Below are 57671 nucleotides of genomic sequence, written 5' to 3' on the forward strand. Positions count from 1 at the left end.
GATGAGGACTGTGATGGTTCCGATCTAAGGACCTGGTACCAGGACAGTGATGGGGATACCTTCGGTAACTCCAGTGTGGATCAAACAGCAAATAGCCAACCTTCGGGCTATGTTGGTAATAACACGGACTGTAATGATGGAGACAGTACGGTTTACCCAGGAGCTCCAGAACTGTGTGATGGCAAGGATAATGACTGTACTGATGGAATACCGGTAGAGGAGATGGATTCTGATACTGATGGTACACTAGATTGTATGGACAATTGTCCAAATGATTCAACTAAAATAGAACCGGGTGATTGTGGCTGTGGTTTGGCCGATACCGATAGTGATAATGATGGCGTCCTAGACTGTAACGATTTATGCCCTGGATTTGATGATACTATTGATTCTGATTCCGATGGTGTTCCAGATGGTTGCGATGATCCATTAAGTATAGAAACATTTGATTTAAAAAATATAATCATTAAACCGAATCCTTTTAGATCGAATATAATTTTAGAATTGTCTCATGAATATAAAAGTCTTGAACTGCAGATAGTGTTATACGATATAAGCGGTCGAGTTATTTTAAGAAAAGATATGACAATAGATAAAAATAGGCTAACCATAACAAATTTAGAATATCTTAACCAAGGGGTTTATGTAATTCAGGTTTCATCAAGTATTAACCATGGAAGAATTATAAAGTATCTAGTTAAGTTTTAATTCATTTTATAGTTTAACCATATGTACTTATATTAATCCTAAGTAATTCTATTTTACCCTTATCGAAGTTTTATTGGGATAGGTCATAAAATATCAGAACATGTAAAAAATATATTCTTTATTTAGAAGATGCACCTATGCTACTTTTTCAAGTAAATGTCCAGTAGCTGTTAGTCCAGGGCCAAAAGCTATGGCAATAATTTTGGTGTTTATCTTAATCTCGGGGTCATTAATAATTTTGTTAAATATATGAGGCACAGTGGCTGAAGACATATTACCATTATGTTTTAGTACTTCATAAGACCAATGTGCTCTACTATTGTCAATTTTCAATTCCTTAACTACATAATCAATTATTTTTGGTCCTCCAGGATGAATTGCGTAATATATGGAATCCTTTTCAGCTTCAAAATCTAAACCTACTTTATTGCACATATTCACCACAAATTCTTTTATATTTTTTCTAATAAAAACAGGAACTCTTTTAGATAAGGTCATTAAAAAACTATATTCTCCTAAGTCCCAGGTCATGTCTTCTAAGCTATCAGGTATTATTACTTCATGGGAGGCTAGAATTTTTAATCCTGCTTTATTACTTTTAATACCCTCTTTATAAAATAAGTTTTCGTCATACAAAGAATAACCAATAAACCCATCAGAAAACAAAGAACAAATCATAGTATTTGCGGGTGAATACTCTGTAAGATTTAAGTGGACAGAAAGTAATTCTGTATGTATAATATCAACACGACCTTTAATTTTGCTTAAAGATAATAAGCCTGATCCTGTTCTAATAGCAGGGAAAGCTCCATAACAACCCATGTGATAAGAGTGAGTAACATTTACATCTTTCCAATCTCTATTTATTACAGCTTCCTGAGCTAAACTTGGAGAGGAATAACCTGAACAAGTTACATGAATTATATTTTCTGGTTTATTGGGAGTGTATTCATAGAATTTATCAAATACATAGCCTAATTTTTTTTTGAACCAATCCATGCGCATCTCAATTTTAGGTCCGTAGTGACTATCTGGCAGAAATTCAAATCCTTTAGGAAAAATATAATTTGATGGCGTGGTGTTTTGCATCTCATTTACTATAAAAGACTCTATATCATCAAAAAGTAATACCTGACGCTTTTCGATATTCTTTGAAGGAATGGCATATTTATTTACATGATCTGATACCTCTTTAAAGCTAATTTCTTTTTGATTTAATTCTAAATGTTTTTCTTTTTGTAATTTGAAATTTTGGAAAAAATGATATAAAAACTTCGTATATTGATTAATTAGTTTTTGATCAATCATTTTCCCAACTAATATGGGATGAAAATTAGAGAGGATAATGTCATTCATCATAATAGCAATTAGCGCATTATTCCAAAGTTAAGCAATTCAATCAAGATTATGAAGTTAAAGTATTGATATTTAATCGCGCAAATTATAAGTTAGCTTTTTATAACTCACCTTCTCGGGAATAATGTTAAGTGCAAAAAGTTCTTTTTGAATCTTCATTATGGTTTCCTCATCAATAAGTTCCTGAGACCATTCCGTTAAGCTTAACCACTCTCGAACATCTTCTAATTGTTGTTCATACCTATTAGCAATCATTTTATCAATACGCGGGATGTTTTTAAAATCTAGAGTTGTATTGTTGATAATATCTAGAATAGTTTTTAAAGTGTCTGTTTTATTTTCAATAAAATCTTCCCTTACCGCAATAACAAAGCATGGCCACGGGGATGGGCAGTTACCAACACTTCTAAAAGTTCCATTGTCAACCAAAGGTTTTGTGGTAAATTTTTCCCACATAAAATAATCAGCAATACCATTTGTTAAACATTCAACAGCACCGTATAAGTTGTTAATAACTTCAAAATTTAAATCTTTTTCTAAATCCCAATGGTTATTTTCAGCATTGATATATGCCATTAAATGAGACCCAGAACCATATCTACTAATAGCAGCCTTGGTACCTTTTAATTCTTCAACCGTTTTATAGTTAGACTTTGCGCCCACATGAATACCCCAAATAAGTGGAGTTTGCACAAATGTTTGCACAATTTTACTTGGGTTTCCCGCTATAATATCCTTAATGATACCTTCAGTAAGAATAATGGCAATATCAATCTCTTTGTCCCTTAAAGCTTTACACATAGCACCAGTACCTTCATAGTAATCATGCCATCTTAAATTGATACCTTCGTCTTTATATTCTTCATTTTTCAGGGTTAAATACCAAGCTAAATTGAAATGTTCTGGTACGCCACCAATGTTTACTTTAACCATATGTCAACCTTTCTATTCTACAATTTTGTTAAGAGTGTAACTAATTAGGTTTTCTACTGCCTCACCAGGATTTAAACTGAATTCACCTGTAGCCCTATTAGCAATAATAGCATTTAAGGAAACTGCGTGATGCCCTAAGAGTTTAGCCAGCCCAAAAATTGCTGATGTTTCCATTTCAAGATTGGTAACACGTAAACCATTAAAACTAAATGTATCCATATTATGATTGAGCTCAGGATCTTGAACAGGTAATCTTAAAACCCGCCCTTGCGGACCATAAAAACCAGCAGCAGTAGCAGTCATTCCTTTAAAAGTCTTATCACTCTCTAGTTTTTTCTCTAGTAGAGAACTGTTTTTAATGACAATTGGTTTTGCTTTTTCAGAACTCCAATTAGTTTGTTCAATAAAAGCTTGTTCAATATCTGGGTTTTTAATAGAATCTATCTGATAGAAATGTAGCATGCCATTTAAATCTAAACCATATTGACTTAAAACAAACGAATCTACTGGAATATCCTTTTGAAGTGACCCAGATGTGCCAACCCTAATAATGTTTAGACTAGTGAGTGTTTTTTTTAGTTTTCTGGTTGTTAAATCAATATTAAGTAGGGCATCTAATTCGTTTAAAACAATATCAATATTATCGCACCCAATGCCAGTAGAAATCACGGTAATCCGTTTGCCTTTAAAAAGACCTGTTTGTGTTTTGAACTCTCTTTTTTGGGTTTCAAATTCTATGGAATCAAAATACTTGGTAATGTGTTGTACCCTGTCTGGATCACCAACAAAAATGATGGTGTCTGAGATGTTTTCAGGTTTTAAATTTAAATGGTAAATACTGCCATCTGAATTCAAAATAAGCTCAGATTCTCTAATTGGCATTAAATACAGATTTTATGAGTTTGTTTTTCTTTTTACTGAATAAAAAATCCATTTTTTTAACTCCGCCAAAAACCATATTGTTGTCAATGTCAAGAGAAAAATTGTGCTTGGCCAATAATGCTTCATGGCCGTTTCTGTTTAGTTCTATACCGTCGTCATTAATGATGTAAAACACTTCTAGTTGATCTATAATTCTCGATAATTGAAGATCACTATAGCCATAAAAACCTTGGTAGTTCAAGGCATAGCCCAATAAATGGTTTTTTGAAGAGATATTGTATTTGTTTATGATTTCCAATATATTACGCTCGAGAGTATTCAACCCGTCATGAGAATCTGGGAACCTTTTTAAATGTGCTTTTAAGCAATTACTCAAATAATCAAACGATGATGATTTTACAATAAAAGGTTTCAATAAATTATGATCGAGACCACAGTAAATACCCCAAACGGTGACTGCCAGTTCTAAATCTTCCACTTTTAAGAATGTTTTTTCTTTATAATGTGCTGAAAGCTGCTGTGATGATAGCTCAGACAAACCTTTAAGGCCTTTGCTGCCTTCAACACGACCACTACAAACTAAATAAATGGGAAGGTCTATTTTCTTTTGCCGAATGAGACTAATTATCGCTATCATATTGATATGACAAAACAAATCGTATTCAAACCAAAGTACAATCTCTGAGTATTTCTCAGAATTATTCAGCTTATCTAATTCCTCTTTAACCTCTTTGGTGTTGACTTCAACATCGTAAAACTCGCTTAAAAATGAGTGCCTGATTTTTAAAAATTCTTCAGAATCAATGTGTTCGATGGTTGGGCCCTCACATAACATTTCTTCCCACGTTAAAATTTCGCCTTCAACCTCTAATTCTTTCAAAAGTTTGGTTAATATACTGCCGTTGGTAATATGAAGCGGTTTTTTATCCATAGCCCTAACCTCCAACACGTTTTACCTTAAACCCTTTGTCTTCAAGAATTTCCATGATTTTATCTCGGTAATCCCCTTGAATAATGATTTTTTCATTTTTGAAAGAACCACCAACACTTAGTGTAGTTTTAATTTCCTTGGCTAAAATTTTAAAATCTTCCTGGGCACCATTATAGCCTTCCAATATGGTTATTGGTTTCCCTTTTCGTTTTTCGTATTTGCAAATTATGGGATCGTCTTGTATCCAAATGTTAGGTTGGTCATTATTTTCAGAAATGGTTTTTTCTTCAACATGTTCTGGAAACAGGTTTTTCAATTGGTCTTTTAAATCCATTTTAATTTAGTTGAAATGTTTATATCGACATGATGCGCTATTTTTTAACAAGGCCGAGTTCCATTAATCGTTCATTTAAAAACTCACCGGCCGTAATATCTTCAAATTGTTTTGGGTGTTTTTCATCCACACATTCATCTAAAACATCAAGCTTCATCTCACTAATGGGATGCATAAAAAACGGAATGGAATAGCGCGAAGTGCCCCAAAGTTCCTTTGGAGGATTGATTACCTTATGGATGGTCGATTTAAGTTTATTGTTGGTGTGTCTGGATAGCATGTCACCAACATTAATCATGAGTTCATCAGGTTCCGCAATGGCATCAATCCATTCACCCTTGTGGTTTTGAACCTGCAAACCTCTACCTTGCGCACCCATTAAAAGCGTAATTAAATTAATGTCGCCATGTGCTGCCGCACGCACGGCTGCTTTAGGCTCTTCTTTAATGGGAGGATAATGGATAGGACGAAGAATAGAATTTCCATTATGAATGTATTCATCAAAATAAGTTTCTTCTAACCCTAAATGTATGGCTAGTGCTCGTAATACATATTTAGCGGTTTTTTCGAGCATTTTGTATGTTTCCTTTCCAATTTCATTGAATTCTGGAAGTTCTTCAACTGTAACGTTTTCTGGATATTCCGCTTTTAACTTGTCATTACCCTCAACGTACTGTCCAAAATGCCAAAACTCTTTTAAATCGCCTTCTTTTTTTCCTTTGGCACTTTCTTTTCCAAAAGAAACATAACCACGTTGACCACCAATTCCAGGAATCTCATATTTTTGTTTCGTTTCCAAAGGCAAATTGAAAAAATCCTTAACCTCTTTATACAAGTTTTCAACTAATTTATCATTCAAGAAATGACCTTTTAGAGCGACAAAACCTATCTCTTCGTATGCTTTACCAATGGCATCAACAAAATTTTGCTTTTTTTGGTAGTCATCAGAAATGAAGTCTTTTAAATTGACACTTGGTATAGAATTCATTGGGATTATTTTTTAGCTGTGATTATAACAAATGTACAAAAACATTGTAAAATTTGTTGCACAATACAACTCTTAAGTTTTAGAAGTGATTGGTCTTTTTATGGTATATTTGGTAATGACAATAGTTAAAATGAAGTATGGATTACGCTACTTATAATTTTGATAAACCCATCTTACTAGAGCTCTACAAAAATTTGCTAAAGCCAAGAATGGTTGAGCAGAAAATGCTGGTCCTATTGCGTCAGGGAAAGATAAGTAAATGGTTTTCGGGTATTGGGCAAGAGGCTATTTCGGTGGGTGTTACCATGGCTATGCATAATGATGAATACATTTTGCCCATGCACAGAAATTTGGGGGTGTTCACTACACGAAAAATTCCGTTGTACCGATTGTTTTCTCAATGGCAAGGCAAAGCTTCAGGTTTTACAAAAGGACGGGACCGGTCGTTTCATTTTGGAACACAACAGTATAAAATTGTGGGCATGATTTCGCATTTGGGCCCACAATTGGGTGTGGCCGATGGCATTGCTTTGGCTTCAAAATTGAAAAACAAAAATCAGGTTACAACGGTATTTACAGGAGAGGGAGGCACCAGTGAAGGTGATTTTCATGAAGCGCTAAACATAGCATCGGTTTGGCAATTGCCCGTTTTATTCTGTATTGAAAATAATGGATACGGTTTGTCAACACCAACAAATGAGCAATACAACTGTGAAAATTTGGCTGATAGAGGTTTGGGCTATGGCATAGAATCACATATTATAGACGGCAATAATATTTTAGAAGTTTATAGTAAAGTAGCAGAAATTGCTAAAAGTGTTCGCAAAAAACCACGCCCTGTTTTACTCGAATTTAAAACCTTTAGAATGCGCGGGCATGAAGAAGCGAGTGGCACTAAATATGTTCCACAACCACTTTTAGATGAATGGGAAGCTAAAGACCCAATACATAATTTTGAGCGGTTTTTAAAGCAAAATAACCTGTTGAATGACGACGAAGATGATGCTATAAAGACCTCCGTTTCCGATGAAATTAACGAACATTTAGAAGTTTCCTTTAGAGAAGACTCTATTTTATTTAATGAAACTAATGAGTTGAATGATGTTTTTCAAAAGTTTAAATATCAAGAAGTTAAGCAAAGTTTAGATTTAAAAGGAATTCGTTTTGTTGATGCCGTTTCTGAAAGTTTAAAACAGAGCATGGAGCAGCACGATGATTTAATTATTATGGGTCAGGACATTGCTGAATACGGTGGTGTTTTTAAAATAACCGAAGGTTTTGTTGAGCAATTTGGCCAAGACCGTGTTAGAAATACACCTATTTGTGAATCTGGAATTATTGAGACAGCCATGGGCCTTTCCATCGCTGGAATGAAAAGTGTCGTGGAAATGCAATTTGCTGATTTTGCAAGTTCTGGTTTCAATCCTATTGTCAATTATTTAGCTAAAACCCATTATCGCTGGGGGCAAAACGCCGATGTGGTCATCCGAATGCCATGTGGTGGAGGGGTGGGAGCTGGGCCATTTCACTCACAAACCAATGAGGCTTGGTTCACCAAAACACCGGGGTTAAAAGTGGTTTATCCTGCGTTTCCTTACGACACCAAAGGGCTATTGGCAACTGCGATTAACGACCCTAATCCTGTTTTGTTTTTTGAACACAAAGGTTTATATCGCAGTGTACGCCAAGATGTACCCTCAAGTTATTACACATTGCCTTTCGGAAAAGCTTCCGTTATAAAAGAAGGCCGTCAAATTACTGTTATTAGTTTTGGGGCTACCGTGCACTGGGCTATAGAAACATTGGAAAACAACCTTCATATTTCGGCTGAACTGATTGATTTAAGGACGCTACAACCTTTGGATACTAAAACAATCTATGAGTCGGTAAAAAAAACGGGGAGGTGCATCATTTTTCAAGAAGATTCACTATTTGGTGGAATAGCCAGTGATATTTCAGCTTTAATCATGGAGCATTGTTTTGAGTATTTGGATGCTCCCGTAAAACGTGTAGCCAGTTTAGAAACGCCCATTCCTTTTGCCAGCCAGTTAGAGCAGCAATACCTTTCTAAAAATACATTTGAAAGCGCTATACTGGAATTGTTAGCCTACTAATCCGGTACTTTCAATATATATGAAGTTGTTTTTTCTTCATATCTTTAATAAAAAAGATAAAGATTTGAGAATATTAATAATCATAGTTGCATTAATAGTTTTTAGTTGTCAAAGTTCGGAAAAACGTTTTGAGGAACAATATATTTGGGATTCTGTTAATGTTACCGCAACAGCTTACAATTCTTTGGCTTATCAAACAAACTCCAATCCAAACATCACAGCTTTTGGCGATAGCCTGAAGCCTGGGATGAATTACATCGCTGTTTCTAGAAATTTACTTTATAAAGGTCTAAAGCACAATACTCCAGTAAAAATTGAAGGTCTAAAAGGAATTTATTGGGTTAAAGACAAAATGCATTCTAAATGGGTAAACCGAATCGATATTTACATGGGCATTGATGTTAAGGCGGCAAAAAATTGGGGCAAAAAGCGTGTTTGCATAGAATTCGGAATTCCTAAAACCGATTAACTATTTGGTTTCCGCTTCCGAAAGTATAAAAGGATAAGCTCCTTTTACTTGTTGCAGTTCTTCGTTTGATAGGTCGTCGGTAATTTTTTTAAGTACGTTTATACTATAAGCTTGACGTAATTCATAGTAGGCTTTTGTCAATTCATTTTGAACGGCAACGTAGGTTCCGTAAGTTGTTTGTTTTGTATTTTGAAGGGAAATCACTGCCTTTTTAGGGTTGTCAGACGCATCAATAACCTGTATTCCATGGCAATATTTACAGGTGCCATCACCGTTATTGTCTAGGAATTGTTTGGTAATCTCTTTTAAATCTTCAATAGCGATGATGTTATTTTCAACCATGATTTCGTCATTATTGTTAATTTCGATACGTAAAATATTGCGCTCTAACTTAATACTGCTGCAATCTACTCCTGGAGGGCATTCCTCTGGAAGGACTCGGTTAATACCTTCATCCGAAGAAATAGTGGCAGTTACTAAAAAGAAAATAAGTAATAAAAAGGCAATGTCTGCCATAGAGCCCGCATTGACCTCTGGAATTAGTTTTGAATGTCTCATGATTATAGTTTTTAACTGTTAATAAAAACTTAAATCACAAAAATAATACCGTAAATGATTAATTTATAGATTAATGGGCGTAACGCTTAGCGCCTTTCCAAAGGGTTGTACTCAGAAGCCGAAAATCTATAATTCGTTTACTTGTATAAAGATTTTCTTTGGTGATGATGTTTAATCGTCGTGATATTTTGGTGATGGATTTCATTTTTTTTGATTTAAATTTTGATTGATGAAAGAGTAGGAGGAAAAAGACGTTACGATCTGTAACGTCTCTTGTTGTTCCATACATGGCTTTTTGTGCCATTAGTGGTATCTGTTAATTGATTAGTGTTTAAGGTTCTCATGACTGTTTAATTTTTGATTGATTTTAAATTGATTGATAAAATAAGACTGTTAAGTATAAACTTATCTGTAACGTCTTTTTGTGTTCCACTCATGGCTTTTGGTACCATTTAAAGTTCCTGATAATTGGTTGTTGTTTAAAGTTCTCATGATTTTAATTTTTGATTGATTAATAAATAATTGTTGTTTTTTGATTATACTAAATAGACGACCAAAGATTAATTTTGTTACAGTACTATGTATAACATAGTAATAAATTAACATATTTTAACATATTAAAGGGATAAAGTCATAAAAATTGAATAATCATAAAACAAAATTAATTAGGTACGATTATTGCTAAAATCTTCATAAAACGTGCAATAGGGTACTTCAATTTAAAAGAAAGAAATATCTTTGGAGTTGAATATTAGCCCGCGAAACCTAAATCGTATAAGATTAATGAAACCTTATATTTTATTTGTGTCATTACTTTTCTTAACGCTATCGGCCCAATCTCAAATTGATAGCAGAAAGAAATCTGTGGCAATTCCTGCTGTAGAAACTGAAAACGACTCGGTTGATTCTAGTCCTTTAACTCCATCAACACCTATTGATAAAGAGGAATTAGGAATGAACATGCCAAAGGTTACCCCAAATTTAGAAATGCCCAAAAAGGAATTTTCTATGTTTCCTGAAGAAAAGTTTAGAAATCCAGGTGAGCTTTATACTAAGCAAATTGAAAAAAATATTGAAAATATAAAACTCAGTAAAGAAGAGGTCGAGGCTAGGAATGGTAGTACTACCGACCAATATTTTGGTGACTTTAAAAGTAAAGCTAAGTTTGTGAACATAGTGTATCGCGACCATGGCTATACCGACGGCGATATGATTCAGGTGCGCGTAAACGACGATGTGGTTAAAGCACGTGTGTTTTTAAATGGAGGCTACAGTGGTTTTAAACTCGATTTACAAAAAGGTTTTAATAAAATCGATTTTGTGGCTTTAAACCAAGGCGATTCTGGCCCCAATACAGCAGAATTTAAAGTTATTGATGATAAAGGCATGGTAGTTTCACATAACCAATGGAACTTGGCTACTGGTGTAAAGGCTACGGTTATTGTTGTTAAGGAGTAATATTTTTATTACTTTAGTGTAAATATTTCTTACCATGAGGAACAACTACTTATTAATTTTTTTTTTACTCATTACTTTTTTAGGGTTTTCTCAACAACCTGATATTGATAATGGCAATTGGTTCTTGATTCACTTACATTTTAATTCTGAAAATTACAACAGACCTATACGAGCAGATGGAGGCCCAATAATAACCGAAATTACCTCGAAAAATAATGTAAATGCTTATTTTAGTACTCGGGTTTGCGATACTTGGTTTGGCGATGTTTTAATTGATTCTGCTAACTCAAAAATTACTTTTTATGGCTTTGGTTCGACATTAGGCGGTTGCATTCCTGTGGAGGATTACGTTGAAAATTTCGACAATGATTTTGCTCAATTTTTTCAGGCTGATATTAGTGAAGGCACAAAATTTGAATATCAGTTAATTGAAGAAAACTTAGACCAACCGAGGGAATTAATAATTACCGATTACGATGATAATTATGCACGCTATTATTTTAACACTTTAAATACCAAAAAAACTTCTTCAGCTTTCTATTTTTCTATTTTTCTATTTACCCCAATCCCGTAAAGGACAAACTATTTATTTCTTCTTCAAACAATTCAAAATACTATAACATCGAAATCTATGATTTTCTTGGTAAGCTGAAAATTTCGGGAAACTTGATAACCGAATCTGTAAATGTTGAAAGCTTATCAAAAGGTTTTTATTTTCTTTTGATAAAAGATGATGAAGGATGTTCGGTAACTAAAAAATTTATTAAATAGCTTACCCAACAATTCCATCAATCAATTTTAACTCATCTTCAGTAAATTTTAAATTTTCAAGCGATTTCACATTTTCCTTCAACTGATTGGAAGAACTTGCTCCAAGCAATACAGAAGCCACTTGTGGTTGTCTTAGAATCCAGGAAATGGCCATTTGCGATAGTTTTTGTCCGCGTTGTTGAGCCATAGCATTCAACCGCTGAATTTTATCCAGATTATTGGAAACCGTTTCTTTTTCCAAATACGTTAAATTTCTTGCCGCCCGAGAACCTTCAGGAATACCATTCAAATATTTATCAGTAAGCATACCTTGGGCTAATGGAGAAAACGCAATACAACCTACACCATTATGTTCTAAGGTATTTAGAAGTCCATTTTCCACCCATCTATCGAACATTGAATATCGAGCTTGGTGCAGTATAAAAGGCACATTTAACGCTTTTAGAATTTTTGCGGCTTCCGCTGTTTCTTTTGGTCCATAATTAGAAATGCCTACATAAAGGGCTTTTCCTTGACGAACGATATCCGCCAATGCCCCCATGGTTTCTTCCAAAGGCGTTTCGGGGTCTGGACGGTGGTGATAAAAAATATCAACATAATCTAACCCCATTCGTTTTAGGCTTTGGTCTAAACTGGCAATCAAATATTTTCGAGAGCCAAGATTACCGTAAGGCCCTGGCCACATATCGTAACCCGCTTTGCTGGCAATAAAAAGCTCGTCTCTGTAAGGTCTGAAATCTTTCTTGAAAATAGTGCCGAAATTTTCTTCAGCCGAACCATATGGCGGTCCATAATTATTCGCTAAATCGAAATGAACAATACCTAAATCAAACGCGGTTCGTAAAATATCTCGTCCGTTTTGAATACAATCAACAAACCCAAAATTATGCCATAAACCGATAGATAAAGCAGGTAAAAGCACTCCACTATTCCCAGTTCTATTATATGCCATGGAATCATAGCGTTTGGCATCTGCTAAATAATTTTTTACTTCAGATTTGTCGTTTATCTCCATGAAAGTTGAATTTGTTTTTGTAAAAATATAAATTTAAACAGAGCTTGCGATTTTATTGTCCTTAATAAAAAATTAAATTTTTAGAAGGTTTACATAAGGACTTAAAAACAACATATTTAAGTTTAATTGTTAATATTACTTAATAATTTTAATACGAACATACTTGATAAACCCTTTAAAGATGTTATTTTTGCACGTTGCAAAATTTAAAGTATGTCGATTACCAAAGCAGAATTAGAGTTAGAAGAACGTTCAGAAGGGAAAAAGCTATACAGTTACCAAAAAGGCGCTATTGATAAAATATTTACGGCCTTTGAAGAATCGCCAGACGATTACCATTTGCTATATCAGTTGCCAACTGGAGGAGGTAAAACCGTTATATTTTCAGAAATAGTTAGGCAATATCTTAAACATCACCAAAAGAAAGTTTTGGTGATGACCCACCGGATTGAGTTATGCAAACAAACATCTGGGATGCTGACAGAATTCGGGGTTTTAAACAAGGTGGTGGATAGTAAAGCGGATTTAAGCGACCAAGCGGACTATAGCTGTTTTGTGGCCATGGTTGAAACATTAAACAATAGGTTGAATGATGATAAGTTGGATATATCGGATATTGGTCTTGTAATTATAGATGAAGCCCATTACAACTCCTTTACAAAACTGTTTAAATTTTTTAGTCAGTCGTTTATTTTGGGTGTTACGGCAACGCCATTAAGTTCTAGCATTGAACTGCCAATGACCGATAATTATGATGAGTTGATTGTTGGTGAAAGCATAGAATCGCTTATAGAAAATGGTTTCTTGGCACGCGCCGAAATGTTTACTTATAATGTGGGATTAACATCGCTTGTAGTTGGCGCCAACGGGGATTACACAGTAAAATCTTCGGAAGATTTATATACGGCCGACGACATGCTTTCTAAGTTAATGCAGGCTTATGAAGAACGTTCGAAAAATAAAAAGACATTAATTTTCAATAATGGTATTACCACCTCGTTGCATGTTTACGATACCTTCAGAAGGGCTGGTTACCCCATAGCACACTTAGACAATACCAATACGAAAAAGGAACGTGCGCTCATCTTAAAATGGTTCAAGAAAACACCTGGAGCTATTTTAACTTCGGTAAGTATATTAACCACTGGTTTTGATGAGCCTTCGGTGGAAAGTATCATCTTAAACCGTGCAACCAAATCATTGACACTTTATTATCAAATGATTGGTCGTGGTTCACGTATTTTAAAAGATAAAAAGGCGTTTACCGTAATAGACCTTGGAAACAATTTCCATCGATTTGGTCCATGGGGCGACGATTTAGATTGGCAGCGTATTTTTAAATCGCCAACATATTATCTGGACGCCATTCTAAGTGATGAGGAACTTGAAAGTAATTTCAGGTATGAAATGCCAGATGAATTGCGCGCCGAGTTTTCAAAATCTGAAGAAGTCTATTTTGATGTTCAAAAAACGTATGTGGATTCTATTCGAAATGGTGAATCTTCAAAAGTGGTTTTGGAACGCTCCATTGCGCAGCACGGCAAAATTTGTATTGAAAACAGCGAAGATGTTTATGATGCCTTGGCACTTGCAAAAATGTTAGGTGACGATATCGACTTTCGAATAGGTCGTTACACCAAATGTATTAGTAAAAGCACCTATAATTTTGTGGAATGGTTAAAGGGTGATTATAGAAAGAAGCTAAATTCGTACTTACGCTCTAATTTTGACGAAGTTTTTGAAGAAATCCATGGTTATCCGCCAGAAGATTAATAATTCTAGCATTTTAGCGACACTTTATAGCTATAGCATTAAAAATAAGGAGTATCTTGCAGGATATTTAATCCACTAAAAATTCTGGTAATTATAAACTATGGCAAAATCACAGACTACATTTAACAAAATTGAAAAGGAAAAAAAACGCCTAAAAAAAAGGGAAGAAAAGCAAAAGAAAAAGGAAGCTCGGCGCGCCGAAGCTAAGGAAAACCCAAAAGGCATCCAATTTGCTTATGTAGACTTTAATGGCAATTTAACCGATACGCCTCCCGATCCTTCTATGCGTGAAAAAATAAAGGCTGAAAACATTGAAGTAGGTATTCCTAAAAAAGAAGATAGACCAGAAGAAGAAATCGCTGCAAAAGAAGGTAAAGTATCGTTTTTTGACCATTCAAAAGGTTTTGGGTTTATTTTAGATAGCATCAACCAAGAAAAGTATTTTGTTCATGTCTCAGGTTTGATTGACGAAATTCAAGAAAACGACAAGGTAACTTATGAATTAGAGCGTGGCCAAAAAGGAATGAATGCGGTTAATGTCAAGAAGATTTAGTCTATCGATTAGTTTTCATAAAAATTTATGGGAATACCTCGAAAAAGCATAACTATCGCATTAGCATTTTTTGCAATTTATGTTATTTGGGGCTCTACATACCTGTTAAATAAAATAGCCGTTTCAGAATTACCGCCTTTAAAACTGGCATCCATACGTTTCTTGGCGGCAGGAATTTTTGTTTTTATTATTGCTAAGCTCTTAAAGGTTAATATTTCCATAAGTAAAGAACAGTTAAAAAATACGATTATTGCCGGGTTTTTGTTTCTAACCTTCGGTAATGGGGTAGTGGTTTGGGCACTAAAGTTTGTAGACAGTGGTTTTGCTGCTTTAGAAATTTCTGCGCAGCCCTTGGTGGTTCTTATTTTAATGCGATTTATCCAGGACAAAAAAATAACCGCCATGGCCTACATTGGAGTAGTTTTAGGTTTTATTGGTATTTATCTACTGGTAAGTCAAAAACAACTCATTAGTCAAGAAGGGCAGGTTATAGGTATGCTCATGATTTTTGTTTGCATGATTAGCTGGGCTTACGGCAGTTTATTTGTTGGTAAGGCCAATTTACCTTCAAACTTTTTTGTGAATACTGGTTATCAAATGCTATCCGGTGGAATGATGTTAGCTATAGCCAGCTTCTGTTTGGGTGAAACTTGGTCCTCACCATTAATTTGGAGCCCTAAAGTGCAATGGGCCATGCTGCTACTTATAGTTTTCGGAAGCATTATTGCTTTTACAGCATTTAATTTTCTCTTAAAGGAAGTTTCTCCAGAAAAAGTGGCTACCAATACTTATGTAAATCCTATTATCGCATTAATTTTGGGTTGGTATATTTTAGATGAAACCATTACAACGCAATCTATTGTTGCTGCAGCCATCTTACTCACAGGTGTTTATTTTATCAATACCAACCGCGTTATAAAACCTAGAGGTATTGGACGTTAAGAAAGCCATTAAATACATGTTAATCAGTACTATGGCGTTTGCTTGCATGAATGCTACGGTTAAGCACTTAAGCGAGGTTAATTCGTATCAAATTGTGTTTTTTAGGTCTTTGGGTTCGTTATTTTTCACTTTCGGGTTTTTAATTAAGAACAAAATTCCCATCATTGGAAAGAACAATACACTGCTCATATTGCGGTCTATTACCGGAGCAACTTCCATGCTGTTGTTTTTTATGTCTGTAAAGTATTTATCGGTTGGCACAGCGGTTTCGTTGCGCTACATCGCACCCATTTTTGCTGCTATTTTTGCTGTTTTTTTATTACGTGAACACGTTAGGCCTTGGCAATGGGTATTTTTCGTTATATCTTTTTTAGGGGTTTTGGTGCTAAAAGGATTGGATAAGGAGTTGAATTCCTACGGACTTACTCTTGTACTAATCGCTTCCGTTTTAAGTGGTTTGGTTTATGTGATTATCAGTAAGATTGGGAAAAGTGAACACCCCGTTGTAATTGTAAACTATTTCATGGTTGTTGCCACTATTTTGGGAGGGGTGCTCTCCATTGGAAATTGGGTGACACCTAAAGGCACAGAGTGGATATTCCTTTTTAGTTTGGGGGTTTTTGGCTATTTCGGACAAATTTTTATGACCAAAGCCTTTCAAACCGCAACTACCAATATAATTGCTCCCATCAAGTATGTTGAAGTCATTTTCACCACTATTATAGGCATAACATTGTTTAACGAAATTTATACCTTTTGGAGCCTTTTGGGCATAACTTTAATTATTGTTGGTATGGTGCTCAATGTATGGTATAAATCTAAGTTTAAAAGATAAAAAGGCATTCGGACTACAAAATATTTACTCTTGTCAAAAATTTTTGGTATTCGTATTTTTGTTCGATTTTTATAACCACTATTTAAAAACATGAAAGTTTCAGCGCGCGTAAACAGTATTCGAAGACGGATAATGCATAACATTACAAAAGGTGTTGGAAGCTCATATAAAGAACCTGAAAAAGGTTCAGTGAAGGTTGAAGATATAAAGAAAGTAATGATTGTACGCCCCAATCATCGATTAGGGAATCAATTGCTTTTAACCCCAATCGTACAAGAAGTTATTGAAACATTTCCTGGTTGCGAAATCGATTTGTTTGTTAAAGGTGGTGTCGCACATCCCGTTTTTCAAAATTATAAGAATATCCATCAAATTATCAAATTACCAAAAAAACCCTTCAGCAACCTTATAAAATATTTGGCTGTTTGGTTTAAAATAAAGGCCAAACGTTACGATTTGGTTATTAATGGCGATAAAAACTCATCTTCTGGGCGGCTATTGACATCATTATCAAGGGCTAGATTAAAAGTTTTTGGAGATGTACATGAAAGTATTACCGAAAAGCATGATGATTACATGCATATTTCAAAGTATCCCATTTACAATCTCAGATATTTTTTGGGAAAAATCGGACTACCTTATAACGAAGGTGATTTGCCGGTTTTGGACATCAAATTGAATGACGAGGAAATAGCCAACGGTAAATTAATTTTAGACAAGGTTACCAAGAATGACAAAAAAACCATTTGCATATATACTAATGCGACTGGCGGTAAGTGCTATTCCGAAAAATGGTGGGAAACATTTTATAGTAGGCTGCTTAAAGAATATCCGAAGTATAACATCATTGAAATGCTACCCATCGAAAACATTTCAAAAATCAATTTTATAGCACCACATTTTTACAGTAAAGACATTCGTGAAATGGGCGCTATTATAAAGAATACTTCTATTTTTATTGCCGCCGATAACGGTGTTATGCATTTGGCCAGCGCCTCGTTAACCCCAACGGTGGGTTTCTTTTCACAAACTAATCCAGATGTTTATGGCCCTTACGGTAATGGTAGTTTGGCCTTGCATACCAATCAAACAAATATTGAAGATTGGATGACTGCCATAGATACTATTCTTAAGTAAATCTCCATATATACTTATTTATAAACCGATTTATTTTGATAAAACTTTAAAATGTTTTAAGTTACATATCCTTATGAGGAAAACATTAAAGCATTTTAAAATGAAAAACATTTTTTTAGTTCTAGTGGCATTATGCGGTGTTTTGGCTTCATGCAAAGACAAAAAAAAATCGACCGAAACACCAAAAATTGAAGTTCAAGAGATTGAACTTGAAGCCCACGAAGTGAGTTACAGTAGCGATTCCATACAAATGAAAGGCTACATTGTTCACGATAAAAACTTAAACAAAAAACGACCAGGTATTATTGTAATTCATGAGTGGTGGGGTCATAACGATTATGTACGAGAACGCGCCGATATGCTTGCTGAATTAGGTTATACGGCTATGGCTATCGACATGTACGGCGATGGGAAAGTAGCGGGACACCCAGAAGATGCTGGAAAATTTTCTGGTGTGCTAAGAAACAATGTTCCCTTAGCATCTGCAAGATTTGATGCCGCTTTACACGTATTAAAAAACGACCCATCTGTAAACCCAGAAGATATAGCCGTAATTGGCTATTGCTTTGGTGGAAGTATGGCATTGACCATGGCTAACACCGGAAAAGATATAGATGCGGTAGCTGCTTTCCATAGTGGCGTTCAATTGCCCGTGATGCCAAATAATAAATTAAAAGCAAAGGTTTTAATAGCCAATGGTGGTTCTGATCCGTTTATCCCAAAGGAAAGTGTTGAAGCATTTAAAATTGCCATGGATAGTATTAATGCAGACTACAAATACATGGAATTCCCAGAAGCACAACATGCGTTTACCAGTAAAGGAGCCGATGCTTTGGGCGAAAAATTCAATTTACCATTAAAATATAATGCCGAAGCGGATGCCAAATCCTGGGAGGCTTTAAAGAACTTACTAAATAAAACGTTTAATTAAAAAATAATAAATATGAAATTTACAAGAAAAGCCAATGCCGAATGGAAAGGAAGCGGTAAAGAGGGTGGAGGAACGCTCACCACAGGCAGTAAGGTATTAGAAAATACCCAATACTCCTTTCATACAAGATTTGAAAACGGAGAGAAAGGTACCAATCCAGAGGAATTGGTTGGTGCTGCACTCTCTGGTTGTTTTGCTATGCAGCTTAGCTTTCTGCTAGGCGAGGAAGACTTTATACCCAACAGCTTAAATGTGGATGCCACAGTAACTTTTGAAGATGGTAGCGTTACTAAAGTTCTACTCGATTTAACGGGGGATGTTCCAAAAATTAGTTCTGACAAGTTTCAGGAAATAGCAAATAATGCTAAAGAAGTATGCCCAATTTCAAAATTATTGAATGCTAATATTGAATTGAAAGTCACTTTAGATAGTTAAATTCGATGTATAAGAATTTGAATTTCTGTAGTGTAATTATTATTTTATAGTAAACCTAAAACATCAGAATTCAAATGAAATATTTAATAAGTACACTAGTATTCCTGCTAGTTTTTCAATTACAGGCACAAGACCCGTATTTTCAGAGAAACAACGAAACGATTGAAGAAACGGCAAAGGAGCTCACAAAAATTTATAATAGTGAGCTGGCATTAAATGGTAAACAACCATTACTGTTTCAGAAAAAAGTAGAAGAGTTTTTAATTCGTGAAAAGGATATTAGAAAGCAGTTTTCTGGCAAAGAAATGTTAGATTTACTATACAAACTGCGAATAACAGAAACAGGTGAAATGGCCAACATACTTACGAGGCCACAATTGAATCTTTACAAAAAGATTAAACCTATAATTCAGCCTCTGGAAATTGTTGAAGACAAACAAACTAAGGCTAAAAAATAAGTTGTAAAACAAAAGTGCTTTTAGTTCCACCAAACTATAAAGCACTTTTTTATTTCACCATTTTTAAATTTTATCCAGCACAGAGGGGAGTTTTGTTTCTCAAATAAAACCTGCATATTTTCATAAAATAAGCTGTAATTCATCCAATCGACCTGGCTAACTGGTTCAATCAACCAGTTGAATTTCGTTGGTATATAAAACTTACAATCTGAAAACCGCTTCAATTCAGAAAAATGAATGTAAAATCCTTTTACGCAATCAGGATTTAAAGCAGAAAAAATTATAGCATCCGATTGATACGGCAAGAACAATTGTGCCTTAAAATACACCCTTTGTTTAATCTCTTTTACTTTTATATTTAACTTATCCAAGAGAGGTTTGGTGTGTTGATTATAGAGTAGGGGAAGCTGCCTATTTTTTAATTTGTCAATCTTTTTCACCAACGAATCGTTCCGGTTAGGACCAATCCAACGCTGTATTTCTTCGTTTCCTTCCGTTGGATCGTAGAGATAAAATTTATAGACAATTTCTAAATGAATAGGAATTTGCTCCTGTTTCAAAATACAATCCATCTCGCCCAAAGTGGTTTTCTCTTTTTGTATTTGGACATTTTCACAATATACTATAATAGTGTCATTATTTTTCAATTCGGCACTTACAAAACGTTCTACTCGTTTCCCCAACCGCAAATTATCAGATAGTTTTTCGTTAAAAATAAAATCGGGTGTTTGGTGCAGTTCAATCTGTTCCAGCCCAAAAACATCATGCTTTTCCCAAAGGAAAGGCGTGTTTAAAAAGCCTTGAAATTGCAGTTGTATTTCCTTTTGTTTTAAATCCATGAAAAACGAAAATACGGCAATTTATAATAGAAGTTTCAAGAGACCTTAAAAATGCAAACGATTGAATACAAAATATGGAACACATTTTGTAATTTACAAGAAGAAATAAAATAATGTTATGAAAATTAAAATTTTAATATGGAGTATTTTTATGCTAACATTACTGTCTTGCGGAGCTTCAAAAAACCCACCTACTGATGCTGAGATGGCAGCATTGAACGAACTGATTAACCAACGACATTTTAAAATTGAATCTGATTGGGCTTACCCTCAAGCCACCATGGCTATGCAGCGCGTTTTGAACTCGGGCATATTGCCGCCAGGAGATAACGCCAGTAGTATAAATTTAGTGGGCAACTATAATTTTTTAAAAATAGATGGTGATAGTATTAGCTCACACCTGCCATATTTTGGAGAACGCCAAATGCAAATAGCCTATGGAGGCACTGATACGGCCATTGAGTTTAAAGGTTTGGTAGATAATTATAAAGTTGAAAAAAATAAAAAATACGGCTATAACGTCAGTTTTAATGCTAGTAGCAATCAGGAAAGTTTTAGCGTTTTCATTACCATTTCGCCCAGCTTAAAGACCGATATGGTGCTTAATGGTACGGGCAGATTTCCGATTAGGTATTCGGGAGTGGCTATACCTTCTAAAGAAATTGAAGAAGAGTAGATTTTCTTTTTTAACATGCAGTTTATCTATTCATCGTAAAAAATAATAGTTCAAACGATTTTATTTATTTCAACGGCCTTAGTTGTTTAATTTTGAATGAATTAATGATTATGTCCCATGAAAAAATTATTCACTTTTGTTATTCTAGTTGGGTTTTTAAGCAGTTACCAACTTGTTCATGCACAGGAAACAGCAGAGATTTCAGAAGAAAAACCTTCAAACTTCAAGAAGCGAAGTCCTATTTACGATTATTCTGAAAAGAAGTTGAACAATGTTGATACTATTCCAGATTTTTCATCGAGAACAACTAAATTGAAAATAACAGGTACTATTTATGAAAGTGATGGTGTAACTCCTGCTAAAAGCGTGTTGCTTTTTATTCATCAAGCGGATGAAGATGGTAATTTTGAGTTAAAACGTGAGAATAAAAAACGTTATGTTCACCATAGAGGCTGGATAAGAACCAATGCCGATGGTAAATATACATTCTACACTTTTGTTCCTGGTTCATATATTTACGGCAATGAGTTAAGACAAATTTTACCTATTTTAAAAGAACCAGGTAAACCAGAGTACGCTATTGAAAGTTTTGTTTTTGATAACGATCCTTTATTAAAAGATAAGTGTCGCGAAAAAATTGAAGCTACCAACCCGAATAGAATTTTAAAACTTGACAAAAAAGAAGGCTTGTTTGTCGCTCATCGCGATATTATATTAGGTGAGGAAAACGTTGAGTATTAGAATTCAATATATCTTATAAAGTAAAATGCCAAAACGAATCAGTTTTGGCATTTTTTATTGCTTTTTAGTGTGTTTTGTTCAGTATTAACACATTAAAGTATCAAAAACCTCCAAAGAATTCCAAAATTATTCTTTCAACTATATTATGAACCATACCTTTGCAGGAATTTATAATTTAAACAAATAGTATGAGTAAAGTAAAAGAAAATGATACCATTGAGGTACATTATACTGGAAAATTAGTAAACGGACAGGTTTTCGATAGCTCTTTAGAAAGAGAGCCGTTACAAGTACAATTGGGCCAAGGACAGCTTATCCCTGGGTTTGAAAAAGCATTGGTTGATATGGCCGTAAGCGAAAAGAAAACAGTCACCATAGCTAAAGACGAAGCTTATGGTGAAGTAAATAAAGAATTATTTCAAAAAGTAGCAAAAGAACAACTGCCAGAAAGTATTAAACCTGAAGTAGGCATGGCCCTAGTAGGTTCTAGACCTGATGGTGGCGAACAGCAATTTAGAGTGGCCGAAGTAAACGACGATTACATTATTGTGGATGCCAATCATCCATTGGCTGGTCAAGACTTAGTGTTCGATTTAGAATTGGTTGCTATTAAATAAGCAAACACCATAACATGTTATAATTCGCCTTAGCTTTTGCTAGGGCGTTTTTATTGAAACAATTTTTGCATGGATTGCGGCAAAAAACCTTTATGATTTACATTAAATTATCTTAAGTAAATCAATAATGTTTTACATAACCTTAAAATTATAGAATAATGAGCAAGCCATGGAAAGATAAAGCAGAAGGCAATTGGAATATTGCTAAAGGAAAATTAAAACAAAAATGGGGCGAACTTACCGATGATGACTTAGATTATCAAGAAGGTCAGGAAGACGAACTATTAGGTAAAATTCAGAAACGTACTGGAGAGTCTAAAGAAAAAGTTAACGAATTTTTAAACGATTTGAAGTTCTAATTTTTGTTGAAATACACATTAAAAAATCCCGTTTTCACGGGATTTTTCACTTCATTAAAGTATTAGCTAAACTTTTAGCAATTCTTTTCATAGCAATTATTTATAGGGTCTAGGTATACTTCCTGTATCGGTATCAGTAAATGGTAATACAATCGTCGTCATCAAATTTAATAACACCTCCGTCAACTTCTTCCTCGTTGATAATATCACACAAATTGACGTTTAATCTTGATGAAGGCTCAGCCCATTGTGTTCCTGTTAATTGTTGTTTTGAAATATCAATGGAAAGCAGTCCCTTTTTAGAAGCTTTTAAATAAGCTAAGGTCTGCTCGTCTGTAGCTACCGCTGTTATAAATACAAGTTATTTCTCTACTGTCAGCGCTAAATACACCCATGATTAATACGTTTTCATTTTTTCTTTACGTTTTTTTAATTGCCTTACCAGTTCGTTAACCGACTCACTTATCGCATCTTGAAAATTGTCGTGCGATGCTTAGTAAAAAGTCTGGAAATGGGTGCCCTCAATCTAATGCCAAACTTCATTCCTGTTTCGTCAGAGCTGGTATTTTTAGTCTTAAAAAACACGTCGGCACGGCTCACAAAGTCAAAGCGATTAAAGATGGTTTCCAGGCGTCCTCTGGAAAATTTCTCTAATCTATCGCTGAAATCCATGTCGTGGTATTCAAAAATAATGTTGCTTTCTAAAGCACTCAATTCATTGTCTTTCAAAGTTAAATTGACTTTACGTAAATCTAATCACAACATATACAACAAATTAACTTATTTGATATGAATGTTCGCTTATTTGCTTAAGGTGAATCTTCAAAAGGTTTATTTTTCAATTAACCAATTATGATTTAAGACATTCTTAATCGGTTTTAAGTTAAATTTTGAATGCAATAAACTTTAAATTAGCTTTATAACACTAAAATACTGATTTATGGCTATAGCATTACAAACTACTTCTGAGACCATCACCAAATCCATAAACAATTATTATGAAAGTTTCATAGAGTTATTACCACGAATCGCTTTGGGCATTCTGGTGGTTATACTTGGTTTTTTAATCGCCCAACTTATTACCAATATATACAAGAAACGTATTTTAAAAAGAGCAGCAGATCCTTTAATGGCTAAATTTTTAGCCCAAGCCATAAAACTGGTTCTAATTGTTATTGCCATATTATTGGCTTTAAGAGTTGCGGGGTTAAACGGAGTCGCTACAGGGATTTTAACAGCTGCAGGAGGTGCTGCGATAATTTTAGGTTTTGCTTTTCAAGATATTGGCAAGAATTTTTTAGCAGGTATTATTTTGGCTTTTAACCGGCCGTTTAATGTTGATGACACCATTAAAGTTGGCGATTTTTTCGGAAAAATTAAAGGTTTAAATTTTAGGTATATGCATATAAAAACCTTCGACGGACGTGATATCTATGTGCCGAACAGCGATGTGCTCACCAAGCCTGTAGAAAACTATACTGCAGATGGCTTTTTTAGAAACGAATTTATCGTTGGTATTGGCTATGAAGATGATATCGAAGAAGCTAAAAAAATCATTCAAGACATACTAGATAATAACAATTATATTGTTCATGATAGCGAACACGATAATTTTGTGTACGAAGACGAACTGGCTGTTAGCACCGTCAACCTTAAAATATATTTTTGGGTAGATACTTTCGACTATAGAAAATCGGCCATTATAGTTCGTGGCAATCTCATTAGGCAAATAAAAGAAACTCTTGAGAACAAAGGCTTTAATCTACCTGCCGACATCAAAGAACTTAAACTTTATGGCAACGAAGAGGATATACCGTTACGTGTGTTGCAAGACTCTAGGGATAATGAAAAACAAACAACAGAGTGAAGTGAGCATTAATTTTTGTATTTGCGTCCGAATTAATAGGTTTTGGGTCAAGGTTTTAGACGATTATTCACGATTTTATTTTCAACTATAAATATTAAAAAGAATCATGGAACATAAAGTCACACTTCGAAAAATTGAACACGTTAATCATAATGTCTTACATTTGGTTACCGACAAACCCAAAGATTACCACTTCAAACCAGGGCAAGCCACAGAAGTTTCTATAGACAAGAATGGCTGGAAAAATAAAAAACGACCTTTTACTTTTACCAATTTATCCGATGACAAAGAACTGGAATTCACCATAAAGGTTTACCCATCCCATGATGGTGTTACCGAACAACTTGAACAACTAGAGGTTGGTGATTATCTGTTAATTGGTGATGCATGGGGTGCCATTCAGTACAAAGGGACAGGCGCTTTTATTGCCGGTGGGGCAGGAGTGACACCTTTTATCGCTATTCTAAAAGATTTAAAACGAAAAGGAGAATTGAAAGGCAACCAACTGTTTTTCAGTAATCACCGAGAACGCGATATTATTTACAAGAACAACCTAGAAGCCTGGTTAGGTGAAAACTTGCATGTTATACTTTCTCAAGAAGACCATAAAGACTATGCACACGGACTTATAAGCAAAGACTATTTGGAAAAACACAACCTAGAAGTAACCAAACCGGTTTATCTGTGTGGTCCGCCACCCATGATGGAAGCGGTAGAGGCCGACCTGTATAAAATGGGATTACCTAAATCGCAATTGGTGGTGGAGGAATAACATCCTATTCTTTAATTTGTGCTAAAATTTTTAAAAATTCGTACTGTAGAATCATTCACAAAATGCTGTTCAACACCATAAACAAAAAATAATTATTAAAAATTGACCATTATCAAGTCTTTTTTTTAGTCAGACCGTTATTTTTACCAACTCAAAAAAGTTAGGCACAAATACAATATGAAGGAAAAAAAGGAACAAAACTCTTATAAGGAGAAACGGAAAAAGTCGAGTGAATTTGAAAAGAGAGAAGATTATTTAGAACACGAACTATTAATCATGAAATTCCGTAGATGGAAGGTACATCTTCCTTTTCGTGACTTCCATATAGAAATTGAGGATTTGGTGCCTGCTTTGGCCGCAACCATAGGTAAAGTAGTTATGGTTACTGCTATGGTGGCTGCTTTCGCAGCTCAATTTGGGCTTTCGGCAGAATTTATTGCAGAAAATGTACGGTACGAACTATTAATTGCAGGAGGTATATTTGTCATTCTATTTTCGGCTATTTTAAATCCACGAGCCAATTTAGCAGGAACCCATGGCCCCATGATTCCCTTAATCCCCATTATTGCTGCAGCAGGAGGGCACCCACTAGCATTAGGTATTCTAATTGGTGTTTTTGGACTCATATTAAGTATTACCAAAGGCGGTTCTAAGTTAATGACTTTAACGGGCGTTGGTGTACGGGGTGGTCTTCTTATTTATCTTGGTGCTGTCGGGCTAATTTCCCAAATTTCAAAATTTGAAGCATGGTCGGTTAGCGCTAATGCCAGTACCGTTTCATTTGTGGTTATCGGTATAACCATTCTTATTTATGCCTACTTAGCCCGAATTAAAAAAAGGTGGTTGGCTATTCCGCTATGTTCGGCTATTGCAGGTATTATAACCTATGCCATGGGTGTTAATTTTGAATTTACCACCCAACCTGGATTACCGCACATGAATCCTTTGTATTGGTGGGGCGAGGACACAGGCTGGCAATTGGGATGGCCTGATTTTGGGCACTTTGTTGCTGTTATTCCATTCGCTATTTTGGCCGTGGCTATGTGGTCGCCAGATTACTTGGGGCACCGGGTTTTTCAAGAACTCAATTATCCCAAAAAAGCAAAAGATGTCTTAATGGATGTAGATGATACCATGACGGTGGCTTCCGTACGTCAAATGGTCGGTTCTGCTTTAGGCGGTGGCAATATTGCTTCATCATGGGGTACTTACATGATTCCTGCAGCCATTGCAAAACGTCCCATTCCTGGAGGGGCTATACTTACAGCTATACTATGTATTCTAGCAGCAGTTTTTGGTTATCCTATGGATTTAGCCATGTGGGAACCAGTGCTAAGAGTAGCCTTATTGGTGGGGGTATTTTTACCCTTATTGGAAGCTGGTATGCAAATGATACATAAAACTAACGATTCGTTAAGTGCCGGTACCTGTATTTTTGCATGTGCATTTGTAAATCCCGTGTTTGGATGGGCATTGACTATGTTACTTGATAACTTGGGACTTATTGGCGATCGTGAAAGAGCAAAAGAATTATCTTTAAAAGAACGATTAATCATTCCCGGAGCCATGTTTATTGTTTGTATAGTATCACTGATGCTGGTAGGTCAGCTACCAGGTATTCCCGGAATATTTTAAATATTGATAGCTTATATTAACTTGGTTCTAATAGATTATTGAAGAAACAATATGAAGACAGAATTATTCAAACCAGTTTAACTCTGCGGATACCACCCATGATGAAACCCGCAGAAGCGAACCTTAATAAAAAGGGGGTTCCAAAATCTCAGTTGGTCGTGGAGGAATAATAATCTATCAGGTAAATATACATTTAATAAAAATGGAATAGAATACCTCAGCTTTTGCTGGGGTGTTTTTATTTAATCTATTAGGTGGACTATAGAATATTTTTGCTAAATTAGATTATCTACTTATAGACGGGTTATGGACAATAACTTTTCATAACCCTATTGATGTTAATCGTTAGTTTATTTAAGACAAAAGAGGCAAATAGAGACCAAATCTTTGTAGAATTTCATCTCGGAGAGGGATTTTGGGCAATATGATGTTAACAACTATTGATTAAATCATTACACGAAATGTAATATACTCATTTTTAAATATATAATCGTTATAATATAAAGTTTTGATTTAAAATAAATGTCACGATACATATCCGAAATTATCGTCCATAGAATATATTGGACTATAAATTCAACGATTGGGACTATGTTTATTGAAATCTAAAATTAAACCCTTAATATTATGGCTATTTCTGTAGACAATCCCCAGGCTTTTTATCAGTTTTTTTATTTGTTAACGTTTGTGTTTATGTTTTCTGTAGTTATCTATAAAAGCATAAAGCGTGGGTATCATTTACGATCTGTATTGTTGATGTTTACCACCATCACACTTTTCACCGTAATAGGCACCAGATTATTTACCATTCCCATAGAGGAGTGGTTCACTGCAATAAACACAAAGTCTCCCGAATTTAACAATAGATCGTCTATTGGAGGATTGCTATTTGGTTTAGTTGGGCTCTTAATATCACAACGTATATTTGGATTTAAGAGGCCCATGTTAGATTTATTTGCTTGGCTGGTACCTGTTGCCATTGGCATTGCAAAATTCGGCTGTTTATTTAATGGCTGCTGTTATGGCCTACCATTTAATGGTTTTTGGGGTGTGCAATATCCCGTAGGAACTCATGGCCACTTTAACCATTGGTACTCCGGTGGTATTGATAACGATGCTATCCTGTCATTAGCGGTACATCCGGTTCAGTTATATGAAAGCCTTCTGTTATTTGCTATCGGCTATGTTATTTGGAAAACCCGGAAAAGATGGAAAAAGAATTGGAGTGCCATGCTATTTGGTTTGTTCTTATATTTTACATTGCGATTTGGAGTTGAGTTTTTTAGAGACCATAGTATATCACATTTTAGCACAACCTACTACTTAGGTGTATGGTCTATTCAATGGGGCATGCTAGGTTTAGGACTTATATTAGGTTTCGTTTTATGGTTTTACGAAAAACGTTTTAAAATAGAAATTACAAAGGGGCGCCAAGATTCACCATATCTCCATGCCGAATTAATTTATATTATATCCTTATCGTTTCTCATTTATACGTTTACAAACCTACTAATACCTTTCGAACTTAAAGTGGTCTGGATTATGTTTATTCCTGCCATTGTTTTATCTTTTTATTATCTTTTCACTGAGACTAGATTAAGAAATCATCGTAAACTTGTGGCAATATTGTTACTCGCACCTTTTTATGTTCTGGCCCAAACTATACCTGATCAAACACAAGAAATTAAACAATACAAACGTATAGATGTAGGTGGTTCTTTTGGTAATTTCGCAAATGAGGTAAAATTTGACCCACAAGAATCAATAAACATATGTGGAACTACTTCAACCTCTTACTCCTATGAGTATTTTAAGCAGGTCTATCAAATGGCCGGGGCAGGGTATTCACAGGTTAGCATAAAAAATGATGAAGCCACTACTTTTGGTGTTAACCTTTCTGGTGGCAATATTAAGAGTACTAACTTGCGCACCAATGAAACACAATCAGAATTTATTTTTGCTGTAAATCCCTATATGAAATGGGATGGAAAATGGTTTGGTGGTGGTTTAGGGCTTCAACTAGGTAAATTACGAGTTAATAAAGATGAAACAATAGATATTGGTGATTTAAAAGACACCAACAAAGACCGTTATATCTTGCCTGAATTCTATTTGAGGGTAGGACAAAAAAAATATCTGGATGTGGATTATAATTATGGTTTTATGATACCATCTGCTTATCCAACATTATATTCAAGAGCGAGCATAGGAAGTGGTTTTGGTCTCAGCCAAGACTATAGTTTTAGATATGGTCGTATATGGAATTTAGAAACCAATTATATTTCTGCCGAGGCATTAATTACCGACCAGTTAGGTGTTAATCTCATGTATGTTTTTAAGGAGGAAGATAACTTTCGATTTCAGACTGACGAAGCTTCTGGTAAAGTTGTGTTTTCACTCAATTATCGCTTTGGACATAAAACGAAATAGCAATCAAAAAAAAAATTTAATTATAAGTTAGCATAAACTAGTATGAACATACCAATTTCACTAATACTATTCCGGTTATTATTAGCTCCAATAATTTTGTCTTTAGCTTATTTTATTGGAGAAAGTGCTAAAACAACTATCGTTGTTCTGATGTATTTAGGATTGATATCTGATATTTTGGACGGCATAATTGCAAGAAAACAAAATATATCTTCAGCAAAATTAAGACGGATGGATAGCCAAACAGATATGATATTCTGGTTATCCATGGGTTTTGCGACCTGGATATTATATCCCAAACTAATTGCTAACAACGCTATAGTTATTTGGGCCCTAATCGGCATGGAAATAGCCTGTCATGTTATTAGCTACATAAAATTTAAAAAACAGCCCTGCGCGCATGCATTTCTTTCTAAACTTTGGGCCATAACATTATTGGTAGCCTTTACATCTTTAATTGGATTTAACCATGCGGGAGTTCCATTTGCATTGGCGATTATTATGGGTTTAATTTCACAACTTGATATCGTATTAATAACCCTTATTTTGCCAAAATGGGCACACGATATCCCCAGTGCTTACCACGCTTACTTGATAAGAAAAGACATTAAATTTAAGCGAAATATATATTTAAATGGCTAAAACCTTTTACAAGACAGCAATGTGTTTTTGAAACGCAGAAGGGAAGCATCAGGTTTCAGTTGTGACCAAATAAATAAACCTTAATCGAAGTGAAGACGATATAATAGCTCTACCTTAAAAATGGCCCCGTCTTTAAACCGCTCATTAAGTTGGGTTCTGTTGTCTCCTAAATAAAAGGCAGTTAAGGCTAAATCTATTTTATCTTCAGAATCGAATACCTTATAATTTCTAACAATGGCATAACCCGCTTTAGCGCTTACATAAAGTGATTTACTTAACTTATATCTAAAATAACCAACCAATTCATTTGAGGTTTTAGAAACATAAGCCCCGTTAGGGCTATAATTCTGGTTATTTAAATTATAAGTGGTTCCAAGTCCATCAAACCGCATGCCTGCCCATGATTTTTCATTTAACCTATAATTAAGGTCCCCAATGATAGGTAAGTTTAAATTAGCCTCAAATTTCTTGTTATTACTCAAATAATATACACCAAAAATAGGCACTACAATCAACCCGTATTTCTCGGTATTTGCATACACGCCATATCGGTATTTTAAATCACTACGTTTCTTTTTGGTAAATAACGATAAGAATGCTATTTGATGGTTATTTTTAGAAAGCTTAATTTCATCAGAAGCGATTTTAGAAAACAGCATAAAAGTAGTAGACCATGTATCGTTCAACGTTTTATTAATACCAACATTTAATCCTAAAACATTTAAGTTATGACTTGGTATATTGGTATCTAGTTTCACCTTGGTTTTATTGGTGAAAAATCCCGTTAGTAAAATGGTTTTCTCATTAATAACCACCGGAAAATTAAGTTCCAATGCTAATTCTTCAACAGTCGTTTGCGATTCAGAAACTTCAAAATCGTTTGATGGCGTATTGGTGTAGCTAATATTGGCAATATCAAAATAGTTTTGCGCCAACCCTTGAAAACAAACAATGCCAATTAAAACAAACGATATATACTTCATGTATAGGTTTATGCTAGGCTGCAATTTACGTAATTAAACCTGTGATGTAATAGAAATAAGCATTTCACGAAATAAAATACTTGGGCGTTGTTATATCGATGATTATGTCAAATATCTCTAAAAGATTATAAACCTATTAATTGGTAGTACATAAAAGTTAAATAAAATCTATAAATTATTTCTGAATATTACAGGAACTTCGTTTTTCATGCCATTATTTTGCACAAACACAACCGCTTTTAGCTTGGTAACAACAGTGTCTATAATTTTAGCACGTGCCTCATAATTATCGTTTCCTCTTGCCAATCCTGTAAAAACTAAATCAGCCCTTTTGCTCTTTTTTATTAGAATTTCTAGTGGTGCTTCTTTGTCATTGGCTAAAACATGGATATTGGCATCTATACGCGCTTCATTTATATTATACCTTATATAATGTTCCATTAATTTTTTTTCTTCTTCAGTATGTGTTATGGATAAAATATTAATCTCTACTTTACTCCATTTCCGATTCAATCTAATCAGGTAGGAGAGGAGAAGCATCAAATCTCCATTCCTATCTTGTCCTCGCCACCAGATATCAATTCGTTTGTTTGCTTTACGGCTAAAGTGATTGGGTATGTGTGCAACAAGAATGTTTTTTCCAGCTGAGGACAAGTCATTAATAATTTGTAATTCTTGTAACTTGCCCTTTTGAGTTTGAGACCACCCAAAAACCACGGTATTGGTTTTTATTCCAGCTATTCCATGTGAAGAGGCAACAAGGTTCATTCCTAATTTAAAATCACTCACAACATTTACTTCTGTAAGTGCTTGTAGACCTTCTGCTTTTAACTCTTGCTGCATTTTAAAAACAATCTCGTTACGTCTTTCCAATTCACCTTTGTCCTCTGGAGTAAGCAACCGTGAAATAGTAAGCAATCCGCTATTCTGGCCTAACATTTCTGTAAATTTCACTAACGGCAAATGTTCCTTGATCTCATGAATAAAAAGAATTATTATTGGCCTCCAATTTCTAGGATGAACCTTCTTAGCACTTAAACGCAAAAGAGCATATCTACTTAAATGCATCCAAATTCCAGTTGATGCGTCTCCCCATTGTTGCTCCAATTTCTTATTCATTAAATAAATAAATATGACAACTTCCAATCCAAGCGCAAATGCAAATGCAATAGGATTTATTAACCACATAACAACCATTGCTGCGAGAGCCCCTAACAGTGAAACATACCAAGGCACATGTATTTTTGGTCTATAGGAAGGTTCTTTTATAAGTTGCTCAACAGCAGCACTTACATTTACCGCTACGTAAAGCGTTAAAAAAAGTACCGATACGTATTGAGCAAGCGTATTAAGCCCCCCAAGAAAAACGGCGGCAATAGCAATTAAACCACTAATCCAGGTAGCAATAGTTGGCTGCCCAGTTTTTGATAGTTTTCCTAAAAATTTTGGCATAAGTCCATCCATAGAAAGTGCCTGTAAAATTCGTGGACCACCCAAAATACTTCCAAAGGCAGAAGATAGTACTGCCCCCCAAACAGCTGGATATACTAGCCATGGACCAAAAACAGCTATTCTAGTCCAGATGGTAATACCTGCATCTGGGTTTGCCAGTTGTTCAAGAGTAAGAACTCCTGTTACCGATAAAACTAGAGGAATAATTAAATAAATAGCTGCTCCACTCAAAACAGCACCAATGGTCCCTTTTGGAATTGATTTTTGAGGGTCTTTCAAGTCACCGCTAAGCCCAATACCTGCCGTAAATCCAGTAACCGCTGGAAAAAAAACAGCAAATACATACCAAAATCCTTCAGGAGCACTTGAGTAATTAGCTTTAGTTGTGGGTGCATGCATATCTTGGGTTACCACACCGAGGATTAGTGCTAAAATGGCTGCAGCCACAATAATCATAATTGGAATCTGTGATTTTAGTACCAGTTTAGCGCTTTTGCCAGACAATGCAGTTATAAGAATAATAAAAAGCACCGTTAACAACTGAAGACTATAAGAAGGCAACGTGTTTTGCGCATCAGGCCATAATATTAAAATGGCTTCTGAAAGTCCATAACAATAAAAAGTAACACTTAAAGTTCTGCATAAATATAACGGAATTCCAATGGCGCCACCAGGCTCAAGCCCTAAACTACGAGAAATCATAAAATACTCGCCACCAACACCAACTTTTATGTTCGTAGCAATAGCAGAAGCGCTAAGTCCAGTAATAAAAGTAATAGAACTGGCCAATAAAACAATTATAACCGTATTGATAAGACCAACATTTCCAACCACCCAACCAAAACGTAGGAACATGATGAGTCCTAATATGGTAAGTATACTTGGTATGTAAACACCCAAAAACGTGCCGAATTTATGAGGTGTTTTGGTTGTATTTGTTTTAGCCATAGAGCGTTAGATTCTAGTCCTATTAAATATAGCATAAAAAAAATTAAGTTTTGCTTTACCATTCTGTAACTATAGGTTGTTTAAATATTAAATCACCCACTGGTGAGCTATAATGTACGGCGTTATAGCCTGTCCCGAACTTGATTCGGGATAACTTTAGCTTTGCCCAAATCAATTATATTGTTTTAGAGGTTTTCGCGAATCTCCTTCGTCGATTTGGTTAAAAGCTGGGCAGAGCGTTAAGAAAAGGTCTGGTAGACCTTTTTAGTGAATGAGCCAGCTGGCGCACTGGCATACTACAGTTTCTTAAAAAAATTTATTCTAAAAGTTTCTTCTATAATGTTAATGAAACCGCTTGCGGTTCACGAGCACCTATTCATTAAAATAGCGTGTGCGAGTAAACACTTTTTATGCGACGACGTAGGAGGGAAGCGTAATGTATGAATAATTATACATATTTTTATTATACAAACCGTTAGAATTAAAAAAAACCTTATTTTCCTTTTTTTAAATCAAACGCACTCCCAAACATGCCTAAATCTATTATTCCAATAACATTAATATTCTTTTTTGTAAATCATCTGTATACTCAAAATTTAATCTTTTCAAAAAGTGCTGGGAGCGATAGTATAGATTCTCATTTGGATCAAGGGTATGATATAGTTAGTGATACTTCAGGAAATATTTATGTTACTGGTATTATGTCAAAAGGGAGCACTGGGGCTGTTTTTGGTCAAGGCGAAGCTAACCAGACCAACCTAAATATTAATGGTGCCTTTATTGCTAAATATGATAACAATGGTTTATTGTTATGGACAAAACAAATAGGAGCAAACAATAATGGGGTAGTTAGTAATGCCATCACTTTAGGCACCAATAATAATATTTATATAACGGGTTATTATAATTCTGAAGTAACATTTGGCATAGGCACCACTACCCAAACTACATTTCAATCATATGCTGCATCAAGAGACATCTTTTTTGCTAAGTATTCACAAGATGGTGATTTTATATGGGCAAAATCCTTTGGAGGACTCAACGATGATGCACCTGGAGGTAGAGATATTTATGTTGATTCTAATCAAAATATATACATTACAGGTGCTTTTAATGGCAATGTGGTTTTTGGCGCAGGTGAAACTAACGGAACTGCATTATCAGGGAATCGATTGGATATGTTTTTATCAAAATATGATGCCAATGGCGACCTTATTTGGGTTCAAAAAGCGGGGGGAGATAAAGGGGATAGAGGAGAAAACCTTGATTTAGATTCAAGTGGAAATATTTATATAACAGGTAATTTTTTTGACGATATAACATTTGCAGAATCAGAACCAAATGAAATAAAATTAATAAGGCATAATGTGCAGGCCTTTATTGCAAAATATGATACTAACGGACAATTTATTTGGGCAAAAAGCCCTTATTATTACAGCGATGACACGTCAAATGTAAGTGGTGATATTAAAGTATTAAATGATAACCGCATAGTTTATACAGGAGCTTATGGCACTTACGGCAATACTTATTTAACTAACTGTATTGAACTTGAAGGAGAAGATCAATATGATGCTATTTTAATTCAATTTGACAGTAATGGAAATTATATTTGGAATACTACCATTAATAGCGCTGGCGGCGACAGAGGTTTGGCATTAGATGTTGACCAAATAGGGAATAGTTATGTAACTGGATACTTTTATAATGAAACTTTATTAAATGAAAACCTCTGCAATGAAACACAACTAAACAACAAAGGGCTAGCTGATATTTTTATTTGTATTTACGATATTAATGGACAATTGTTAAGTATTGAAACTGCCGGAGGCAATAATTGGGATCAAGCTTCAGCAATCGATGTAGATAATTCTGGTAACATTTATATAACCGGTTATTATGATGACAATATCATATTTGGTGAAACACAGTTAACGGAAACGACACTAGTAAAAAATGGAACCCATGAAATATATGTTGCTAAATACCATATAGATTTAAATAATATTTCAAAAAAGCCCTATGCTGGCGAAGGTACTTGTTTAGAAATTTGTGAAAATTCGAGCTCTATAGATTTATTCAATCAGTTATTAAATAACCCAGATCCTGGTGGGATATGGATTCCGAATTTATCTAGTGGTACAAATATTTTTGACCCAACAACCGATGGCGAAAACACTTATAGATATACGGTTTATAATTCAGGCTGTATGAGTGATTATACAGAAATAACAATTAGTTTTATTGAACAACAAAGTGCAGGGGAGGATACCTCAATTAATTTATGTATTGATAATGCCCCTATTAATTTATTTGAACAAATTGGAGGCTCACCAGTTCCAGGAGGAACTTGGTCTCCAGTTTTATCTAGTGGCACAGGAATTTTTAACCCAGTTGTTGACGCTCCTGGTATTTACACATATACTGTTACAGGTGAAGCGGGATGTAGTTTTGCTAGTTCAGAAGTCAATGTTGTTGTTGACAAAATTCCAAATGCAGGAGAAGGGGCTAGTCTAGAGTTATGCTTAAATAACAGTTCTATTGATTTGTTTGATAGTTTAACAGGTTCACCGGATGAAGGAGGGATTTGGACACCAAAATTAACAAGTGGGACAAGTACCTTTGACCCATCAATAGATTCTTCTGGGATCTATACTTATACCGTTAGCAATGGAATTTGTGATTCAGACACTTCAGAGGTTAAAATTACCATTAATATGCTTCCAAATGCTGGGGAAGATGGCAGCTTAGAAATATGTGTTAATAGTAGCCCTATAAACCTGTTCGATAGACTAGAAGGCACACCCGATTTAGGTGGGTTTTGGATGCCCAGTTTAGTAAGTGGAACAGGTGTTTTTAACCCTTTAGTGGATTCCGAAGGCATTTATACTTATACCGTTAGTAACGGACTTTGTAGTTCAGATACTTCGAAGGTTCTTGTAACAAAAACAAGTGTAACGCCTATTTCTGATTATGAAATTAATATAAATGAGTTTAACAGTAATAACAGCATAGAAATTATTATTAACTCAAATTTAGAATACGAATTCTCTATAGATGGAATTAATTACCAAAATAGTAATGTATTCAATAATCTAATAGGCGGTGATTACACATTATATGTTCAAGAAATTAATGGATGTGGAACTTTAGAAACGGTTATTTCAATTTTAGATTACCCCAAGTTTTTTACACCTAACAATGATGGCGTTAATGATACTTGGAAATTACATGGAGCAACAAATAAAAATTATTCTGTATACGTGTATGATAGGTATGGAAAACTTTTAAAGCATCTAACTACGCCAGAAATTGATTGGGATGGAACCTTTAATGGCGTTCAACTTCCAACTAACGATTATTGGTTTAAAGCTGTTTTTACAGATGGTTTTATCAAAAGTGGTCATTTCACTTTAAAAAGGTAAATTGAAATTATAACTACAAATCATTTGTATAATCATTTTACGAAAAAAAACATTTGGATGTTGTTTTATATCTGCAATTATGTCAAATATCGCCCAAAAGCGCTATTTCGCTAATTGTTGTAAAATGTACTATAATTTACATTATGTAAAATAGAATATTTTAAGGTATCTCTTTGATCAACCAAATTCAATATGCTATTATTTTACTCCTTTCACTTACCTCAAAATATTTACAAAATATTAAAGCCAAATAAAGCGCAGCTCAAGGTGTTTAGTTTGGTTCTGTCTATTATACAGTTGCTACGCCTATTTGACTTAAAAAAAAAATTGAACGTTAATTTTTAAATTTGGTTTACAGCCATTGCGAAAAGAAATCCATCATTTCTTCTTTAAGGTCGTAATGCAATTTTATGTACTGGCGCATATCGTCTTTTAATGGTTTTTGTTTGTGCAACAAACTACCATCAATAGATTCCCTTAAATCCACAGCGTGCAAATTGTTCATTTTGTTTTTGCAGCGGTGCATGAGTTTCGATATTTCGTTACGCTCTATTTCTATTCTATTTTGAAATTGCTCTATTTGTAATCTGGCACGTTTATCAAATTCCCTGGCGGCGATTTCTTCTAACTTCTCTTCAAAGGTGTCCATTTCGTTAAAATGAAACCGTAATTCTCTTTTCCATGTTTCTAAATTGAACTTTAGGTCACTTAAATATGATACTGTCGTTTGCATATGTTTTGGTTTTATATATTAAACTTCTAATGTTTCTAAATTGGATGACTTCATTAATTCGGCCTGTACGTTGGATGGCACTGGTTGGTATGATGAAAATACCGAGCTAAACGTCGCCCTGCCCTGTGTTAACGAGCGTAAGGCGGTAGAATAACCATATAGTTCGGCTGCCGGACAAGCACATTTTAAAATTTGATAATGCCCCTCGCTTTCTATGCCTTGTATAATGGCTCTTCTTGATTGTAAATCGGTCATAACGCTACCAACCATCTCTTCGGGTACTTTAACGGTGAGCATGTTGGAAGGTTCAAGTAACTTAGGATTTGAGTTTAAAAAGGCTTCCTTAAAGGCATGTGCCCCAGCTATTTTAAAGGATATATCGTTGGAATCTACCGAGTGCATTTTACCGTCGTAAACCATTACACGAACATCCCTAATAAACGAATGTGTTAATGGTCCGGCTTCCATCACCTCCAAAACGCCTTTCATTACCGATGGTAAATAGCGTAAATCTATGGCCCCGCCAACAATACAGTTGTAAAACACCAAGGTACCGCCCCATGGCAACGATACGACCTCCTTGCCCCTAATATTAAAGCCTTCCGGTTCTTCAATGCCTTCGTGCCAGGGTTCTATTTTTAAATGCACTTGTGCAAATTGCCCTGACCCGCCAGATTGCTTCTTGTGCCTATAATTAGCCGTTGAGGAGCGCTGAACGGTTTCTCGATAGGCAATTTTGGGCTGTTTGAATTCGGCTTCAATGTTATACAGATTCTTGAGCATCCACTGTATCGTAGCTAAATGTAATTCACCCTGGCAGCCCAATAGCAACTGTTTGGTTTCATTTGAAAAATTAATGACCACCGTGGGGTCCTGACTGTGGATTTTCTTTAAGGCTTCACTCAGTTTTTCCTCATCGATTTTATTGCTGGCCATAACCACTTTGGTAATGCGCGATTCAGGATATTTAATGGGTTTCATGGTGACTTCAAAATCTTTTTCGGTCAAGGTGTCGCCCGTTTCGGTATGCTTCAATTTTAAAGTGGCTCCAATATCGCCAACAGCCAATTGAGTAACGCTGTTTCGCTCTTTACCGTCCATAATAAATAGCTGGTTGATGGTTTCCGTTTCACCATTATTGGAATTGATAAACTTATCGTTGGCATTTACCGTTCCAGAATTCACTTTAAAAAATGTTACCTGACCCAAATTAGGCTGATGGAAGGTTTTAAAAACGAATAAGGATGTTGGCGCCTTTTTTTTATGTTCAATGGGCGTGCCTTCAATACTTTGCTCTGGTTTTAAATCGACCGTTGAAGGCGCCACATTATCTATAAAGCCCATTAGGCGGCCACTACCCATATCGTTAAGTGCAGAAACACAAAAGACAGGAAATAAATCGTGATTTAACATTCCTGCCTTTATGCCTTGGCGCATTTCATTTTCATTCAATGTGCCTTTTTCAAAGAACAGTTCTAAGAGTTCTTCGTCGTTTTCGGCGGCTTTTTCAACCAGTTCGTTATGGAGTTTATCGGCTTTTTCTTTTTCAGAATCTGGGATTTCCAATTTTTCAGGCTTCCCACCTTCCGGGCCAAATTTATACAGTTTCATTTTTAAAACATCAATAATACCTTGGGCACCATCTACCTTTACAGGATATTGAATTTTAATTACGTTGTTGCCTACCAGCTTTTTTAAACTGTTGAAGCTATATTCAAAATCGGCACTTTGGTGGTCTATTTGGTTGATTACAAACACCATGGGTTTATGATATTTATCTATATAATTCCAAATAATTTCTGTACCAATTTCACAGCCATGTTTGGCGTTTATAACATTAACCACGGTATCGGCTACTCTAATTGACGAAATAATTTCGCCAATAAAATCGTCAAGTCCCGGTGTGTCTATAATATTGATTTTGTAATTACGCCATTCGGTATGTAGCGGAGTTGCAAAAATAGATGTGCCGCGCTCCTGCTCTATTTCATGGTAATCAGAAATGGTATTTTTTTCCTCTATGGTTCCCCTTCTGTTGATCAGTCCAGCCTCAAAAAGCATGGTTTCTGATAGTGTTGTTTTTCCGCTACCGTGAGCGCCCACAAAAACAACATTTTTGATGTGTTTTTCGTCGTATATTTTCATGTGTCTGTATTTATTGTTTTTTCAATGGTCTTTTGAAACATCTGTATAAGTATTTCGATGCATGACGGAAATATACTGGGCATGTATATTTCGTCTTATTTAGTCATTAAATTTAATCACAAAAAACAGGGCATAACATGACATATGTCAGCATTTTTAAATAGCCGCTAAATCATCCCTTAATTTACTAAATACATGTTAAATAACCAGAAAAATTCGTGATTAACTTGCTAATCTATTATTTTCGCATTTCCTAAAATGGGAACCCCAACACATGAAACCGAAAGATAAATCAAAATCAACTAAGTCAAGACTGCAATTATTGCATCAATATTACAGCTACACCGGCTTTTACACTTTTGTTTGGCAAGCGGTAAAAAAAGCGCTGCCGTATATTGTGGGTTTTGTGTTGGTCATTTACGCTATCAATCATTTTTTTGATATTAATACAGGTTTAAAACATCTTACCGAAATATTGCCAGCCTACGGCGTATTGAGTTTCTTTTTTGTTTCTGAAACCCTTTTAGGCCTTATTCCACCAGAAATTTTTATCGCTTGGGCCGGAAAAATGTATGCCCCGTGGTTGTATTTAAGCCTGTTGGCGATTTTATCGTATAGCGGCGGACTCTTATCTTACTGGATGGGGCGGACTATTACTAATATTCCGTCGGTGCATAACTATTTAGAGGTTAAAATGGAAAAGCAACTAAAGAACTCCAAAAAATGGGGTGGCTTTTTAATAGTTGTAGGCGCCCTATTGCCCCTGCCCTTTTCTATTTCGTGTATTGCCGCTGGTATTATTGAATTTCCATTTAGAAACGTCATGCTTTATGGTTCATTGCGATTACTACGTTTTGTTATTTACGGTATCCTCATTTTTAACGTCGTTTAATAAAACTTTAGTTGTTGTCAATCTGAACTTGTTTCAGGTTCTCATTGAATTAAAATTAAAGATTCGGAAAAAGCTTTATTTTATTTAAAAAAGTCTTAATTCCTATCGCTTTTTAGGTATGGTGATTTACTTTTGCACTAAACAAGTTAACATGCTTTCATTTAAAAATATATTCCGAATTGTCGCACTGCTTGAAGGGGCGTCATACATCCTTTTACTGTTTATTGCCACACCTATAAAATACTTAGGCGACGACCCACAATATGTGAAATTACTGGGTATGCCCCATGGCCTTTTGTTTATTGCTTACATAGCCATGGCCGTTATGATAAGAAAAGATTATAATTGGAACAACCGGGCGTTTATGGTGGTTTTGATGGCTTCGGTTATTCCCTTCGGAACCTTTTATGTAGATAAAAAATTTCTAAAAAATTCTAACTAATGGAACGCTTAAAGCATCTCATTTACGATTACTTTATCAATGCGGGCACTACCGAAACAGTTGCCAAATACATGAATATGTTGTTGCTGCTGGTGGCGCTTTTCATCATTATTTTTATAATTGATTTTTTGGTTAGAAAGCTACTCATTGGCATGTTTTCGCAGTTCGCAGCGAAATCTAAAACCAATTTTGATGATTTGATGGTGGCCAATAAGGCGCCTAGAAATATAGCGCACATTGTGCCGTTGCTCGTTGCTTTGGAGTTTGTTCCTATGGTGCTGACCGATTTTCAGTATTATGAAAATATAGCCGAAAAAGGTCTACAAGTTTTCGGTATTATTTTAGTCTTATGGATTGTTCGCAGCCTTTTAAATACGTTAAAGGATTATTTAAAAACTCTGAAACGTTTTAAAGACAAACCTATAGCCAGTTATATTCAGGTGTTTATGATTTTTGCCTGGGTGATTGGAATTTTGTCATCATTCGCCATTGTAACAGGTATTGAGTTCTTTAAATTTGTTACGGGATTGGGTGCCGCATCGGCTGTGATTTTGTTGGTTTTTAAGGATACCATTTTAGGCTTTGTGGCCAGTATACAGGTTTCCATTAACGATATGGTGCGTATTGGTGATTGGATTACATTTGAAAAATACGGTGCCGATGGCGATGTTACCGAAATTACATTGGCAACGGTTAAAGTGCAAAATTTTGATAAAACCATTACTACCATTCCCACTTACGCCCTAATCTCTGATTCGTTTAAAAACTGGCGTGGCATGACCGCTTCTGATGGGCGACGCATAAAACGAGCACTTCATATAAAACAAGATGGTGTAAAATATTTGACTGATGCTGAAGTTGAAAAACTTAAAGGCATCCAATTGATAAAGTCTTATTTGGAAGCCCGGCAAGGCGATATAAAATCTTATAACACAGAAAACAATATTAATAAGGAACTTCTGTTAAACGGAAGAAACCTAACCAATTTGGGGGTGTTTAGAAAATACATCGATTCGTATTTAAAAAAGCATTCTGCCATCAATAAAGATATGATGATTATGGCCCGTCAATTGGCACCAACCACACAAGGTATTCCGTTGGAAATTTATGCCTTTAGTAGCGATAAGCGTTGGGAAAACTATGAATATATCATGTCTGATATTTTCGACCATTTGATAGCTGCACTCCCCTATTTTGATTTGGAGATTTTTGAGTTGCCGAGTAATTCGGTTTTTAAGGGCAAATAAAGCGTTAATTCAGTAGTCATTTAGAAGGAATCCCCATGATAATGGGATTTCTCGTCGCTCGTTCCTCTCTCTGTCGAAATGACAAAAATATAAAATCAATAAAACTTATACAGAACTCACAAGTATTTAACCTTGTCATGGTGACGAGGTATGACGTGACCATCTCAATTTTATTTTTTTAGTTTAGCTCACGCTGCGCTCAGCATGACGTTAAACAGACTAAACACTTTTTACCAATTGGTAATCATCCATAATAAAACCTTGGCCAATATCGGTCACCAAAGGACCAACATTTTCAAAACCTAAATTGGTGTAAGCTTCAATGGCTTTGGTGTTGTGCTTGTTTACGGTTAACCGAACTTGTCCTAATTGGTAGTTTCGTGCTTTTTCTTCAACAAATTGGATAGCAACCTTTCCTATTTTTCGGCCTCGGTAGGCGCTCAAAATATATATTTTACTTAAAAACAGGGCATGTTCTTCACGTTTTACCGAAATATAGCCCACATGGGTTTGGTTGTATTTTAGCAGATAATATTCAAATTCTTTAGCTATTTGGTCTTTTACAGCATCAGCTGACTGGAATTTTTCCAACATGTAATCAATCTGCGGTTTTCCGACAATAGGAATATAATGCTCGCGCCAAATAACATCGGCAAGTTCCTCAATTTTTAAGAAATGAATGCGACTTTTAACTGGAATAATTTCAATCATGTTATATAACATAACAATAAATCATGAAAAAATGAAAAATAGCACCAGCTAATACAAACAAATGCCAAATAACATGGTTAAACGGTATGCGTTGAATAATATAAAAAATGATACCAACCGTATAAGCCATGCCACCAGCAAACAGAAGTAAAATGCCATTGCTCCCCATGCTATCAGACAGGTTTGAAAAATCAAAAACAATCAACCAACCCATAACCAAATACAACAGTGTTGAAAATATTTCAAACTTTCCAGTATAAAAAAGCTTTAAGACGATTCCAAAAAAAGCGATTCCCCAAACCGTGTAAAACAAGGGCCACCCCCTGCTTTCAATCAACGAAATAAGTAAAACAGGCGTGTAAGTACCAGCAATAAGAAAGTAAATACTAATATGGTCAATTACCCTAAAAATATGTTTTCGTCCCGCACTAGTTGCAGTATGGTAAAAGGTAGAGGCTGTAAACAACACGATAATGGAAATACCATAAATAATCACGCTTAATAAGCTCCATGGCGTTCTTTCTGTGTCACCCAAAATGAGCAGTACCAAAGCAGCTATTCCAAATAGAGCACCAATGCCATGCGATATAGCGTTTAGTTTTTCCTCTAATCCTGTTTGCGTACGCATTTAATCTGTATTGTGTTCTTCGGAATACACCCATTTGTTGGTGAGCTCATAAAAATCGAATTCTATGGCCGACTTTTGCCGTTCTAAACGGCCACTTTGAAAGTTACGCTGCAGAATGTCCTCAATCAAATAATCTTCCTTTACGTTCATGGGGTCGAATTCGCGCTTTAATGAAATATCGAACATACTGGCCGTGGTGTTGTACCAGAAGGCACGCCAACCACTTCTAAGTTCTTTAACTAAATCAAAGGCGGTGGTTCCCGTTTGGCGGTGAATTAATTTTACAAGAATTTGCCCCTCGGTGCGGGTCATTTTTTTAAGTTCTTCAGAAAACTGCCCTTCTATATACTTTTGCACTATCCTTGTATAACGTTTTTTATCACGCTTTCTAGTAAGTTTCGCCATGCGTTGGTTCATAGAATCCAAACGCTCGGCAGCCATTTTGGCATAAGGGTAAACCTTTATAGTTTTTCGCCTTAAAATTAAATAGCGAATGCGGTCTTTACGACTATCAAATTTCAGCTTGTGCAAAAGCATCACTTCATCTAAATTGATAGCTGTTCGTGGCACTGAATCACCTTCAATAATAAGATACTCAACCTCAGTTGAATCCGTCTTAACAACATTCACTTGTGCCACTACAAAAGCGGGTATAAGAAGAAATAAATATTTTAAATAGTTCATCTATAAAACATTGGAGCATTAAGTATACCAAAATTAAGAATTTACAAGGTTTAAAACATTTTTTTATATAGATATTATTATTTTAGTGCAAAACTTTATTACATGGCCAAGAAGAGCATACTTAACAAAAAGTCGATGGACTTTTTAGAAAAATATTTGAATAATGCCTCACCTACGGGTTACGAATGGACCGGGCAGAAATTGTGGATGGACTATCTGAAACCCTATGTGGATGAGTTTATTACAGACACCTACGGTACAGCGGTTGGAGTAATAAACCCAAAAGCAAAATATAAAGTAGTCATTGAGGGGCATGCCGATGAAATTTCGTGGTATGTAAACTACATATCAGATAACGGATTGATTTACGTAATCAGGAATGGTGGTAGCGACCATCAAATTGCTCCGAGTAAAGTGGTAAATATCCATACCAAAAATGGTATTGTTAAAGGTGTTTTTGGCTGGCCGGCTATTCATACACGAAACAAGTCGAAAGAAGAAGCGCCTAAGCCAGATAACATTTTTATTGATTGTGGCTGTAAGAATAAAGAAGAAGTAGAAAAACTGGGCGTTCATGTAGGCTGTGTGATAACTTATCCTGACGAGTTCCATATTTTAAATAAAGATAAATTGGTTTGCCGCGCCATCGATAACCGTATGGGTGGTTTTATGATTGCAGAAGTTGCTAGATTATTGAAAGAAAATAAGAAGGAATTGCCTTTTGGACTTTATGTTACCAATGCTGTACAAGAAGAAATTGGTTTACGTGGAGCCGAAATGATTACCCAAACCATAAAACCGAATGTGGCTATTGTTACCGATGTTACCCACGATACCACTACCCCAATGATTGAGCAGAAAAAAGAGGGGCATTTAGAAATGGGAAAAGGTCCGGTAGTAGCTTACGCTCCAGCTGTGCAACAAAAATTACGAGATTTAATAACGGAGACGGCTGAGAAAAAGAAAATCCCGTTTCAACGTTCGGCATTATCAAGAGCGACAGGAACAGATACTGATGCATTCGCTTATAGCAATGGCGGTGTGGCTTCTGCTTTAATTTCCTTGCCTTTGCGCTATATGCACACCACGGTAGAAATGGTTCATAAAGACGATGTTGAAAACGTTATTAAATTAATTTACGAAACACTTCTTCAAATTAAAGAAGGCGAGAAATTTAGTTATTTCGAATAAAATTTTTGATTCCCGCTTTACGCGGGAATCTTTTTAAATATGGACGAATACATTGACATTACAGATGAAAACGGAAAACCCTTAGGACGGTCTGAACTAAAATCGGTTATTCATCAAAATGGTTATTACCACCACACGGCGCATATTTGGTTTTATACCGAAAACGGTAATATTTTATTATCACAACGTTCGTCAAAAAAAACGATTTGTCCGCTGATGTGGGATGTTTCAGTAGCAGGGCATATCGATGCAGGCGAAACGGCCGAGCAAGCCGCTATTCGCGAAACCAAAGAAGAAATTGGCCTAGATATTTCTGAAAAGGATTTATATAAAATAGGCGTTTTTGAATGTTTTCAATCCTATGGAAATGGTATTCAGGATAATGAGTTTCATAATACCTTCATTGCAAAATTAGATGCTTCCGTTTCACAATTAAGGCCTCAAGAAGATGAGGTTGAATCATTAAAATTGGTGAGTATTCAGGAATTTGAATCACTCATAAATCAAATAAAAAAAGACAATAACCACTTCGTTCCTTCAAATAAATCCTACTACCAATTCGTTTTGCATGAAATAAAAAAAGTTCTTCCATAGCATGAATTGAAACTGCAAGGTAAAATTCTTATATTTACTACTACCAACTTTTAAAATATGAGTAAAAATTTTAAGGTAAGCGTAAATTCTGATTTCAATTTTGATATTTCAGAGAAAGACATTTTAAATTTAGATGCTGTACAAACTTTCGAAACGAATTACCACATTATTCAAGACCACAAACCATTTCAGGCTAAGGTAGTTTCCTCTAATTTCTTCAGTAAATCCTATCAAGTACAGATTGGTAATGATTCCTACAGCGTACAAATTTCTGACGATTTAGATATTCAGATAAAAGAAATGGGCTTTGCTACTGGAGATGTAAAACAAGTAGATTCTATCATAGCGCCCATGCCAGGTTTAATATTAGAAATTAATATTGAAGTGGGCCAAGAAGTAAAGGAAAATGACCAACTGTTTATTTTGGAAGCCATGAAAATGGAAAACAGTATGGTGTCGCCTAGAGATGGCGTTATTAAATCCATTGCGATAAAAAAGGGCGATGCCGTTGAAAAGTACCAACTACTCATTGAATTTGAAGAATAAGATGAAAAAATTATTAGTTGCCAACCGAGGTGAAATTGCTATACGCGTAATGAAAACCGCCCAAAAGATGGGCATTAAAACGGTCGCCGTTTATTCTACTGTTGATAGAAATGCACCCCACGTTAAATTTGCAGACCAAGCTGTTTGTATTGGCGAAGCGCCATCTAGCCAATCGTATTTGCGCGGGGATAGAATAGTTGAAGTTGCCAAAAGCTTAAATGTAGATGGCATTCATCCTGGCTACGGTTTTTTAAGCGAAAACGCCCATTTTGCTGAATTGTGTGAAGAAAATAACCTTACATTTATTGGCCCACGTTCTAAAGCCATAAAAATCATGGGGAGTAAGTTAGCCGCCAAAGAAGCTGTAAAAAACTATAATATCCCTATGGTTCCTGGAATAGATGAAGCCATCACCGATGTTAAAAAAGCGAAGCAAATAGCCAAAGAAATTGGTTTTCCTATTTTAATAAAAGCTTCGGCTGGAGGTGGCGGAAAGGGAATGCGTGTGGTGGAAAAGGAAAGCGATTTAGAATCGCAAATGAATCGCGCGATAAGTGAGGCAAAATCGGCTTTTGGAGATGGTTCTGTGTTTATCGAAAAATATGTCACCTCTCCCCGACACATCGAAATTCAAGTCATGGCCGATAGCCATGGAAACTTTCTGCATTTTTTTGAACGTGAATGTAGCATACAAAGGCGTCATCAAAAGGTAGTTGAAGAAGCTCCTTCATCAGTATTAACGCCCCAGTTGCGAAAAGAAATGGGTGAAGCAGCTATTAAAGTAGCTAAAGCTTGTGATTATTTAGGTGCCGGAACCGTTGAGTTTTTATTGGATGAAAACCACAATTTTTACTTTCTGGAAATGAATACGAGGCTTCAGGTTGAACACCCTGTAACGGAATGGATTACGGGAGCTGATTTAGTTGAGCTTCAAATTAAAGTGGCACGAGGTGAAAAACTTAACATTGAACAAGACGATTTAAAAATTAACGGTCATGCCATAGAGTTACGCGTTTATGCCGAAGATCCTTTAAACGACTTTTTGCCTAGTGTGGGGCATTTGGCTAAATATAAAATTCCTGAAGGCCATGGCATCCGTGTCGATAATGGATTTGAAGAAGGTATGGATGTTCCTATTTATTACGATCCTATGCTCTCTAAGTTAATTACTTATGGAAAAACCCGAGAAGAAACCATTCAAATGATGATTAAGGCCATCGATAATTATAAAGTTGATGGTGTTGAAACCACGCTTCAATTCGGCAAGTATGTTTTTGAGCATGAAGCCTTTCGTTCTGGGAATTTCGATACCAATTTTGTAAAACAGCATTATTCTCCAGAAATTATAAAGGCGCAAATGCAAGACAAAGCGAAATTGGCTGCTCTAATCGGACTTAAACACTATTTAAAAGATCAAAAACTTTTACGTTTACCTCATTGATAATTATGGAATCAAAACAAGATAAGATTGATAAATTGAATAAGAAAATAGCCCAAGCTCATTTGGGTGGTGGACAAAAGCGTATTGATAAGCAACATGCCAACAAAAAATTAACGGCACGCGAACGCGTTGATTATTTATTAGATGAAGGTTCGTTCGATGAGATTGGGGCACTTGTAACCCACCGGACCACAGACTTTGGAATGGCCGATCAGAAATATTACGGAGATGGTGTGGTTACTGGACACGGAACCATTGATGGCCGGTTGGTTTATGTTTATGCCCAAGATTTTACGATTTTTGGTGGTTCGCTTTCTGAAACGCATGCTGAGAAGATATGTAAGGTTATGGATTTGGCCGTAAAAGTTGGTGCACCCATTATTGGACTAAATGATTCAGGTGGCGCTCGTATTCAAGAAGGCGTTCGTTCTCTTGGAGGTTATGCAGATATCTTTTATAGAAATGTACAAGCGTCGGGAGTTATTCCACAAATTTCAGCAATAATGGGACCCTGTGCCGGCGGTGCGGTATACTCCCCTGCCATGACCGATTTCACTTTAATGGTTGAAAATTCAAGCTATATGTTCGTAACCGGCCCCAATGTGGTTAAAACAGTTACAAACGAAGAAGTAACCAGCGAAGAACTAGGTGGAGCATCAACCCATGCCACAAAATCTGGAGTTGCCCATAAAACTTCGGCAAACGATGTTGAATGTTTGAATGACGTAAAAAAACTTTTAAGTTATTTACCCCAAAACAATACTGAAAAATCAAAAAAAGAAGCGGTTCATCTACAAGACGAAATACGAGATGTTTTATCAGATATTGTTCCAGATAATCCAAACAAGCCCTATGATATGCATGCAGTTATTTCTGGAATTATTGACGATAATTCTTTCTATGAAATCCATAAAGATTTTGCTGGAAGTATTATTGTTGGTTTCGCACGTTTAGGAGGCCAAAGTATTGGTATTGTTGCTAATCAGCCTATGGCGTTTGCTGGTGTTTTAGGCGTGAATAGCTCTAGAAAAGCTGCCCGTTTTACCCGGTTTTGTGATTGTTTCAATATTCCACTACTTGTTTTGGTTGATGTCCCTGGGTTTTTACCGGGCACCGACCAAGAATGGAACGGTATCATTGTACATGGTGCAAAACTACTGTATGCTTTAAGTGAAGCTACGGTGCCTAGAGTTACGGTAATCACCAGAAAGGCTTATGGCGGTGCTTATGATGTAATGAACTCCAAACACATTGGAGCCGATTATAACTATGCATGGCCAGGAGCAGAAATTGCAGTAATGGGTGCAAAAGGTGCGAGTGAAATAATTTTCAGAAAAGAGATAGCCAATTCTGATAATCCAGACGAGAAATTAGCTGAAAAGGAAGCTGAATATGCTGAAACGTTTGCTAACCCCTATAGAGCTGCCCAACGCGGTTTTATCGATGAAATTATTCTACCAAAAAACACAAGAAGAAAACTTATAAAGGCTTTTGCGTCATTAGAGAACAAAATGGTGGATAGACCAAAACGAAAACATGGTAACATTCCGCTTTAAAAGCTAACTTTAATAATAAAAAGGGATCCATTTAGATCCCTTTTTATCCTTTAATCAAAACTAAATTTAATAGCAAGATTGAATTAATTAATCTACTAAGCTTTTCTTTTTAAAAATTAATATGATACAACCAACCCAGTCATCATATTAATTTGAACATAAAAAGAACGAATGCTTAACACAATTAATTTATTGATAATAGCATTGAAACAAATATCTTTAACATAATTAAAACGACATAAAATTTAACTACGCAAATACTACGCAACCTTATAAAATTAGGTGAATGGTATTTTATAAGTTAATCAGCTGCCTTGCTGTTTTGAAATGTGTTTTGAAGATGTTCAACAAGTGTCGTTTTGTTCTTATTGAATTTAATTTTCTTGGAAATTCGATATCGCCTGCTTTCTACAGCCCTGATAGATACATTTAGAAAGACCGCTATTTCTTTATTGCTAAATCCCATAAACAAATAGTAACATAATATTATTTCTGATTGATTAAGGTCTGGATACTTTTGTTCAATCTCTTTAAAAAATTGGATATTAAGGTCGTTTACCAACTCCAAATGCGAATCGCCTTTATTCAATATAGTAGATGAATTAATATGCAAGTTTTTATACAACTCCTTAATTTGTTCCTTTTGCTGATCTATATTTTTGGTAGTCGAAATAGCCCGAACTTCTTCCTTTAACTTTTTTATGTATTCTTCTAATCCTTGAACCTTAACGGTTAATTTTTCGTTGTTGGATTTTAAATAAGAAAAGTTGCTTGATTCATTGCTGTACTCAATAACTTTTTTCTTCTGTTTTCTGTAAAACAGAAAATATATGACACTTATAGCGGCTAAAATCCCTAAAAAGTAAAGCATTGTTTTCATCTCAAAAAAACTAGCTACGTCTCCTGATAAAGACCCATCAGATAAAAAAGGCTCATTAATAATTAAACTGGCCTCAACAGTATTTTTATAAATTTTATCCCTTAAAGCGGCCAACGAATCTATATAGGCCTTTGACATATCAATATCTCCTTTAATTTTATAAGCGTTGGCATAGAGTTCGTAATAATCTCTTTGTACATCTTCACCCATATATTTTAAGAACTTGTCTGACTTCTTAAGATAATGTAAGGTCGAATCGGGCTGGTTTCTACGGTCATAAACATCTGCAATAGTAACATTTATCGCTACGTCAAACGAGTAATAATTATAATCGATTACGCCAGGTTTACCTTTTAAGGATTTAAATTCTTTATAATATTGTTTTGCAGAATCGAAATCATCAAGAACAAGATAATTGGAGATAAGCATATAGTTAGCGAACAGATAAAAATAGGCATCTTCATCAACAACCTTTTTGTAATCGTCTAACTTCTTTAGAATTATGTTATTGCAATCTTCATGTTTGCTTTCAAGAAATTTGGCATAAGCCACCATTTGATCAACTTCTACAAGCCCAAGTTTATAATCACACTTTTTATAATAATATTTAGCTTGATCTAAATATTTAAATAAAGTAGAATCCTTATCAATAAAATATAAGTTAGAAAACAAATCTAAACAAGCTTGTCCCGCCTCTTTGTAGTTTTTTTCTTTTTTTGCGTATTTAAGGGCTAATAAATTACACTGGTGCATTTTAGTATACTCCTTAAAATCGTCATGTATCAAAACTTTTATGGCGTAGTACTCTGCCAACCTTCCTGATATATTTTGATCTAAGGGTTTTGGAATGGAATCTAGAAACGCCAATGCGGTTTTGGAATCGAAATCTATTTGTATGTCAGCTGAATCTACAAAACGATAATAGTTTTCTTCTTGTCCTGACACCCTAAAACAGACTGAAATAAAAGCACAGAATAAAATGCGCATAAAAATTAGAGAGGAAGAATTTTTAAACATTTTAATTGTTAATAGCGCCTACAAAGTAAATGAAAATATACCATTTATATTAGCTATTGACAAATAAGTAATTAAAATCTTATAAAAAACATAATATTTTTGAATTAATAGCTTTACAATTGGTATAGAATAGACAACTCGGTATTGGTTGTATTGTGGCCGCTATTTGGATATTTCATATCTAAATTTGAGGTGTGTCTTATGGAATACCGAAATCCCAATTCCCATGATTTTATTTGATAAGAAATACCTATACCAAACACATCAGAAAAAGCAAAACCTTTGGCCAGTCGCTCTGTGGCTTTGTCTGAAATCATTGGGCCAATACTACCAATGGCATAAGTACTTAAACTACCCGCTATCTTATATCTCACTGCAAAACCAAAATTGAGTACATATTCTTTAATTGTTCGTTTTTGCATAAACAATTCCCTTTTATCCTCATAATCATCATAGTACCCTTCTTTAATGAACCATTTGTTTAAAAGCTGGTGTTCGACAACATAATAACTGGGTTCAACATGTGTTTCGAAAGCCCATCTGCGTTTTTGTTTTAAAATATAGTTTAACTGTACTTTATAGAATAAAACGTCGCTCTGGTAATCACTTAAATTAAAGGGGTACCTATTCTGTGTTCCAACACCTGAAGCAAACCCAATTTTAATATTTTCCTTTTTTATTTGTGAATAACCAACTCTAGGAAGACAAACAACCATGCACAGCATTAAGAACGAACCGCTTATCTTATAAAACATTTTGTTATACCTTATTGGTTTAGGACGAATTAGGAAGTGGCAAATATAACATTAATCACAACAAAAAAATGGCAAAACAAAATAACAGAATTGTAAATCGGCTACGATATTGAAAATCATCTAAATATTAAACAAAATGGCTTAAAAGAAGAAAATGGCAAAAGTCAAAAAAATCACCAACCGCGTTTCTTCTTCAACAAATTATGAATGAAGTTTAATTTATTAAAAACTGGTATTGGCACCACAAATGGGTAAATATCTGGTAAGCCCATGGAACGATTCAAACTGTTAACAGCCGATGTTAACGCTATGCTACTTTCAAAAATAGTATTAAAACTATTGGTTTGATAAGGATTTACACACCGCGTTGCATCTATTTCTTGGTTTTGCGTTTGATTTGATGAAAATGAAACACCTATGGCATAACCTGTTTCTAAGGTATCCATAATATGAAGGTAATGCGCCCACGTTTCGGCCCAATCTTCCCATGGGTGTGAAGTTGAATATTTACTAATAAAACTGAGATTCCAATTATTTGGTGCACCATTGCTGTAGTAATATTTTAATGCCTGATTATAATCTTGGTATTCGTCTCCAAACAATTTTCTGAACTCGTATATGTCGTCATTATAATCAAAACATAATGACCAGTAGTAATGTCCAATTTCGTGCCTAAAGTGTCCTAACAACGTTCTATAAGGTTCGTCCATTTGCTTTTTCAAAAATTCTCTATGTACTGAGTCTGCTTCAGAAAGCAAAATAGTAATAACCCCGTCGGCATGACCAGTCATTAAATTTTTGTTGTTGTTGACCGATAAAAAATCAAATGCAATACCAGCACTATTTTTAATTTTTGACTCTAACGGTAAATTCAATTTTGCAAGTTGATAAACCAAACGGTGTTTGGCTATTTCCAATTTTTTCCACTTTTTAAAATTTTCAACGTCACTCTCCCCAGGTACTTGTCTGTTTAATTGGCATGCTTTGCACATCGTTTGGCTTCCGTCATCTTCAATCAACCAATTGCATACGGCATATTTATGATTACTACAAAACTTAAGATTATTGCTAAAGTTGTTGTTATACCTATTTGGAATAACAAACCTATCGCTCTCAAAATGATAGCCTAGTGTGTTTCCGCAGTTAACGCACTGTGAGTTTTCAAAGAAAATAGTAGCAGTACAATTAGGGCAGTTAAAAATCTTCATATCACAAAGATAAATTTTTATGTTTCCGCTTTTCAAATCCTACAAACAAAAAAAGCACCTAAAAAAAGGTGCCTTCGTTGCTATTAATCAGTCTTAATTTTTCTTTTTAAGCAATCATATTAGAACTGTAAATCTGCTACCAAATCAAATTCATCGTAAATGGCTTTGTCTTTAAGTCCATCAAAAAAGCTTGTTGAACCATAACGGACGTCGTACTTTGATCTATCAACTTTTAAAGATGCCGTAGCTTTACTTCCGTATATTGAAATAGTAAAATCGACCGGATTTGTTTTTCCCTTAATGGTTAAATCACCAGTAACGTCGTAGGCATTTTTCCCTGAAGACACTACTTTTTTGAATACCAATTTGGCTGTTGGGTGGTTTTCAACACCAAAAAAATCATCAGACTTTAAATGGCCATCAAGTTTTCCTTTGTATTCACCTTCTAAATCTGTTGAGTTTATGGTGGTCATATCGATAACAAACTCCCCTCCTACCAATTTTTCATCTTCAAAAGCCAAAGTACCTGATTTAATTTCAATAGTTCCTTCGTGAGAACCGGTTACTTTATAACCTTTCCAAACCAATTTACTTTCTTCGATTTTTACTTCTTTTTTTACGACATCAATTTCGGTAAACGAAAATGCTGCAAATGCCATTATGGCTATTAATCCTATCTTTTTTACTGTACTTTTCATTGTATATTGTATTTATTGTTTAATTACAATGCAAATATCAGGAAGAAAAAGGGCATATAAAATGAAGTAGTTTAACAAATGATGTTAATCTAGTTTAACATCTCAGTCTTCCAATGCAATTTCACTTTTAATTTTAGATAAGAATTCTTTGGTAATGCCCAAATATGATGCTGTCATATACTGCGGAATACGCTGTTCTATATCAGGATATTGGTTTTTAAAATATAGATAACGGTCTTTTGCCGGAAGGCTAAAATTTCTAATTATACGCTTTTGTGAGGATGCAAAGGCACGTTCTATGATTTGTCTAAAAAAGCGCTCTAGTTTTGGTATTTTGGTGTAAAGTTCTTCAATAGAATCGTGATGAAACAAAATCAATTCCGTGTTCTCAACACATTGCACATTAAAATCGGCTGGTGTTTGGGTAATGAAACTGCCCATATCGCCAGTCCACCAGTTTTCAATAGAAAACATGACGATGTGCTCCTGCCCTTCCTCATCCATATGAAACATTTTGGTGCAGCCAGAAACCACAAAACACTCAATTTTACAGATATCACCTTGTTGAATAACATATTGCCCTTTTAAATATTTTCTGTAAGTGACTTTAGATTCCAAAAAAGTTTCTTCATCCCTAGTTAAGCTTACGTGATTTCCAATATAATCTAAAAGTGGTTTTATGTTCATTATGGTGCTTTAGTTTCTCATCAAATTTAGTAATAATAGCATTGTGTTAATAAATGGTTAATCGATTTTTTAAGAATTTTATTCCTGTAATTTTGCGGCATGGAAAAACCCCAAGATTTTAAGTTTGAATTTGTAGCCTTAATGGCGTCTTTAATGTCTATCGTAGCCCTGTCGATTGATGCCTTATTGCCTGCATTGCCTGAAATTGGAGCATCATTGGGCGTTACTAACCCAGCCGATAACCAATTGCTTATTACCATGATTTTTTTAGGTATTGGTTTTGGTCAGTTGATTTTAGGGCCGTTATCCGATAGTTTTGGAAGAAAACCTTTAGTATATGCAGGTTTTGTAATTTTTATAATAGCGAGCATTATTTGCGTTACCACAGAAAATTTCGAATGGATGATTGTGGGCAGAACCTTGCAGGGTTTCGGATTGGCATCGGCTAGAACAATAAGTATATCGATGGTTAGGGATGAATTTAGTGGTGATTATATGGCTAAAATCATTTCGTTTATTGTTATGTTTTTTCTTTTGATACCAGTAATCGCGCCAACACTCGGGCAATTTTTGATGCAGTTTTTCAATTGGGAGTCTATATTCTATTTCAACTTGATTTTTGGAGTTATCATCATGGTTTGGTTCTGGTTAAGACAACCTGAAACATTGAATAAAGAAAAGCGCATTAAATTTTCGTCGAGTTTGTTTATTGACGGCACCAAAGAGTTTTTCAAAAACACCGATGCTATTGCGTTTACATTGATTTCTGGATTTATAACAGGTTCTTTTATGGTGTATTTAAGTACCTCGCAACAAATATTTCAAGAACAATATAACCTGGCAGAAATGTTTCCTTATATATTTGCTAGTTTAGCCATTTCTATTGGTCTGGCCACATTTTTAAACAGTCAGCTAGTTGTTAGATTTGGTATGCTCCGCATCGCATTTATTGCCTGTATTGCTTATGCCCTAATTTCGGTGTTGTATGTATTACTATTTTGGTCTGGAATTAACCCTAGTATCCATATTCTAATAGCCTTTTTTGGGATGCAATTTTTTGCCGTGGGTTTCCTTTTTGGTAACTTAAGAGCATTGGCCATGCAGCCTTTGGGGCATATTGCGGGAATAGGCGCTGCTATAAATGGTTTCTTATCGACCGTATTGGCTGTACCTATTGCCAATTATATCGGTAGTTTTGTAGAGTCTTCGGTTTTACCTTTGTTTATAGGCTTTTCGGTGTTTGGAATCTTGTCATTACTCGTTTTTATATACCTAAAAAAACGTAAGCCCGTTGTGAATTTAGCTTAGATTTGTTTTTTGTAACGTTAAAAAAAAGTTTATAAATACCGTTCTTTTATAATATCCATGTGCCATTGGTAATGCCCCAAAACAATAAAAGCAGCGACTCTTGCAGACATTGTATTTCCACTTACGTTCCCTATTAAACTTAAGTCTTCTTCATTTAAAGAATCAAGCAGGGTTATAAAACTTAAGCGTACCGTTTTAAATTCTGCCATAAGAGACTCAACACTTTTATTTTTCGCATTTGAAGGTTTTATATAATCATTTTGTTCAAACCCAGGAAAAGGCGTTTTATCTTGCCTTGCTATGCAAAAGCAACGGTATTGAAAGATACGCTCGGTATCAATGAGATGCTGAAAAACCTCTTTAACATTCCATTTTTCATGGGCGTAAGCATGGTTCAATTTAATAATGGGAATATTTTGAAAGAAATTAGAAACGTTATTGAAACCCTCTTTAAAGCCTTCACGCAAAGTGATTTCTTTGGGAATCAAATCCAAATACGTCTTGTAAAAATCACTATATTCCGATTGGTTTATATCCGTAATTTTCATAATCAATCTATTTAGTTTAGCATGATTAATAAAGTTACGAATTTATGCCCTTTAAGTACGAGTTTGGCTTTTGTTTTATTTAAAATTAAAAGTATTTCTTCGAAAAAAAACATCTTTTTAAATCTTGGCTTGGTAGGTATACAAATCGTAATACCTGCCATTTAAAGCGATAAGTTCATCATGTGTACCGCGTTCAACAATGCGGCCCGCTTCAACCACTAAAATCTGGTCGGCTTTACGGATGGTACTCAATCTATGTGCGATAACAATGGTAGTTCTATTTTTAACGAGTTGTCCTAAACTTTTTTGAATAAGGGCTTCACTCTCCGTATCTAAATTAGACGTGGCTTCATCTAAAATAATAATTTTCGGATTGGCCAATATAGCACGTGCAATGGCCAAACGTTGCCGCTGTCCGCCAGAAAGTTTAACACCGCGTTCGCCAATAAGCGTTTCCAATCCATTGTCAAATCTATCGGTAAATTCATTGACGAATGCTGCTTTTACAGCGTTTTGAAGCTCTTCTTCTGATGCATTAGGTCTTGGAAACATAATATTTTCCCTTATGGTACCTTCAAATAAAAATTCATCCTGAAGAACAACACCAAGATATTTACGATAACTCTCCAGCTTAACTTGCGACAAATCTTGCTTGTCGATAGTCACCTTACCTGATTTGGGGTTTAAAAACGTAGCCGACAGCCCCGCAATAGTCGATTTTCCAGAGCCCGAACTGCCCACCAAGGCTGTTACAGAACCAGCAGGTGCTTTAAAACTAATGTTGTGAATCACA

General features: G+C 35.1%; 58 protein-coding genes (1 of these 58 running past the window's edge). 33 read left to right on the forward strand and 25 right to left on the reverse strand.

Features of this window, described 5'->3' with window-relative positions:
- The coding region (locus ACIEHO_RS11760) for a MopE-related protein (protein ID WP_406971910.1) at window positions 1-708 on the forward strand (708 nt) is incomplete at its 5' end.
- Window positions 709-843: 135 nt separating this feature from the next.
- Here the strand turns inward: ACIEHO_RS11760 and ACIEHO_RS11765 are convergent.
- The 6 genes from ACIEHO_RS11765 to ACIEHO_RS11790 all read right to left on the reverse strand — a co-directional run bounded on the left by ACIEHO_RS11765 (window position 844) and on the right by ACIEHO_RS11790 (window position 6132).
- Window positions 844-2067: a 3-oxoacyl-[acyl-carrier-protein] synthase III C-terminal domain-containing protein gene (locus tag ACIEHO_RS11765; RefSeq protein WP_406971912.1), complete on the reverse strand. Its 1224-nt coding sequence runs from the start codon at window positions 2065-2067 to the stop codon at window positions 844-846.
- 69 nt (window positions 2068-2136) lie between these two features.
- Complete coding sequence (locus ACIEHO_RS11770; RefSeq protein ID WP_406971914.1) at window positions 2137-2997, reverse strand: substrate-binding domain-containing protein; 861 nt, start codon at window positions 2995-2997, stop codon at window positions 2137-2139.
- A gap of 12 nt (window positions 2998-3009) precedes the next feature.
- A complete protein-coding gene (locus tag ACIEHO_RS11775) occupies window positions 3010-3879 on the reverse strand; it encodes a nucleoside phosphorylase (protein ID WP_406971916.1) in 870 nt (289 codons plus the stop codon).
- The gene (locus ACIEHO_RS11780; protein ID WP_406971918.1) at window positions 3869-4810 is read right to left on the reverse strand and encodes a DUF1835 domain-containing protein; all 942 of its coding nucleotides are present in this window, start codon (window positions 4808-4810) and stop codon (window positions 3869-3871) included. The genes ACIEHO_RS11775 and ACIEHO_RS11780 overlap by 11 nt, the downstream gene beginning before the upstream one ends.
- A gap of 4 nt (window positions 4811-4814) precedes the next feature.
- Window positions 4815-5144 (reverse strand): translation initiation factor, encoded by a 330-nt coding sequence (locus ACIEHO_RS11785; protein WP_406971920.1) that lies wholly within the window; start codon window positions 5142-5144, stop codon window positions 4815-4817.
- 37 nt (window positions 5145-5181) lie between these two features.
- On the reverse strand, window positions 5182-6132 hold the full coding sequence (locus tag ACIEHO_RS11790; RefSeq protein ID WP_406971922.1) for an isopenicillin N synthase family dioxygenase: 951 nt from the start codon (window positions 6130-6132) through the stop codon (window positions 5182-5184).
- 137 nt (window positions 6133-6269) lie between these two features.
- Here ACIEHO_RS11790 and ACIEHO_RS11795 point away from each other — a divergent pair, with 137 nt between their 5' ends.
- Together ACIEHO_RS11795 and ACIEHO_RS11800 are read left to right on the forward strand one after the other, a co-directional pair.
- Window positions 6270-8246 carry an alpha-ketoacid dehydrogenase subunit alpha/beta gene (locus ACIEHO_RS11795; RefSeq protein ID WP_406971924.1) on the forward strand — a complete coding sequence of 659 codons (1977 nt, stop codon included), beginning with the start codon at window positions 6270-6272 and terminating at the stop codon, window positions 8244-8246.
- Window positions 8247-8316: 70 nt separating this feature from the next.
- Window positions 8317-8715, forward strand: a complete 399-nt coding sequence (locus ACIEHO_RS11800) for a 3D domain-containing protein (protein WP_406972216.1) — start codon at window positions 8317-8319, stop codon at window positions 8713-8715.
- On the opposite strand, the gene ACIEHO_RS11805 is transcribed toward ACIEHO_RS11800, so the two are convergent.
- Window positions 8716-9273 carry an ExbD/TolR family protein gene (locus ACIEHO_RS11805; protein ID WP_406971926.1) on the reverse strand — a complete coding sequence of 186 codons (558 nt, stop codon included), beginning with the start codon at window positions 9271-9273 and terminating at the stop codon, window positions 8716-8718.
- Between the two features lie 70 nt (window positions 9274-9343).
- Window positions 9344-9478, reverse strand: a complete 135-nt coding sequence (locus tag ACIEHO_RS11810) for a hypothetical protein (RefSeq protein ID WP_406971928.1) — start codon at window positions 9476-9478, stop codon at window positions 9344-9346.
- Between the two features lie 578 nt (window positions 9479-10056).
- Between ACIEHO_RS11810 and ACIEHO_RS11815 the strand changes: the two genes are divergently transcribed.
- Genes ACIEHO_RS11815 through ACIEHO_RS11825 form a run of 3 tightly spaced genes read left to right on the forward strand, consistent with a single transcriptional unit; the run spans window position 10057 to window position 11502 of the window.
- Window positions 10057-10731 carry a hypothetical protein gene (locus ACIEHO_RS11815; RefSeq protein ID WP_406971930.1) on the forward strand — a complete coding sequence of 225 codons (675 nt, stop codon included), beginning with the start codon at window positions 10057-10059 and terminating at the stop codon, window positions 10729-10731.
- Between the two features lie 34 nt (window positions 10732-10765).
- Window positions 10766-11305: a hypothetical protein gene (locus ACIEHO_RS11820; RefSeq protein WP_406971932.1), complete on the forward strand. Its 540-nt coding sequence runs from the start codon at window positions 10766-10768 to the stop codon at window positions 11303-11305.
- A 14-nt stretch (window positions 11306-11319) separates the two neighbouring features.
- The gene (locus ACIEHO_RS11825; protein WP_406972218.1) at window positions 11320-11502 is read left to right on the forward strand and encodes a T9SS type A sorting domain-containing protein; all 183 of its coding nucleotides are present in this window, start codon (window positions 11320-11322) and stop codon (window positions 11500-11502) included.
- Between the two features lies 1 nt (window position 11503).
- Here ACIEHO_RS11825 and mgrA read toward each other — a convergent pair whose 3' ends face one another.
- Window positions 11504-12517, reverse strand: a complete 1014-nt coding sequence (gene mgrA / locus ACIEHO_RS11830) for an L-glyceraldehyde 3-phosphate reductase (protein ID WP_406971934.1) — start codon at window positions 12515-12517, stop codon at window positions 11504-11506.
- 213 nt (window positions 12518-12730) lie between these two features.
- On the opposite strand from mgrA, the gene ACIEHO_RS11835 reads away from it, so the two are divergent.
- The 8 genes from ACIEHO_RS11835 to ACIEHO_RS11870 all read left to right on the forward strand — a co-directional run bounded on the left by ACIEHO_RS11835 (window position 12731) and on the right by ACIEHO_RS11870 (window position 19581).
- Window positions 12731-14290, forward strand: coding sequence for a DEAD/DEAH box helicase (locus tag ACIEHO_RS11835; RefSeq protein WP_406971936.1), 1560 nt, complete (start codon window positions 12731-12733; stop codon window positions 14288-14290).
- Window positions 14291-14390: 100 nt separating this feature from the next.
- Entirely contained in the window at window positions 14391-14843 is a 453-nt protein-coding gene (locus ACIEHO_RS11840; protein WP_406971938.1) for a cold-shock protein, read from the forward strand.
- A 27-nt stretch (window positions 14844-14870) separates the two neighbouring features.
- Window positions 14871-15785, forward strand: coding sequence for an EamA family transporter (locus tag ACIEHO_RS11845; RefSeq protein WP_406971940.1), 915 nt, complete (start codon window positions 14871-14873; stop codon window positions 15783-15785).
- Window positions 15775-16620: a DMT family transporter gene (locus ACIEHO_RS11850; RefSeq protein WP_406971942.1), complete on the forward strand. Its 846-nt coding sequence runs from the start codon at window positions 15775-15777 to the stop codon at window positions 16618-16620. Before ACIEHO_RS11845 ends, ACIEHO_RS11850 begins: the two co-directional genes overlap by 11 nt.
- A 90-nt stretch (window positions 16621-16710) precedes the next feature.
- Window positions 16711-17757 carry a glycosyltransferase family 9 protein gene (locus ACIEHO_RS11855; RefSeq protein WP_406971944.1) on the forward strand — a complete coding sequence of 349 codons (1047 nt, stop codon included), beginning with the start codon at window positions 16711-16713 and terminating at the stop codon, window positions 17755-17757.
- A gap of 100 nt (window positions 17758-17857) precedes the next feature.
- Window positions 17858-18688 carry a dienelactone hydrolase family protein gene (locus tag ACIEHO_RS11860; protein WP_406971946.1) on the forward strand — a complete coding sequence of 277 codons (831 nt, stop codon included), beginning with the start codon at window positions 17858-17860 and terminating at the stop codon, window positions 18686-18688.
- A 12-nt stretch (window positions 18689-18700) separates the two neighbouring features.
- On the forward strand, window positions 18701-19123 hold the full coding sequence (locus tag ACIEHO_RS11865; RefSeq protein ID WP_406971948.1) for an OsmC family peroxiredoxin: 423 nt from the start codon (window positions 18701-18703) through the stop codon (window positions 19121-19123).
- 74 nt (window positions 19124-19197) lie between these two features.
- Window positions 19198-19581, forward strand: a complete 384-nt coding sequence (locus ACIEHO_RS11870) for a hypothetical protein (RefSeq protein WP_406971950.1) — start codon at window positions 19198-19200, stop codon at window positions 19579-19581.
- 20 nt (window positions 19582-19601) lie between these two features.
- On the opposite strand, the gene ACIEHO_RS11875 is transcribed toward ACIEHO_RS11870, so the two are convergent.
- A complete protein-coding gene (locus ACIEHO_RS11875; RefSeq protein WP_406971952.1) occupies window positions 19602-20420 on the reverse strand; it encodes a DUF1853 family protein in 819 nt (272 codons plus the stop codon).
- A gap of 118 nt (window positions 20421-20538) precedes the next feature.
- Between ACIEHO_RS11875 and ACIEHO_RS11880 the strand changes: the two genes are divergently transcribed.
- The 4 genes from ACIEHO_RS11880 to ACIEHO_RS11895 all read left to right on the forward strand — a co-directional run bounded on the left by ACIEHO_RS11880 (window position 20539) and on the right by ACIEHO_RS11895 (window position 22813).
- A complete protein-coding gene (locus tag ACIEHO_RS11880; RefSeq protein ID WP_406971954.1) occupies window positions 20539-21096 on the forward strand; it encodes a DUF4251 domain-containing protein in 558 nt (185 codons plus the stop codon).
- 117 nt (window positions 21097-21213) lie between these two features.
- A complete protein-coding gene (locus ACIEHO_RS11885; RefSeq protein WP_406971956.1) occupies window positions 21214-21837 on the forward strand; it encodes a hypothetical protein in 624 nt (207 codons plus the stop codon).
- A gap of 188 nt (window positions 21838-22025) precedes the next feature.
- Window positions 22026-22454: an FKBP-type peptidyl-prolyl cis-trans isomerase gene (locus tag ACIEHO_RS11890; RefSeq protein WP_406971958.1), complete on the forward strand. Its 429-nt coding sequence runs from the start codon at window positions 22026-22028 to the stop codon at window positions 22452-22454.
- Between the two features lie 158 nt (window positions 22455-22612).
- Window positions 22613-22813, forward strand: a complete 201-nt coding sequence (locus ACIEHO_RS11895; RefSeq protein WP_406971960.1) for a CsbD family protein — start codon at window positions 22613-22615, stop codon at window positions 22811-22813.
- Between the two features lie 397 nt (window positions 22814-23210).
- Here ACIEHO_RS11895 and ACIEHO_RS11900 read toward each other — a convergent pair whose 3' ends face one another.
- The gene (locus ACIEHO_RS11900) at window positions 23211-23279 is read right to left on the reverse strand and encodes a hypothetical protein (RefSeq protein ID WP_406972220.1); all 69 of its coding nucleotides are present in this window, start codon (window positions 23277-23279) and stop codon (window positions 23211-23213) included.
- A gap of 474 nt (window positions 23280-23753) precedes the next feature.
- Between ACIEHO_RS11900 and ACIEHO_RS11905 the strand changes: the two genes are divergently transcribed.
- From ACIEHO_RS11905 to ACIEHO_RS11925, 5 genes are all read left to right on the forward strand, one after another.
- The gene (locus ACIEHO_RS11905; RefSeq protein WP_406971962.1) at window positions 23754-24680 is read left to right on the forward strand and encodes a mechanosensitive ion channel family protein; all 927 of its coding nucleotides are present in this window, start codon (window positions 23754-23756) and stop codon (window positions 24678-24680) included.
- Between the two features lie 106 nt (window positions 24681-24786).
- Window positions 24787-25452 carry an FAD-binding oxidoreductase gene (locus tag ACIEHO_RS11910; protein ID WP_406971964.1) on the forward strand — a complete coding sequence of 222 codons (666 nt, stop codon included), beginning with the start codon at window positions 24787-24789 and terminating at the stop codon, window positions 25450-25452.
- 177 nt (window positions 25453-25629) lie between these two features.
- Window positions 25630-27087, forward strand: coding sequence for a DUF3360 family protein (locus ACIEHO_RS11915; protein WP_406971966.1), 1458 nt, complete (start codon window positions 25630-25632; stop codon window positions 27085-27087).
- A gap of 627 nt (window positions 27088-27714) precedes the next feature.
- Complete coding sequence (locus ACIEHO_RS11920; RefSeq protein ID WP_406971968.1) at window positions 27715-29517, forward strand: prolipoprotein diacylglyceryl transferase; 1803 nt, start codon at window positions 27715-27717, stop codon at window positions 29515-29517.
- A 42-nt stretch (window positions 29518-29559) separates the two neighbouring features.
- A complete protein-coding gene (locus tag ACIEHO_RS11925; protein ID WP_406971970.1) occupies window positions 29560-30159 on the forward strand; it encodes a CDP-alcohol phosphatidyltransferase family protein in 600 nt (199 codons plus the stop codon).
- 80 nt (window positions 30160-30239) lie between these two features.
- Here the strand turns inward: ACIEHO_RS11925 and ACIEHO_RS11930 are convergent, their stop codons facing one another.
- Window positions 30240-31142: a DUF6268 family outer membrane beta-barrel protein gene (locus ACIEHO_RS11930; RefSeq protein WP_406971972.1), complete on the reverse strand. Its 903-nt coding sequence runs from the start codon at window positions 31140-31142 to the stop codon at window positions 30240-30242.
- 168 nt (window positions 31143-31310) lie between these two features.
- Complete coding sequence (locus ACIEHO_RS11935; protein WP_406971974.1) at window positions 31311-33542, reverse strand: APC family permease; 2232 nt, start codon at window positions 33540-33542, stop codon at window positions 31311-31313.
- A gap of 530 nt (window positions 33543-34072) precedes the next feature.
- Here ACIEHO_RS11935 and ACIEHO_RS11940 point away from each other — a divergent pair.
- On the forward strand, window positions 34073-36967 hold the full coding sequence (locus ACIEHO_RS11940; protein ID WP_406971976.1) for a T9SS type B sorting domain-containing protein: 2895 nt from the start codon (window positions 34073-34075) through the stop codon (window positions 36965-36967).
- A 352-nt stretch (window positions 36968-37319) separates the two neighbouring features.
- On the opposite strand, the gene ACIEHO_RS11945 is transcribed toward ACIEHO_RS11940, so the two are convergent.
- Together ACIEHO_RS11945 and ACIEHO_RS11950 are read right to left on the reverse strand one after the other, a co-directional pair.
- Window positions 37320-37700: a hypothetical protein gene (locus ACIEHO_RS11945; protein WP_406971978.1), complete on the reverse strand. Its 381-nt coding sequence runs from the start codon at window positions 37698-37700 to the stop codon at window positions 37320-37322.
- An 18-nt stretch (window positions 37701-37718) separates the two neighbouring features.
- Window positions 37719-39845, reverse strand: a complete 2127-nt coding sequence (locus ACIEHO_RS11950) for an elongation factor G (protein ID WP_406971980.1) — start codon at window positions 39843-39845, stop codon at window positions 37719-37721.
- 274 nt (window positions 39846-40119) lie between these two features.
- Here ACIEHO_RS11950 and ACIEHO_RS11955 point away from each other — a divergent pair, with 274 nt between their 5' ends.
- The 3 genes from ACIEHO_RS11955 to ACIEHO_RS11965 all read left to right on the forward strand — a co-directional run bounded on the left by ACIEHO_RS11955 (window position 40120) and on the right by ACIEHO_RS11965 (window position 42426).
- Entirely contained in the window at window positions 40120-40737 is a 618-nt protein-coding gene (locus ACIEHO_RS11955; RefSeq protein ID WP_406971982.1) for a YqaA family protein, read from the forward strand.
- A gap of 151 nt (window positions 40738-40888) precedes the next feature.
- A complete protein-coding gene (locus tag ACIEHO_RS11960) occupies window positions 40889-41179 on the forward strand; it encodes a DUF3817 domain-containing protein (protein ID WP_406971984.1) in 291 nt (96 codons plus the stop codon).
- Window positions 41179-42426: a mechanosensitive ion channel family protein gene (locus ACIEHO_RS11965; protein WP_406971986.1), complete on the forward strand. Its 1248-nt coding sequence runs from the start codon at window positions 41179-41181 to the stop codon at window positions 42424-42426. The genes ACIEHO_RS11960 and ACIEHO_RS11965 overlap by 1 nt, the downstream gene beginning before the upstream one ends.
- A gap of 219 nt (window positions 42427-42645) precedes the next feature.
- Here the strand turns inward: ACIEHO_RS11965 and ACIEHO_RS11970 are convergent, their stop codons facing one another.
- The 3 genes from ACIEHO_RS11970 to ACIEHO_RS11980 are packed head-to-tail and all read right to left on the reverse strand — an operon-like array spanning window position 42646 to window position 44449.
- Complete coding sequence (locus tag ACIEHO_RS11970; RefSeq protein ID WP_406971988.1) at window positions 42646-43137, reverse strand: GNAT family N-acetyltransferase; 492 nt, start codon at window positions 43135-43137, stop codon at window positions 42646-42648.
- 1 nt (window position 43138) lies between these two features.
- Entirely contained in the window at window positions 43139-43765 is a 627-nt protein-coding gene (gene trhA, locus ACIEHO_RS11975; RefSeq protein WP_406971990.1) for a PAQR family membrane homeostasis protein TrhA, read from the reverse strand.
- Complete coding sequence (locus tag ACIEHO_RS11980) at window positions 43766-44449, reverse strand: DUF4294 domain-containing protein (RefSeq protein WP_406971992.1); 684 nt, start codon at window positions 44447-44449, stop codon at window positions 43766-43768. It abuts the gene before it with no gap.
- Between the two features lie 102 nt (window positions 44450-44551).
- Here ACIEHO_RS11980 and ACIEHO_RS11985 point away from each other — a divergent pair, with 102 nt between their 5' ends.
- Genes ACIEHO_RS11985 through ACIEHO_RS12005 form a run of 5 tightly spaced genes read left to right on the forward strand, consistent with a single transcriptional unit; the run spans window position 44552 to window position 49777 of the window.
- Complete coding sequence (locus tag ACIEHO_RS11985; protein ID WP_406971994.1) at window positions 44552-45640, forward strand: M42 family metallopeptidase; 1089 nt, start codon at window positions 44552-44554, stop codon at window positions 45638-45640.
- A 39-nt stretch (window positions 45641-45679) separates the two neighbouring features.
- Complete coding sequence (locus tag ACIEHO_RS11990) at window positions 45680-46234, forward strand: NUDIX hydrolase (RefSeq protein WP_406971996.1); 555 nt, start codon at window positions 45680-45682, stop codon at window positions 46232-46234.
- 57 nt (window positions 46235-46291) lie between these two features.
- Window positions 46292-46780, forward strand: a complete 489-nt coding sequence (locus ACIEHO_RS11995) for an acetyl-CoA carboxylase biotin carboxyl carrier protein subunit (RefSeq protein ID WP_406971998.1) — start codon at window positions 46292-46294, stop codon at window positions 46778-46780.
- A gap of 1 nt (window position 46781) precedes the next feature.
- The gene (gene accC / locus ACIEHO_RS12000; protein WP_406972000.1) at window positions 46782-48221 is read left to right on the forward strand and encodes an acetyl-CoA carboxylase biotin carboxylase subunit; all 1440 of its coding nucleotides are present in this window, start codon (window positions 46782-46784) and stop codon (window positions 48219-48221) included.
- A 5-nt stretch (window positions 48222-48226) separates the two neighbouring features.
- Window positions 48227-49777 carry an acyl-CoA carboxylase subunit beta gene (locus ACIEHO_RS12005; protein WP_406972002.1) on the forward strand — a complete coding sequence of 517 codons (1551 nt, stop codon included), beginning with the start codon at window positions 48227-48229 and terminating at the stop codon, window positions 49775-49777.
- Between the two features lie 301 nt (window positions 49778-50078).
- Here ACIEHO_RS12005 and ACIEHO_RS12010 read toward each other — a convergent pair whose 3' ends face one another.
- The 5 genes from ACIEHO_RS12010 to ACIEHO_RS12030 all read right to left on the reverse strand — a co-directional run bounded on the left by ACIEHO_RS12010 (window position 50079) and on the right by ACIEHO_RS12030 (window position 55022).
- Window positions 50079-51644, reverse strand: coding sequence for a helix-turn-helix transcriptional regulator (locus ACIEHO_RS12010; RefSeq protein ID WP_406972004.1), 1566 nt, complete (start codon window positions 51642-51644; stop codon window positions 50079-50081).
- 143 nt (window positions 51645-51787) lie between these two features.
- Entirely contained in the window at window positions 51788-52429 is a 642-nt protein-coding gene (locus tag ACIEHO_RS12015; RefSeq protein WP_406972006.1) for an acyloxyacyl hydrolase, read from the reverse strand.
- Window positions 52430-52602: 173 nt separating this feature from the next.
- The gene (locus tag ACIEHO_RS12020) at window positions 52603-53637 is read right to left on the reverse strand and encodes a zinc-binding metallopeptidase family protein (RefSeq protein WP_406972008.1); all 1035 of its coding nucleotides are present in this window, start codon (window positions 53635-53637) and stop codon (window positions 52603-52605) included.
- Window positions 53638-53756: 119 nt separating this feature from the next.
- Entirely contained in the window at window positions 53757-54335 is a 579-nt protein-coding gene (locus ACIEHO_RS12025; protein ID WP_406972010.1) for a YceI family protein, read from the reverse strand.
- 102 nt (window positions 54336-54437) lie between these two features.
- A complete protein-coding gene (locus tag ACIEHO_RS12030; RefSeq protein WP_406972012.1) occupies window positions 54438-55022 on the reverse strand; it encodes a Crp/Fnr family transcriptional regulator in 585 nt (194 codons plus the stop codon).
- A gap of 99 nt (window positions 55023-55121) precedes the next feature.
- On the opposite strand from ACIEHO_RS12030, the gene ACIEHO_RS12035 reads away from it, so the two are divergent.
- A complete protein-coding gene (locus ACIEHO_RS12035; protein ID WP_406972014.1) occupies window positions 55122-56330 on the forward strand; it encodes a multidrug effflux MFS transporter in 1209 nt (402 codons plus the stop codon).
- A gap of 29 nt (window positions 56331-56359) precedes the next feature.
- Here the strand turns inward: ACIEHO_RS12035 and ACIEHO_RS12040 are convergent, their stop codons facing one another.
- Window positions 56360-56878: a DinB family protein gene (locus tag ACIEHO_RS12040; RefSeq protein WP_406972016.1), complete on the reverse strand. Its 519-nt coding sequence runs from the start codon at window positions 56876-56878 to the stop codon at window positions 56360-56362.
- A gap of 117 nt (window positions 56879-56995) precedes the next feature.
- A protein-coding gene (locus ACIEHO_RS12045) for an ABC transporter ATP-binding protein (RefSeq protein WP_406972018.1) crosses the window boundary here: on the reverse strand, window positions 56996-57671 show its end. It continues 1097 nt past the right edge of the window; only the last 676 of its 1773 coding nucleotides appear in the window; its start codon lies beyond the right edge, outside the window; it ends in the stop codon at window positions 56996-56998.

Source organism: Flavisericum labens (genome assembly GCF_045446075.1).
Classification (GTDB): Bacteria; Bacteroidota; Bacteroidia; order Flavobacteriales; family Flavobacteriaceae; genus Flavisericum; species Flavisericum labens.

Coding starts and splice junctions, on each gene's coding strand:
- ACIEHO_RS11960 (WP_406971984.1), top strand. CDS start 40,889: ATGCTTTCATTTAAAAATATATTCCGAATTGTCGCACTGCTTGAAGGG.
- ACIEHO_RS11780 (WP_406971918.1), bottom strand. CDS start 4,810: ATGGATAAAAAACCGCTTCATATTACCAACGGCAGTATATTAACCAAA.
- ACIEHO_RS12005 (WP_406972002.1), top strand. CDS start 48,227: ATGGAATCAAAACAAGATAAGATTGATAAATTGAATAAGAAAATAGCC.
- trhA (WP_406971990.1), bottom strand. CDS start 43,765: ATGCGTACGCAAACAGGATTAGAGGAAAAACTAAACGCTATATCGCAT.
- ACIEHO_RS11980 (WP_406971992.1), bottom strand. CDS start 44,449: ATGAACTATTTAAAATATTTATTTCTTCTTATACCCGCTTTTGTAGTG.
- ACIEHO_RS11775 (WP_406971916.1), bottom strand. CDS start 3,879: ATGCCAATTAGAGAATCTGAGCTTATTTTGAATTCAGATGGCAGTATT.
- ACIEHO_RS11925 (WP_406971970.1), top strand. CDS start 29,560: ATGAACATACCAATTTCACTAATACTATTCCGGTTATTATTAGCTCCA.
- ACIEHO_RS11845 (WP_406971940.1), top strand. CDS start 14,871: ATGGGAATACCTCGAAAAAGCATAACTATCGCATTAGCATTTTTTGCA.
- ACIEHO_RS11940 (WP_406971976.1), top strand. CDS start 34,073: ATGCCTAAATCTATTATTCCAATAACATTAATATTCTTTTTTGTAAAT.
- ACIEHO_RS11985 (WP_406971994.1), top strand. CDS start 44,552: ATGGCCAAGAAGAGCATACTTAACAAAAAGTCGATGGACTTTTTAGAA.
- accC (WP_406972000.1), top strand. CDS start 46,782: ATGAAAAAATTATTAGTTGCCAACCGAGGTGAAATTGCTATACGCGTA.
- ACIEHO_RS11865 (WP_406971948.1), top strand. CDS start 18,701: ATGAAATTTACAAGAAAAGCCAATGCCGAATGGAAAGGAAGCGGTAAA.
- ACIEHO_RS11770 (WP_406971914.1), bottom strand. CDS start 2,997: ATGGTTAAAGTAAACATTGGTGGCGTACCAGAACATTTCAATTTAGCT.
- ACIEHO_RS11930 (WP_406971972.1), bottom strand. CDS start 31,142: ATGAAGTATATATCGTTTGTTTTAATTGGCATTGTTTGTTTTCAAGGG.
- ACIEHO_RS11910 (WP_406971964.1), top strand. CDS start 24,787: ATGGAACATAAAGTCACACTTCGAAAAATTGAACACGTTAATCATAAT.
- ACIEHO_RS11820 (WP_406971932.1), top strand. CDS start 10,766: ATGAGGAACAACTACTTATTAATTTTTTTTTTACTCATTACTTTTTTA.
- ACIEHO_RS11970 (WP_406971988.1), bottom strand. CDS start 43,137: ATGATTGAAATTATTCCAGTTAAAAGTCGCATTCATTTCTTAAAAATT.
- ACIEHO_RS11935 (WP_406971974.1), bottom strand. CDS start 33,542: ATGGCTAAAACAAATACAACCAAAACACCTCATAAATTCGGCACGTTT.
- ACIEHO_RS11875 (WP_406971952.1), bottom strand. CDS start 20,420: ATGGATTTAAAACAAAAGGAAATACAACTGCAATTTCAAGGCTTTTTA.
- ACIEHO_RS11905 (WP_406971962.1), top strand. CDS start 23,754: ATGGCTATAGCATTACAAACTACTTCTGAGACCATCACCAAATCCATA.
- ACIEHO_RS11810 (WP_406971928.1), bottom strand. CDS start 9,478: ATGAAATCCATCACCAAAATATCACGACGATTAAACATCATCACCAAA.
- ACIEHO_RS11950 (WP_406971980.1), bottom strand. CDS start 39,845: ATGAAAATATACGACGAAAAACACATCAAAAATGTTGTTTTTGTGGGC.
- ACIEHO_RS11840 (WP_406971938.1), top strand. CDS start 14,391: ATGGCAAAATCACAGACTACATTTAACAAAATTGAAAAGGAAAAAAAA.
- ACIEHO_RS11895 (WP_406971960.1), top strand. CDS start 22,613: ATGAGCAAGCCATGGAAAGATAAAGCAGAAGGCAATTGGAATATTGCT.
- ACIEHO_RS11795 (WP_406971924.1), top strand. CDS start 6,270: ATGGATTACGCTACTTATAATTTTGATAAACCCATCTTACTAGAGCTC.
- ACIEHO_RS12010 (WP_406972004.1), bottom strand. CDS start 51,644: ATGCGCATTTTATTCTGTGCTTTTATTTCAGTCTGTTTTAGGGTGTCA.
- ACIEHO_RS11805 (WP_406971926.1), bottom strand. CDS start 9,273: ATGAGACATTCAAAACTAATTCCAGAGGTCAATGCGGGCTCTATGGCA.
- ACIEHO_RS11955 (WP_406971982.1), top strand. CDS start 40,120: ATGAAACCGAAAGATAAATCAAAATCAACTAAGTCAAGACTGCAATTA.
- ACIEHO_RS11945 (WP_406971978.1), bottom strand. CDS start 37,700: ATGCAAACGACAGTATCATATTTAAGTGACCTAAAGTTCAATTTAGAA.
- ACIEHO_RS11920 (WP_406971968.1), top strand. CDS start 27,715: ATGGCTATTTCTGTAGACAATCCCCAGGCTTTTTATCAGTTTTTTTAT.
- ACIEHO_RS11855 (WP_406971944.1), top strand. CDS start 16,711: ATGAAAGTTTCAGCGCGCGTAAACAGTATTCGAAGACGGATAATGCAT.
- ACIEHO_RS12020 (WP_406972008.1), bottom strand. CDS start 53,637: ATGAAGATTTTTAACTGCCCTAATTGTACTGCTACTATTTTCTTTGAA.
- ACIEHO_RS11765 (WP_406971912.1), bottom strand. CDS start 2,067: ATGATGAATGACATTATCCTCTCTAATTTTCATCCCATATTAGTTGGG.
- ACIEHO_RS11815 (WP_406971930.1), top strand. CDS start 10,057: ATGAAACCTTATATTTTATTTGTGTCATTACTTTTCTTAACGCTATCG.
- ACIEHO_RS12025 (WP_406972010.1), bottom strand. CDS start 54,335: ATGAAAAGTACAGTAAAAAAGATAGGATTAATAGCCATAATGGCATTT.
- ACIEHO_RS11965 (WP_406971986.1), top strand. CDS start 41,179: ATGGAACGCTTAAAGCATCTCATTTACGATTACTTTATCAATGCGGGC.
- ACIEHO_RS12040 (WP_406972016.1), bottom strand. CDS start 56,878: ATGAAAATTACGGATATAAACCAATCGGAATATAGTGATTTTTACAAG.
- ACIEHO_RS12015 (WP_406972006.1), bottom strand. CDS start 52,429: ATGTTTTATAAGATAAGCGGTTCGTTCTTAATGCTGTGCATGGTTGTT.
- ACIEHO_RS12035 (WP_406972014.1), top strand. CDS start 55,122: ATGGAAAAACCCCAAGATTTTAAGTTTGAATTTGTAGCCTTAATGGCG.
- ACIEHO_RS11835 (WP_406971936.1), top strand. CDS start 12,731: ATGTCGATTACCAAAGCAGAATTAGAGTTAGAAGAACGTTCAGAAGGG.
- ACIEHO_RS11880 (WP_406971954.1), top strand. CDS start 20,539: ATGAAAATTAAAATTTTAATATGGAGTATTTTTATGCTAACATTACTG.
- ACIEHO_RS12030 (WP_406972012.1), bottom strand. CDS start 55,022: ATGAACATAAAACCACTTTTAGATTATATTGGAAATCACGTAAGCTTA.
- ACIEHO_RS11885 (WP_406971956.1), top strand. CDS start 21,214: ATGAAAAAATTATTCACTTTTGTTATTCTAGTTGGGTTTTTAAGCAGT.
- ACIEHO_RS11860 (WP_406971946.1), top strand. CDS start 17,858: ATGAAAAACATTTTTTTAGTTCTAGTGGCATTATGCGGTGTTTTGGCT.
- mgrA (WP_406971934.1), bottom strand. CDS start 12,517: ATGGAGATAAACGACAAATCTGAAGTAAAAAATTATTTAGCAGATGCC.
- ACIEHO_RS11995 (WP_406971998.1), top strand. CDS start 46,292: ATGAGTAAAAATTTTAAGGTAAGCGTAAATTCTGATTTCAATTTTGAT.
- ACIEHO_RS11785 (WP_406971920.1), bottom strand. CDS start 5,144: ATGGATTTAAAAGACCAATTGAAAAACCTGTTTCCAGAACATGTTGAA.
- ACIEHO_RS11870 (WP_406971950.1), top strand. CDS start 19,198: ATGAAATATTTAATAAGTACACTAGTATTCCTGCTAGTTTTTCAATTA.
- ACIEHO_RS11790 (WP_406971922.1), bottom strand. CDS start 6,132: ATGAATTCTATACCAAGTGTCAATTTAAAAGACTTCATTTCTGATGAC.
- ACIEHO_RS11990 (WP_406971996.1), top strand. CDS start 45,680: ATGGACGAATACATTGACATTACAGATGAAAACGGAAAACCCTTAGGA.
- ACIEHO_RS11915 (WP_406971966.1), top strand. CDS start 25,630: ATGAAGGAAAAAAAGGAACAAAACTCTTATAAGGAGAAACGGAAAAAG.
- ACIEHO_RS11890 (WP_406971958.1), top strand. CDS start 22,026: ATGAGTAAAGTAAAAGAAAATGATACCATTGAGGTACATTATACTGGA.